Genomic DNA, 57671 nt, shown 5'->3' with positions numbered 1-57671 from the left:
CAAGTGGTTGGTGGAATTGAAATTGGTCCAAGATTCCTTCAAGTCCAGCAAGAAAGGCAACGAAGACCACTAAAATCATAGAAATAATTGACATATTCTAAATCCTTTCCATTATTGAACGTTGGCTTTTTTAATTAAGTCAAACAAATCTTTTTTGGAGTCATTTGGCACTTTACGTACGTCAAATTCCACTCCGAGGTCACGCAATTTTTCAAAGGTTGCAACATCATCTTTGTCCATTGACAAAACGTTATTGACCATTGTTTTACCAGTTGAGTGAGCCATTGAGCCAACATTGAGTGTTTTGATTTCGACACCGCCTTCAACAGCACGAAGTGCATCTTGAGGAGTTTCAAAAAGAATCAGTGCATGTGTGTTACCAAAACGAGGGTCTTTTGCTACCGCAATCAATTTGTCAATTGGGACAACATTTGCTTTGACATTACCAGGAGCAGCTTGTTTGATCAACTCTTTACGAAGTTTATCAGCTGATACGGAGTCAGAAGCAACGATGATACGGTCTGCTTTAGAATCTGGTGTCCAAGCAGTTGCAACTTGACCGTGGAGAAGACGTGTATCAATACGAGCAAGATTGATTTTCAACTTGCCATCGCCGATAACGGTTCCTTCTGGAATAGCAGCTTGAGCAGTTGGTGCAGCTGGTGCACTTGTTACCTCAGCTACAGGATTTAGTTCTTCAGGAAGAGCTTTCACTCCATCCTTCGCTTCTTTGATGATGTTTGCGACAACAGCGTCAACGCCAGCATTGGCATCCATCATTCGTTCAGTATAAGCTTGAATCAACATTGGCAGATTCAAACCTGTAATGATCGCGAACTTACGGTCAGGATTTTCACCCATTACGCGGCTAGCTTGGTTAAATGGAGAACCACTCCACAGGTCAGCCAAAACTAGAACTTCATCGTTCGCGTCAAAAGCAGCCACAGCGTCATTGAACTTAGCATACAAATCATCAGGACCTTCATTTGGCATAAAAGTTACAACTTGAACTTTTTCTTGTTCACCAAAAATCATAGAACCTGATTGATGAATACCAGCAGCAAATTCACCATGGCTTGCAATAATGATTCCGATACTCATTATTGTCTTTCCTCCTTATAAAATGTTTGACTTAAGTTTAAGAAAAATTTAAGACTACTTAAGTATAAAACGTTTTCATGAAAAATGCAATAGTTTGAGCTAAAAAAATCAAAATCTTTCATATTTTTGACAGATTGTAAACGGACAAAACTAGCCATTTAAACAATATATTAACCTTGAAAAACGATTGGAAAAATAATGAAAATTTTGAAAAAATAATTCTATCTACATGAATTATTAAATAAGAAAGAGGAAAATCAATAAAAAATCTAGAAACATTTTAAATTTAAAAAACAAAATTTATAATATTCAATTTATAGCATAAATAAACTGATAGGAAATAATTGAAAATCAACAGCTGATGAGACCGCCCCATGATTGCTAGTGCACAATCAGTCGTAGAAAAATGAAATCTGGGAAGATTACGTGTAAATATTAAAGAGTCAGGCAGAAAACCTGTCCAACTCTAAGTCTCATTATAAAAATAGTTTCAATAATTGATGAGCGACTCCGTCTTGATCATTGGTCAGCGGCAGTTGCTCATCTGCGTAAGGAAGAAGTGTTTGGCTAGCGTTTTTCATGGCATAGCCAGTACCGGCAAAAGCTAACATCTCTGTATCATTGTGCTCGTCACCAAAAGCAATCAAATCTTTTCGCTCCACGTTCAGAACCTCTAATAAATGTTTCAAAGCAAAAGCTTTGTTGACGCCTTTTGGAGTGCATTCAAGGATATTGAGCGGACCGCCCCAAGTGTTGATAGATAATTGTTGTTGATAAAATTGATTCAACTCATCCGCTAAAGCGTATTTATCATTGGTATGCGTTTGCAAAAGGATACAGTTGGGATTTTTGGTAACCAATTCTGGATTAAATTGATTTTCAGGTTGAAAAGATTCTACACCAAATAATTTCGGGTCGGCAATCGTTTCATTGGGGGCTGTGATATAAAATTTCTTCCGATATTCTCCAGCAATGAAGTCTGCTTCAATCTCTTCCTTCCTTTTGACAATGTCTAATAGATATTCTTTATCTAAGGTGATACATCTTTCCTGTTGCCACTTTTTCTCCGGGATATGGGTCAAAGAGCCATTAAAGTTGATCATTGGAGTGTGCAGTTCCAATTCTTTATAAAATTCCCGAGCCATTCGATAAGGGCGTCCGGTTGTGATGACAACATGATGTCCTTTTTTAGAAATTTTTTTAATGGTTTCTTTTGTAAATTCAGATAGTTTGCTGTCAGAATTGAGCAAGGTTCCGTCTAAATCTACTGCAATTACTTTTTTTGTCATAGTCTACTCTTTCATTTGTGCTGTTTTCTATTATAGCAGATTTTAAGATGAAAGTGCAGAATTTGTGATATAATGTTTTCTTATATAACGAAGGAGGAAATCGAGTATGCGTAAAACAATTATCATTCATATTTTCTTTGCGATTATTTCTGCTATCATTTATGCTGAAGGAATTTTGACAAAAGGTCCAGATTTGATTTGGAATATGTTTCTAGCTTTGGTTGCCTATGATGCGGCTTTTATAGCCATTCAATTTAAGAAAAAATGGTTTTTCTTACCTGTAGCGATTCTTTGGCTGGTGTTTTATCCCAATACGTTCTATATGATTACGGACTTGGTACACATGCACTGGGTGAGTGACACCTTGTGGAACCGAGAAAGTCTGCATCTTTTTATGGCCTTTGTTCCAAGTATTTTCTTCGGGGTTCTATGCGGAATAGAGAGCTGGAATTTGATTTCTGGCTATTTGAAGCTCAGATGGTGGCTGGAATATTTGGTTATTGGAGCCGTCTCATTTTTATCGAGTCTCGCAATTTATATTGGTCGCTATGATCGGCTCAATTCTTGGGATCTAGTCAGTCATCCTACATTAGTCTTTGAGCGATTGACAGCTGCTTTGCAGAGGGAGCGCCTGCTATTCATTTTAGGGTTTACCTTTATTCAAATCATGTCCTTGGTCTTTTTGAGTAAAAATCAGTCTAAATAAAGATTTTCTGTATAAAACATTGAATTAATTTGTTTGTTTTTAAAACTTCTGTTGAAATCATGAATGTTTTGTGATATTATATCTATTATCGTTCGTAAAATTTAAGGAGATTTTAAAAATGAATAAGTTTTTTAAACTAAAAGAGAACGGTACGACTGTTCGTACAGAAGTTCTTGCTGGTTTAACCACTTTCTTTGCGATGAGTTATATTCTCTTTGTCAATCCTGAAATGCTCAGTCAAACAGGCATGCCAGCACAAGGTGTTTTCTTAGCGACTATCATTGGGACTGTTGCAGGGACGCTGATGATGGCTTTGTATGCCAATATTCCTTATGCTCAGGCACCTGGTATGGGACTGAATGCTTTCTTTACTTATACCGTTGTATTTGCACTTGGTTATACATGGCAAGAGGCGCTGGCAATGGTTTTCCTCTGCGGGATTATTAGTATTATTGTCACGTTGACCAAGGTTCGCACAATCATTATTCATGCAATTCCAGAGAGTTTGAAATACGCTATTTCTGGTGGGATTGGGATTTTCCTAGCTTATATCGGAGTGAAAAAAGCAGGACTTTTGAAATTTTCAATCGATCCGGGAACATATACTGTTGCGGGAAAAGGCGCTGATAAAGCACAAGCAGCTATTACAGCTAATGGAATGGCAACGCCGGGCTTGGTAGATTTTAACAATCCAGCTGTTCTTGTAGCTTTGTTTGGAATTTTCATCACCATTTTCTTTGTTCTCAAACGCATTCGCGGAGGGATTGTTCTCTCCATTGCGGCAACCACAATCGTAGCCATTTTGGTAGGGGTCGTAGACCTTTCAAAAATCAATTTTGCTTCCAATAATATCGGTGCTGCTGTTCAGGATTTAGGAAAGATTTTTGGTGCGGCACTAGGTAAAGATGGCTTGCTGGCTTTATTTGCAAAACCAGCTCGCATTCCAGAAGTACTTCTTGCTATTTTGGCCTTTTCATTAACAGATATTTTTGATAATATTGGAACTTTGATTAGTACTGGTCGTAAAGCAGGTATCTTTAATATTGCAGATGAAGAAGCTGCTAAAGATTCGTCTGGGCTTCAGACTAAAATGGACAAGGCGCTGTTTTCAGACATGGTTGGGACAACGATTGGTGCGATTGCAGGAACTTCAAATGTCACGACTTATGTAGAAAGTGCAGCTGGGATTGAAGCCGGTGGTCGTACAGGTTTAACAGCACTTGTCGTTGCGGCTTTGTTTGCTATTTCAAGTTTCTTTAGTCCACTTCTTGCTATTGTCCCAACAGTAGCAGTAGCTCCTATTCTTATCATTGTCGGAATTATGATGCTTTCCAGTATGAAAGATATCGAATGGGACGATTTATCAGAAGCAGTACCAGCCTTCTTTACATCCGTTTTCATGGGCTTTACTTACAGTATTACTCATGGTATTGCTGCAGGATTCATCATGTATGCATTTGTGAAAATCATCAAAGGTGAAGCCAAGGAAGTTCACCCAATTATCTGGGTATTGGATGCTTTGTTTATCTTAAACTTTATCAGTCTAGCTTTAGCTTAATGATTGAAAAATTGCTAGTTCTTTGGAGCTAGCTTTTCTTTTGTTAAATTTCAGCAGAAATAGAAAAATTTTGATATAATAATAAAATGTTTAGCCATAATGAAGATGAGTTAATGGTGTGGGGCGAGAAATTAGGCGCTTTACTCCAGAAGCAAGATGTTTTGATTTTAACGGGTGACTTGGGTGCTGGGAAAACAACCTTCACCAAAGGGTTAGCACGTGGACTGGGTATCAAACAAATGATCAAAAGTCCGACCTATACTATTGTACGAGAATATGATGGACGCCTGCCGCTTTATCATTTGGACGTTTATCGCATTGGAGAAGATCCAGATTCTATTGATTTAGACGATTTTCTCTTTGGAGATGGAGTGACGGTTATTGAATGGGGCGAATTGTTGGGAGATAGTTTGCCAAGTGACTATCTCAAATTGACAATTTTAAGAAAAAGTGATGGTCGAGAATTGGTCTTTGATGCAAAAGGACATCGAGCTGAGAAACTGCTTGAGGAATTTGTCAATGACTGAGTTAGAGCTAGTTATAAGAGAAGCAGAACCTCAAGACGCCAAATCTTTAATTGATTTTCTTAATCAAGTTGGAAAAGAATCAGATTACATGACATTAGATGCTGCAGGGATTTTGATGACAGAAGAGCAGATGAGCTCTTTCATTCAACATCAAGCTGCGTCAGATAACCAGATTTATCTAATTGCACTATTAGATAATGAAATTGCTGGTCTTGTAAGCATTACAGCTGATTTTCATGAGCGGATTCGACATATTGGACAGGTCTTTATCGTGGTTAAAAGAGCATTTTGGAATCAAGGCTTAGGGAAATTTCTTCTAGAAGAAGCGATAGACTGGGCAGAGAATTCTGGAGTGATTCGACGATTAGAATTAACTGTACAAGTCAGAAATAAGCGTGCTGTTCATTTGTATCAGGCGTTTGGGTTTGAGATTGAGGGCATTCAAAAAAGAGGAGCCTATCTTGCAGAAGGGAAATTTCTTGATGTTTACCTAATGGGAAAACTGATAGATTAGAATAATATGTTAAAAAAAATTATCTTAATGTTTTTAAGCTTGTGTCTTGTAACGGTTACAGGACTAGGCGTTTATGGATTTACGATTTATAACCAATCAACGGATGTATTGTCTAAGACTTACAAGAGCTTTGGGAAAGATACAGATGTTATTGCAGCTACCAAACCACTTACCTTGCTCTTAATGGGAGTGGATACGGGTAGTGGTTCACGCTCAGATCGGTGGGCTGGAAATAGTGATTCCATGATTCTCATGACGGTCAATCCTAAGACGAAAAAGACTACGATGATGAGTTTGGAGCGGGATATTCTCACCAATATAAAAAATGGCAACGAAACCATGCAAGCAAAGCTCAATGCGGCTTATGCAAATGGTGGAGCTGAGCTAGCTATTTCCACAGTGCAAAAGATGATGAATATTCACATTGACCGCTATGTGCTTATCAATATGAAAGGTCTGGTACAATTGGTTGATGCTGTTGGCGGTATCACGGTCAATAACACACTTGGTTTCCCTATTTCGATTGAAGAAAATGAACCAGAATACAAAGCAGTTGTTGAACCAGGTAAGCAACACATCAACGGAGATCAGGCGTTGGTTTATTCTCGCATGCGTTATCAAGATCCAGAAGGGGATTATGGCCGTCAAAAGCGTCAACGAGAAGTCATTCAAAAAGTAGTCCAAAAAGTGCTGAGTTTAAATAGTGTCAGCCATTATCAAGCTATTTTAAAAGCTGTTAGCAACAATATGCAGACCAATGTAGAGTTGTCTTCTGGCAGTATTCCGCAATTATTAGGTTACCAAGATGCTTTCAAAAAGATTGAAAGCAAGCAATTAAAAGGTGAAGATGCCACCTTAGCAGATGGGGGTTCTTACCAAATCGTCACTTCGGAGCATATGTTGGAAATGCAAAATATTCTGAGAAAATCGCTTGGCTTGGACGAAGTGACTGAATTGGAAACCAATGCGGTTTTATATGAAGAATTGTATGGCAGTGCTGCTCCTAGTTCCAGTCAGTCAGGAAATGGCACAACAACTGGTGCTGCTGATTCTTCTGCGTATTCAAGCAATTCTTATGGAACAGATCAAAATGGACAGTATTACGGTCAATACGGACAATGACATGATAAAAAAGAATTTAGCGTGTGTCTAAATTCTTTTTTATTTCTTAGTTGATGCGAGTGTTCCAGATGTCTTGAATTTGCTGAAGTCGAGCAGTAGTGTCTTGCTCAAAAAGTTTGAATTGGTAAGTCAAATCCTGTGAAATTGTTTGGAGATTGTCTTTTTGCTCTTGAACGGCTTGGAGATTTCGTTGAATATTTTGTAGATTGTCTTGAATTCTGTCCATTAGCTCATAACTTTCAACAGCCTCGTTCATGAGTTCTTCTCTATTTTTAACAAGGCAAAAGCTGGCTGCAGCTGCACCGGTGAATAACAATAGATTACTAAGTTTCATGGTTTCTCCTTATGCTTTTGAAATTTTTTCAGCTAATTCTGCAAGAGCAGGGAAGTTTGGTTCGTGCGCCACGAAAGTCAGTTTTAAATCATCATTTTCTGTATAGCGTGGTGCTAAATGGACATGTGTATGGAAGACAGATTGACCGGCAATTTCTTCGTTGTTATTGATGATATTCATTCCCTTTGCACCAGTCGCCTTCATCACTTTACGAGCAATATCTGGAATGCGTGCAAAGAGTTGACTGGCAGCTTCACCGTCCATTTCAAGCATGTTGCGGAAATGTTTTTTAGGGACAACCAAGGTATGTCCGGGTGTTACTTGTGAGATGTCTAAAAATGCTAGAATTTCATCGTCTTCATATACTTTAGAAGCTGGAATTTCTCCTGCAATAATTTTACAAAAAATGCAATCTGCCATCAAATTTACCTCTACTTTGCTAGATTTTGTTATAATATAAGAACATTATACCAGAATTTGGAGAAAATATGTTAGAAATAAAAGGGCTTACAGGGGGTTATGTGAATATCCCTGTTTTAAAAGACATCAGTTTCACAGTAGGAAATGGGGAACTGGTGGGGTTGATTGGTTTGAATGGTGCGGGTAAATCCACTACAATCAATGAAATTATCGGACTTTTAACTCCTTATAAAGGTGAAATTTTAATTGACGGTGCCAAACTGCAAGATAGTCCTACGGCTTATCGTAAGAAAATTGGTTTTATTCCGGAAACACCTAGTTTGTATGAGGAATTAACGCTGCGCGAGCATATTGAAACGGTTGCTATGGCTTATGATGTGGAGCAAAAGGTGGCTTTTGCGCGCGTGGAGAAATTATTGACCATGTTTCGCTTGAAAGAAAAATTAGATTGGTTTCCGGTGCATTTTTCTAAAGGAATGAAGCAAAAAGTCATGATTATCTGTGCATTTGTGGTTGACCCCAGCCTTTTTATCGTTGATGAACCATTTTTGGGACTTGATCCAGTTGCCATTGCTGACTTGATAGAGCTTTTGGAGGATGAAAAGGCAAAAGGCAAGTCAATTCTCATGAGTACGCATGTGCTGGATTCGGCAGAAAAGATGTGTGATTCATTCGTGATATTGCATAAGGGAGAAATCCGAGCTAAAGGCAATTTAGCAGAATTACGAGCAGAATTTGCCATGCCAGAAGCTAGTCTCAATGACATTTATCTAGCTTTGACAGAAGAGGCGAGCCTATGAGAGAACTGTTTCAAAAGCGCAAACAAGTATTTCGCAATCAATGTTTGAAGTATTCGCGCTATGTTTTTAACGACCATTTTGTCCTCTTTTTATTAGTTTTTACTGGCTTTTTAGCTGTTCAATACAGTCAGTTGTTGCGAAATTTACCTTCAAATCACCTGCCAATCATTCTTGCTTTAGCAGTTCTTTTGATTTTATTGTTGCCTCTGGGACGAATCGCAACATATATGGAAAAACCAGATAGTCTATTTTTATTGGTCAAAGAAGAGGAACTAAACAGCTACTTACAAGAACAAATGCGTTCATCTTATCGATTATGGGCCTTGCTTCAAACCGTTGCGTTGTTACTATTAGCACCGCTTCTTCTTGCTTTAGGCATGCCGCTTTGGGGCTGGTTTATTCTTGTTTTTCTTATGTTGCTAGCAAAATGGTTTATCTTTTTGCAAAAAAGCCAGAAATTTTACCAAGGTGCAGGAGTGAATTGGGGCTATCTCATTGCTTACGAAGAAAGACGAAAACAGACGATTCTGCGTTTCTTTGCTCTCTTTACCAATGTTAAGGGAATTTCCAATAGCGTAAAACGCCGAGCATATCTTGATGGTTTGACGAATATTCTACCAAAAAGACAGTCGACTACTTGGCAAAATATGTATTTGCGTTCTTATTTGCGCAATGGTGATTTTCTTGCCTTGACTATACGGTTGCTGTTTCTGTCTCTTTTGGGAATTGGTTTTATCAGTCAATCGTGGATTGCTGCCATATTTGTGGCATTGTTAAATTATCTCCTGCTATTTCAGTTGACAGCCTTGTACCATGCCTTTGATTACCAATATTTGACGTTCTTATTCCCTTTAGAAATCAACTCAAAGTTAAAAGGAGTGAAACAAGTGATTGCTCTTATTGGCTACAGCATGATTTTTGTGGAAACAATGATGGCTTTGCTGTTTTTCCAAGATAGAGTAGCTTTGCTTTTTATGATAGGAATCACATTGCTACTCTATGTCATTTATTTACCATTCAAATTAAGAAGTTTGGTTGACTAAAGGAAGTAAAATTAGTAAAATAGATAGGAAACTTTTTACGGAGGGGAACAATGGACTTGGTTGATAATGAGCTAACTCTGACACCAATTGCAGGTAAAAGTGGGAAAGCCTACATGGGCACCTATCCAGATGGGGCGCGCGTTTTCGTCAAGATGAACACGACCCCAATCTTAGTAGGTTTGGCTAGAGAACAAATCGCACCGCAATTATTGTGGAGTCGTCGCATGGCAGACGGCAATGTCATGAGTGCACAGGAATGGCTATCAGGAAAAATTTTGACGCCGACTGAAATGGACAAAAAACAAATTGTAAATATTTTGACACGGCTGCATCGTTCACGTCCTTTGATGACACAGTTGCGTCGGTTGGGTTATTCCTTGGAGACGCCAGCAGATTTATTGGAATCTTGGTTAGAACACGCACCATTGGCAATTGGAAATAATCATTACTTACGGTCGATTTTAAATGATATGCGTAGTCATTTACCACAATTTCGCGAGGATCATGCAACGATTGTGCATGGCGATGTGCGTCATAGTAACTGGATTGAGACAGATAGTGGATTGGTGTATTTAGTAGATTGGGATTCTGTTCGATTGACAGATCGTATGTTTGATGTGGCTCATATATTAAGCCATTATATTCCAGAGGTGCGTTGGAAAGAATGGTTGACCTACTATGGCTATCGCTATAATGAAACGGTATTGAAGAAATTATACTGGTATGGTCAGTATGCTTACCTATGTCAGATTGCGAAGTATTATGAAAATGCAGACTTGGAAAATGTGAATCGGGAGATTTATGCCTTGCGCAACTTCCGCTCAAAATACGGAAGAAAGGTGTCATGAGAGTTAGAAATCGCAAAGGCGCAACGGAATTACTAGAAGCAAACCCGCAATATGTGATTTTAAATCCTGCTGAAGCAAAGGGCAAGTGGCATGAGATTTTTGGGAATAAGCACCCTATTCATATTGAAGTGGGAAGTGGGAAAGGTGCGTTTGTTTCAGAAATGGCAAAAGCTCATCCAGAAATTAACTATATCGGAATTGATATTCAAAAATCTGTTTTGAGTTACGCCTTGGATAAGGTTTTAGTAGCTGATGTTCCCAATATCAAGCTCCTTTGGGTAGATGGTTCTGATTTGACCAACTACTTTGAAAATGGAGAGATTGATCGTTTGTATCTGAATTTTTCTGATCCTTGGCCCAAGAAACGCCATGAAAAACGGCGCTTGACCTACAAATCTTTTCTCGATACCTTTAAGCAAATTTTACCAGAACATGGAGAGATTCATTTCAAAACAGATAATCGTGGCCTCTTTGAATATAGCTTGGTGAGCTTTTCTCAATACGGCATGAAACTAAATGGCGTTTGGTTGGATTTGCACGCGAGCGACTTTGAGAATAATGTGATGACGGAATATGAGCAAAAATTTGCCAACAAAGGTCAAGTCATCTATCGGGTTGAGGCAGAGTTTTAAGGTGAAATAGATAATTGAAAGAGGCTGGGCAAAAAGTGTCCCAGCTTCTATCAGATTTAGTACTAAACGAATAACGCAGTAGGTGATTGGGCTCTTCATTCGCTTTTCAGGCTCGGAAGAGCACCTTTGACGAAAACTTCGTTTTCTTCATCTGCAACCTTAAACAGCTTGATAACTGTTTAAGCACCCTTGCGGGGGTGAGTTTGGGACAAAAAGATTTCAATTTTTAAAAATCTTAATTATTAAGCCCTTCAAATCTATAATTAAATGCGAAAAGCGAATAAAGCAGAATTCTGATTACCAGAAAACTAGTTTTGTTCGCTTTTTATATTTGAGGTCGGACTTCTGTCCCAGCCTCCACTCCCTTTTCTGATTTTCAGGAGAAAAGATTGCTAAAAAACAAGAGGAGCAAAAGAATATCTCAAGCGACAAAATGAACTTTAGAAGCTTCATTTAAACATTTTGTTATAAAAGCTATTAACAAAATTTACGATGGACAGTGTAGAAGATTGTGGTATCAATCGGATGACCTTTTATCATAAATATATATGTGTGTGATTTGGTAGAATGGTCTTGTTTTGAGTTTGCTAAAAAGTAAAACGTTGCTGTCCAAGTAGATGTTCAAGAAATTTTATTAAAATAGTAGAACTTTTCTCATTTTGTTCTTTTCTCTTGTGCTTGATTAAGTTTTTATTTATAATAATTCTAAATAAAGAGAAGGTTGACGATGATGAGAGAACAAGAGATTGATAAGAATTTTAGTGGTCGGCTTAATATTTTGCGAGCTGGAGTATTGGGGGCCAATGATGGTATTATTTCTATCGCGGGTGTGGTAATAGGGGTAGCAAGTGCGACAGAAAGTATTTGGATTATCTTTCTTTCTGGGTTAGCAGCAGTCTTTGCGGGAGCTTTTTCCATGGCAGGTGGTGAATATGTATCTGTTTCCACTCAAAAGGATACGGAGGAGGCCGCAGTTGTTAGAGAGCGAGATCTTTTAATGAAAAATCCAGATATTGCTAGGCAGTCGCTCTATGCAGCTTATATCCAGAATGGCGAGTGTGAGACTTCTGCCCAGCTTTTAACCAATCGAGCTTTTTTAAAGTATCCTCTCAAAGCTTTGGTAGCGGAAAAGTATGGTATTGAAGTGGAAGAATTTACTAATCCTTGGCATGCAGCAATCTCCAGCTTTATCGCTTTTGTAGCAGGAGCTATCTTTCCCATGCTGAGCATTGTCTTCTTTTCTGCTAGTTATAGAATTCCGGCGACAGTAGTCATCGTTGCTTTATCACTATTGGGAACGGGATACACCAGTGCCAAGTTAGGAAAAGCCCCGATAAAAAATGCCATGATTCGAAACTTAGTCATTGGACTTTTGACTATGACAGTAACTTATCTTGTAGGTCAATTATTTGCTATTTAATTTCGAAATAAAAAACCTTTATGAGGAGTGATTTTGATTGTAGGTTATTCTATTTGACTTTATAGTCAATTCTTTTTAGAATTATCTGTCAACCACAATGCTGAAATCAATCAATTTTCTTACGATTGATAAGTGTAGCATCAAATAAAATACAGGAATATATTTTCTTGCATTTTATTTTTTCTTATGCTATAATACAAGTAACGAATATGAAAGAGAGGCGAGGAAGTATCTTCGCCTCTTATCTGTGAGGAGGTGTAGTCTTATCGCAACGATTGTAGAATTGGTAAAAGAGGTTGTCGAGCCAGTCATCCAAGAACCGTATGAATTAGTGGATATTGAGTATGGTAAGATGGGGAGCGACCATGTTCTCAGTATTTTTGTAGATAAGCCGGGAGGGATTACCGTAAATGATACGGCAGATTTGACGGACATCATCAGTCCGCTTTTGGACACGATTAAGCCGGATCCTTTTCCTGAGCAGTATTTCCTTGAGGTGACGAGCCCAGGGTTGGAACGTCCGCTGAAAACGAAAGAACAATTAGCAGATGCAGTTGGGCAATATATCCATGTTAGTCTGTATCAAGCAGTTGATAAAAGTAAAACCTTTGAAGGAACATTGCTTTCTTTTGAGGAAGATAGTGTAACAATGGAATATATGGATAAGACGCGTAAGAAAGTTGTTCAAATTCCTTACAAGCTAGTATCCAAAGCAAGATTAGCAGTAAAATTTTAGTAAGAAAAAAGAAAGGATTGCTTTTGTTTTTACAAAAGCGAAAAAAACATGAGTAAAGAAATGCTAGAGGCCTTCCGCATTTTGGAAGAAGATAAAGGAATCAAAAAAGAAGACATTATCGAAGCAGTGACAGAATCCTTACGCTCCGCTTATCGTCGCCGTTATGGTCAGTCAGATAGTGCGGCCATTGAATTTAATGAAAAAACAGGTGATTTTCGTGTCTATACAGTTCGTGAGGTGGTGGACGAAGTTTTTGATAGCCGTTTGGAAATCAGCTTAAAAGATGCTCTTGCCATTAGCTCAGCTTATGAGCTTGGTGATAAAATCAAATTTGAAGAAGCGCCGGCTGAATTTGGTCGGGTAGCAGCTCAATCTGCTAAGCAAACAATTATGGAAAAGATGCGCAAGCAAACGCGGGCGATTACCTACAATAAGTACAAAGAGCATGAAAATGAAATCATGTCAGGAACAGTCGAACGTTTTGACAATCGTTTCATCTATGTCAATCTTGGCAGCATTGAAGCGCAGTTGTCTAAACAAGACCAAATCCCTGGAGAAGTCTTTGCTTCACACGACCGCATTGAAGTTTTTGTTTATAAGGTTGAGGACAATCCTCGTGGTGTAAATGTTTTTGTTAGCCGTAGTCATCCAGAGATGATCAAACGCTTGATGGAGCAAGAAATTCCTGAAGTTTATGATGGAACGGTTGAAATTATGAGCGTTTCTCGTGAAGCAGGTGATCGAACCAAGGTTGCGGTACGCAGTCACAACCCAAATGTAGATGCAATTGGTACAATCGTTGGACGTGGTGGCGCAAACATCAAGAAAATCACTAGCAAGTTTCATCCTGCTAAGTATGATGCAAAATCAGATCGTATGATTCCTATTGAAGAAAACATCGATGTGATTGAGTGGGTAGCAGATCCTGCTGAATTCATCTACAATGCGATTGCTCCGGCAGAAGTGGATCAAGTCATCTTTGACAGTCAAGATAGCAAGCATGCTCTTGTCGTTGTGCCAGATAACAAATTGTCTCTTGCAATCGGTCGTCGCGGACAAAACGTACGCTTGGCAGCTCATTTGACAGGTTACAGAATTGACATTAAATCTGCAAGTGAATTTGAAGCTATGGAAGAAGCTGGTGAGCTTGGCGGATTTGCTGAAGAAGCAGAAGAATTTACAGCAGTTGAAAGTCCTGTAGAAGCAGAATTTGTAGAAAGTGAAGTTGAAGCAGCAGACTAAAGGAGGGAAAGAATGGCAAAAACAAGAAAAATCCCTTTACGAAAATCAGTAGTTTCTAACGAAGTCATTGACAAGCGTGATTTACTCCGCATTGTCAAAAACAAAGAAGGTCAAATTTTCATTGATCCAACAGGCAAGGCAAACGGACGTGGAGCTTATATCAAACTTGATAATGAAGAAGCGCTTCAAGCTAAGCAAAAACGAGTCTTTAATCGCAGTTTTAATATGGAAGTGGAAGACGATTTTTACGATGAGCTGATTGCTTACGTGGATCATAAAGTTAAAAGAAGAGAGCTTGGTCTTGAATAAACAAAAATTAGCCAGTTTACTTGGATTGGCACAACGAGCAGGTCGCATCATATCAGGTGAAGAACTGGTTGTTAAGGCAATACAAGATAAGAAAGCAAAGTTAGTCTTTTTAGCCAATGATGCTGCTCCAAATTTGACCAAGAAAATTACTGATAAAAGTCATTATTACAAAGTAGAAGTATCAACCGTGTTTTCAACACTGGAATTAAGCACCGCAGTAGGCAAGGCAAGAAAAGTGCTTGCCATCACTGATGCTGGATTTACAAAGAAAATGAGGTCTCTTATGGAATAGAAGAGGAGGACAAGATTTGTCTAAAGTAAGATTGTACGAAATCGCGAAAGAACTGGGGAAAGAAAGCAAGGAAATTGTGGCGCGTGCAAAAGAGCTTGGTATTGAGGTAAAAAGTCATGCCAGCAGCGTGGAAAGTGAAATAGCAACACGTATCACAGCTAGCTTTTCTCAAGCAGCAGCTCCTAAAAAAGAAACGACTCAAAAGCCGACTCAATCGTTGCCTAAAGAGCAACCGTCAGCTTCAACGGCAGTGAAAGAAACGACCGAGGCTGAGAAGAAAGCAGAGCAGAAGGCAGTAGCTCCGACGCAAAAGTCGGAAGTGGAAATGAAGTCGGCGCCTGCAAAACCAAAAAGTCGTAATTTTAAGGCTGAACGAGAGGCAAGAGCAAAAGAGCAAGCAGAACGACGGAATAAACAGCGAGACAATCGTCCGCAAAAACAACAAAATGTTGAGAAGCGAAATCGAGAAGAGCGCAATCCGCGTAATGATCGAAACAACCAAAACCGAAATGGCCGTGGGAATCGTGGCGAGCAACGTGACAATCGCAATCATCGCAACCAAGATAATCGTCGTCAAGAGCAAAATCGTTCACATGCTACAAATCAAAATCGCCCTCAAACGAATCAAGGGCCACGCATTGATTTTAAAGCACGTGCAGCAGCTCTGAAAGCTGAACAAAATGCTGAATATGCTCGTGGTAGTGAAGAACGTTTCAAACAAGCTCAGGCTGCGAAAGCAGCTCAACGCGAGCAGAATAAACGGAAAGAACCTGTAGAAGAATTATTTCAAGCAGCAGCTCCTATCGTGGAAGCAACAAAGCCAGCTCCACAGCCCCAAGTTGCTCCTGAAGCGAGTCAAACTCCCGCAGTTGATACTCGTCGGAAAAAACAAGCTCGACCAGACAAGAAACGCGATGACTTTGATCGTGAAGAAGATGGTCCAAGAAAACAACAAAAGAATCGAAGCAGTCAAAATCAAGTGAGAAATCAAAAGAATAGTAATTGGAATCATAACAAGAAAAATAAAAAAGGCAAGAATAATCGGAACAATAACCAAACTCCAAAACCGGTTACAGAACGTAAATTCCATGAATTGCCAAAAGAGTTTGAATATACAGAAGGCATGACCGTTGCAGAGATTGCAAAGCGGATTAAGCGCGAACCAGCTGAAATTGTCAAGAAACTCTTTATGATGGGAGTCATGGCGACCCAAAACCAATCGTTAGATGGTGACACCATTGAACTACTCATGGTGGATTATGGTATTGAAGCTCATGCTAAAGTTGAAGTGGACAATGCAGATATTGATCGCTTCTTTGTGGATGATGATTATCTTGATCCAGATGCCTTGGTAGAGCGTCCACCGGTTGTGACCATTATGGGACACGTTGACCACGGGAAAACAACGCTTTTGGATACCTTGCGTAATTCTCGTGTTGCCACAGGTGAAGCAGGTGGTATTACACAACATATTGGTGCTTACCAGATTGAAGAAAATGGTAAGAAAATTACTTTCTTAGATACGCCAGGGCATGCGGCCTTTACTTCTATGCGGGCACGTGGTGCTTCTGTCACAGATATTACGATTCTTGTCGTGGCAGCAGATGACGGGGTAATGCCTCAAACGATTGAAGCCATTAACCACTCAAAAGCAGCAAATGTCCCTATTATTGTAGCGATTAACAAGATTGATAAGCCAGGTGCCAACCCTGAACGGGTTATCGGTGAATTGGCTGAATATGGCGTTATGTCAACTGCTTGGGGCGGTGATTCTGAATTCGTTGAAATCTCAGCGAAATTCAATCAAAATATTGAGGAGTTGCTCGAAACAGTTCTCCTTGTAGCCGAAATTCAAGAATTAAAAGCCGATCCGAATGTTCGCGCAATTGGTACGGTTATCGAAGCGCGCTTGGATAAAGGGAAAGGTGCGGTGGCAACTCTGCTCGTTCAACAAGGTACTTTGAATGTGCAGGATCCAATCGTTGTCGGAAATACCTTTGGACGTGTACGTGCCATGACCAATGACCGTGGACGCCGAGTGAAAGTTGCTGGACCGTCTACACCAGTATCTATCACGGGTCTAAATGAAACACCAATGGCTGGTGATCATTTTGCAGTGTATGAAGATGAAAAAGCAGCGCGTGCAGCTGGTGAAGAACGTGCAAAACGTGCTCTCATGAAGCAACGTCAAGCAACTCACCGTGTTAGTCTTGAAAATCTCTTTGATACCCTTAAAGCAGGTGAAGTCAAGTCTGTCAATGTTATTATCAAAGCAGATGTGCAAGGTTCTGCCGAAGCCTTGACAGCTTCCCTTCAAAAGATTGAAGTAGAAGGCGTTAAAGTCACGATTGTTCACTCAGCAGTTGGTGCTATTAACGAGTCTGACGTGACTCTTGCCGAAGCTTCAAATGCCTTTATCATTGGTTTCAACGTTCGTCCTACCCCACAAGCTCGTCAACAAGCAGAAGCCGATGATGTCGAAATTCGTCTTCACAGCATTATTTATAAAGTCATCGAAGAAGTAGAAGATGCCATGAAAGGGATGTTGGATCCAGAATACGAAGAAAAAATTATCGGTGAAGCTGTTATCCGTGAAACCTTCAAGGTTTCTAAAGTCGGTACCATTGGTGGCTTTATGGTGGTTAGCGGTAAAGTAACTCGTGATTCTAAGGTTCGTGTGATTCGTGATGGTGTTGTCATCTTTGATGGTGCGCTTGCTAGCCTTAAACATTATAAGGATGATGTGAAAGAAGTTGGCAATGGGCAAGAAGGTGGTCTCATGGTTGAGAACTACAATGACATCAAGGTTGACGACATGATTGAAGCCTACATCATGGAAGAAATCACAAAATAAAATATGAATGGAAAAGAGACAGGCTATGGTTCATTAAAGTCTGCCTCAACCTTTTTCTAAAGTAAGTGAAAGGAGATATCATGGCAAATCAATTTCGTGTGGATCGTGTGGGCATGGAAATCAAACGTGAAGTCAATGAAATTTTGCAAAAAAAAGTTCGTGATCCGCGTGTTCAAGGAATTACCATTACAGATGTGCAAATGTTGGGTGACTTGTCAATGGCAAAAGTGTACTACACGCTGATGAGCAAGCTTGCTTCTGAGCAAGAAAAAGCTCAAATTGGTTTAGAAAAAGCCAAAGGAACGATCAAACGTGAATTGGGTCACAACTTGAAGATGTATAAAATTCCTGATTTGACATTTATCAAAGATGAATCCATTGAATACGGGAATAAAATTGACCAAATGCTCCGCGATTTAGAACAAAAATAAAATGTGATTTTAGCTATATCAATATATTTAAAAAGAAAGGAAATTCTATTTTTCTTTCTTTTTTTGATAAAAATGCTAAAAAAGGCTTGTTACTTTTACACTTATCCATTAAAATAGAAAAGGAGATAATCCGCTACATATTTTTCGGAGGGAAAAAGATGTCCATCAATTGGCAGCAAATTATATTTAGCTTTTTAGGCGGTTTAGGACTTTTCCTATATAGTATTAGGATGATGGGGGATGGCTTGCAGCAGGCTGCAGGTGATCGGCTTCGTTATTTTATTGACAAATATACAAGCAATCCATTTTTTGGTGTTCTAGTTGGGATTGGTCTAACAGCTCTCATTCAGTCCAGTTCAGGTGTGACAGTTATTACGGTTGGATTGGTAAGCGCTGGACTATTGACTTTGAAGCAAGCGATTGGTATTGTCATGGGAGCCAATATCGGAACGACAGTGACCTCCTTTATTATTGGTTTTAAGCTAGGTGATTATGCCTTACCCATTCTCTTTTTAGGAGCAGTCTGTCTCTTCTTTACCAAAAAGCGCTCTATCAATAATATTGGTCGTGTCTTATTTGGGGTCGGTGGGATTTTCTTTGCTTTAAATCTGATGAGTGGCGCTATGGAGCCATTGAAAGATTTAGACGCTTTCCGTGAATACATGATAAAGTTAAGTGGAAATCCAGTCCTTGGTGTGTTTGTAGGAACAGGAATTACATTGCTCATTCAGGCTTCGTCCGCGACCATTGGAATTTTACAGAATCTGTATGCAAGTGGCTTGATTGAGCTAAAAGGAGCTTTGCCAGTTCTTTTTGGGGATAATATCGGGACAACGATTACAGCGATTATTGCGTCCTTAGGTGCCAATATTGCAGCAAAACGTGTGGCAGGTGCTCATGTAATGTTTAACGTGGTTGGTACCATTTTGTGTTTGATTGTGTTAGGACCATTTACAAGCTTGATTCAGTGGTTTCAAACAGCTCTCCATTTAAGTCCAGAAATGACCATTGCTTTTGCTCACGGAACTTTTAATGTCACCAATACCATTATTCAGTTTCCATTCATTGGCTTGCTGGCTACTTTGGTAACGAAGTTGATCCCAGGTGAAGATGAAGTCGTGAAATACGAGCCGCTTTATTTGGATGTGATTTTGATTAAACAAGCTCCATCGCTTGCTTTAGGAAATGCAAAAAAAGAATTGCTGCATTTAGGAAGTTATGCAATGCGCTCATTTGAGCTAGCTTATGATTATATTGTAAATAACACTGAAAAATCAGCAGATAAAGGGCATAAAACAGAAGAAGCTATCAATAAGATTGATGAAGATTTGACGCGCTATCTGATCGATTTATCCAGTGAGCCTCTGAGTCAAAAAGAAAGTGAAGTCTTGACCAATATTTTGGACTCTTCACGCGATTTGGAAAGAATTGGAGACCATGGCGAGGCATTGATTAACTTGACAGACTATATTCGCCGTAAAAAAGTAGAATTTTCTCCAGCAGCTTTGCAAGAGTTGGATTTGATTTACAATATGACACTCAGCTTCATAAAAGAATCATTGAAGTCTGTAGAAGATAATGATATTGAATTGGCCAATAGTTTGGTGGCTAAGCATGAAGCGATTGATAAAATGGAACGCAGATTGCGCAAAACACATATTCATCGCTTGAACAGAGGTGAATGCTCTACGCAGGCTGGGGTGAACTTCATTGATATCATCTCTCACTATACGAGAGTCGCAGACCATGCCATGAACTTGGCGGAGAAAGTGCAAGCGGAACAAATTTAAGATTGAGAAACAGACTGCTGATGTAGTTTGTTTTTTGATGATTTAAAATACACAAAATAGGTCTATACCATTTACAAAAAAAGAAGAAAGCGGTATAATAAAAGGGACATAATGAATAAATGTGAGAGTGCCTCAAAATATCAATTACAGTTGCTAGAAATTGTAACTTAATATAAACTCTCATCGAATGAAGGAGGTTTTATTATGCCTAAATACATTCAAGCTGATCAATTTTTCTATCCCCACGGTATTCGTCAAGGTGGCTATCTGGAATTGGTCGATGGCAAATTTGGAAAATGGTCCAAGGAAATTCCAGCAGATTCAGATGTGATAGATTACACAGGTTATTCTATTGCACCGGGATTGGTAGATACCCATATTCATGGCTTTGGTGGTGTTGATGTGATGGATAATAATATCGAAGGAACGCTTCACATTATGAGTGAAGGCTTATTGTCAACAGGAGTCACCAGTTTTTTACCGACAACCTTGACCTCAAGTTTTGAATTACTGCTAGCTGTGACCGAAAATATTGGTGATCATTACCAAGAAGCAACAGGTGCTAAGATTCGTGGGCTATATTTTGAAGGTCCGTATTTCACAGAAAAATACAAAGGAGCTCAAAATCCAATTTACATGAAAGATCCTCGAATGGATGAATTTCGCGCTTGGCAAAAAGCTTCAAATGGTCTGCTCAATAAAATCGCTTTAGCGCCAGAACGAGAAGGTGTGGAAGACTTTGTCCGCACTATTACAGATGAAGGCGTAACGGTTGCGCTGGGGCACTCAAATGCGACTTTTGAAGAAGCAAAAGTAGCTGTGGACGCGGGTGCTAGTGTCTGGGTTCATGCTTATAATGGAATGCGTGGATTGACCCACCGAGAACTTGGCATGGTCGGAGCTATGTATGAGCTGCCTCATACTTATGCAGAATTGATTTGTGACGGCCACCATGTTGATCCGAAAGCCTGTGATATTTTGATGAAGCAAAAAGGACATGAAAATATAGCACTCATTACAGATTGTATGACTGCAGGCGGTTTGGAAGACGGAGATTATATGCTGGGCGAATTTCCAGTAGTGGTCGCCAACGGAACTGCTCGTCTCAAATCAACAGGCAACCTCGCGGGCTCTATCTTGAAATTGAAAGACGGACTAAAGAACGTTGTCAAATGGGGCATTGCCAACCCACATGAAGCAGTTATGATGGCAACGCTCAATCCAGCAAAATCAGTCCACATTGATGATGTTTGTGGTCAAATCAAAGAAGGTCACGATGCGGACTTTATCGTTTTGGACAAGGATTTAGAACTCGTTGCAACTTATCTGGATGGTGAAAAACGATACGAAGCATAATATATGAATACTTAATTAACGTAGAAACTCCTGCAAGAAACTCGTCTTGCAGGAGTTTTTAGAATCCTTTGGATAAATTTCTTCGTTTAAAATAGTGATATCTATGCTATAATGAAACTATATTAACTTAAGAATAATGGGATATTATGGCATGAAATCAATTGCAGAATTAGAAATCGAAAAGCAGCTGATTGAGCGACTGACAAGTGGAGAAAGTCAGTGGACTTATCGTCAGGAGTTGCGGACAGAGGAGCAGCTGTGGGAGAATTTCTTTGCCAAGCTAGAGCAAAATAATCTACCTGCCTTGAAAGATCAGCTACTGACTGAGTAGGAGAAGGAGCAAATCAAGAATCAGCTTAACTTTGTCAACTACTATGAAGCAGCTAAATGGTTGGCAGGCGAGAATGGTATTGCTAAAGTCCAGGTGCAACGGGAGGATGCCAGACTTGGAACGATTCGCCTCTCAGTTATCTGGCGAGACAATGTAGCAGGTGGCAAGTCCAGCTATGAGATTGTCCATCAAGTGGAGCGCGACAAGGCCTATCCTATGGATCCGAATCGCCGTCTGGATGTGACTCTGCTTATCAATGGGCTACCTATGATTCATATTGAGCTGAAAAGTCGTCAGGAGCCTTTTTTGAATGCTTTTCGGCAAATCCAGAAATACGACAAAGAAGGAAAGTTTCGTGGGATTTACTCCAGCCTACAGATGTTTGTCGTATCCAATGTCATCGACACTCGCTATATCGCAGCTGCAAAAGAAAATAAGCTCAATGCACAGTTTCTGACCAAGTGGGTCGACAGCCAGAACCAGCTGGTTACAGACCTTTTTGCCTTTGTGGAGCAGGTACTCTCTATTCCACGTGCCCATCAGATGGTCATGCAGTATTCGGTCATTGATGATGTTAGAAAGGCACTTATTTTACTGCGGCCCTATCAGGTGCATGCTATCGAAGCTGTCCGGGAAGCTTTCCTGCGTCAGGAGTCGGGCTATATCTGGCACACGACGGGATCTGGTAAGATGCTGACCTCCTATAAGGTGGCTCGTAATCTCCTGCAAATCCCTGCAATTCAAAAGACCATCTTTGTTGTGGATCGCAGAGATCTAGATGACCAGACCACCTCTAGCTTTCTATCTTATGCAGCCAATGATGTCATTGACATTGATGAAACGGACAATACCAAAGAGTTGGTCCGCCGTCTCTCTGCTGATCATAAAGGACTGGTCGTCACGACCATTCAGAAGATTAATGTCATGTTGCGCAAGTTTGAAGAAGGGCATTACCGGCAGGAATATAAGAAAATCAAAGAGCTTAGAGTGGCTTTTGTCGTAGATGAGTGCCACCGGGCTGTCACACCGCAGGCTCAGAAGTCTCTCAGAGAGTTCTTTGTCTATTCACTGTGGTATGGCTTTACTGGGACACCTATCTTTGGGGAAAATAAGCGCAAGCAAGTAGGGGACTTAGCCCAGACTACCCAGCAGCAGTATGGTGATCGACTGCATGAATATACGGTCAAAGAAGCCATCCATGACAATGCCGTGCTCGGCTTCAAGGTAGATTATCGCAATACCCTTATCACAGATACAGTAGAAGAAGACATCCCTGACAGCGTCTATGAGCATGAAGACCATATGTTGGAAGTGCTAGATGCCATTCTTAATAAAAGTCAGCGTCAACTGGGACTCGAAAATGGTGTCGGGCGGACCTACAATGCTATCCTGACTGTCAAGTCTATCCATCAGGCTCAGCGCTACTATGACCTGCTTAAGCGAGTTAAGGAAGGCCAGACTCGCATTCAGATTTCTGAACGGACGAGGCGCATGCTGCCTGACTTTCCTAAGTTTACCATCACCTACTCAGTGACGGAGAATGAAGAGGAATCCTCTGTCAATCAGGATAAGATGAAACAGGCTTTGGAAGACTACAATCAGGAGTTTGGCACTCACTATAATCTATCAACTCTTTGGAGTTTCAATACCGATGTCAATGAACGCCTAGCTAGAAAGAAAGAGAAGTATCTCTATCGGGATGAGCAGCTGGACTTGGTCATTGTCGTCAATAGACTTCTGACAGGCTTTGATGCTCCTTGTCTATCGACGCTCTACATTGATAGAAAGCCGATGCAGCCACAGGATCTGATTCAGGCTTTCAGCCGGACTAACCGAATCTTTGACCAGCGTAAGTCCTATGGACATGTCATGACTTTTCAAAAGCCGCTGGCCTTTAAAGTTGCGGTGGATGATGCCCTGCGCCTCTACTCTAATGGTGGGGAAAATCAAGTACTAGCTCCAGAATGGTCGGAGGAGAAGGCTAACTTTGACCGAGCTTTGGCTGATTTTCAGAGGCAGCTATCCAGTAACTCCGAAGAAGGACTGACTATCGAAAGTGCCCCAACGGCCTTGCTGAAGAAGCTAGCTAAAAGTTATCAGCAGCTGGACAAGTATCTGGCTTCTATCCAGGTCTATGCAGAGTATGACAAGGATATGCTTTATCAGGAGACTGGTCTCAGCGATGAGAGTCTGGAAGACTATCTAGGCCTGTATCAGAATATCCTAGCAGAGCTCAAGCTCCGTAAGGATGGAGAAGAAGAGGACGAGCCCCTGGACATCCTCTATGAGTTGGAATCTGTCCATGTCGATGAAATCAACTACAGCTATATCCTCTCCCTCATCCAGACTTTTATCCCCCAAGAGGATGCAGATAGTCGGGAGTTGAGTCCAAAGGATATCCAAGCTGTTGATGACTATATCGCCAGCCTCAGTAAAACCAATCCAGGTCTAGCTCAAATCATCGCCGATCTCTGGCAGGAAATCCAAACAGATCCTGACAACTATCGCAGTCAGTCCGTCTCTTATATCTTAGAGCAGATGATTCAATCGGTTATTGCCCGACATGTTCAGGCTTTTGCTAAAAAGTGGTATGTCGGAGCAGATGAACTTCGCTATCTGATTGATAACTATCGCAAGGGAGCTAAAAAGCAAGCCGGTGAAAGCCAGCTCAACCATAGCCAACGCTACCAAGACTACAAGACAGAAGTGAGCGATGCCCTCAATCCTCTGCGCTACAAAAAAGAAATCAAAGAAGCATACACTCGACTGATCGAGGAAGTCATCGAGCCATTGAGAGTGGGAAGATAGAGGAAAATAGGAATCATCAACGTTTAGAAACGTAACCTTTATCAAAATGTCCAATCAATCTAAATACTGAACACTAGCGTTCACTAAAATTTTTAGACAATCTAGCTTTCGAATAGTCCTGTTTATAAAAAATTCCATGCTTTCTACCTGTCATATGATGTAGTTTGCTAAAAATTCCAAGTGTTCTAAAGGTCGAATAATAGCATTTACAAAAAGTTCCATGCATTCTAAGTGTTAAATGCTCGAATAGCTCATCTTATAAAGAAAGATAATCCCCATCTGAAAGTGAAGAAGTCATCAGGTGGGGATATTTTATGTCTTCGATTTTGAAAAAATGCCATTTCAGGGATAAAAATATCATTTTAGGATAGCCGTGTAAAAGATTTCTCGCCGCATGGTATACTTAGTTCATCAAATTATTGGAGAGGTTTTATTATGACTACTAACTACACCATTCGCCCCCTGACCTATAGCAATTTTACTCACCGTGAGTTTGAAAGTCTGATGACGGATTCTCATCAAATCATCACAGACTTTGTTAAGGCAAATAAGAACGAAGAGACGTATAGCACACACTTGGAGCCCTTTGCGAGCAAGCTAGAAGAGTTCCAAAAACAGCTAGCCAGTGTGGAAAAGAAACAGAGCACGAGTCTGGCAGGAGTAGATAAGGAGCGGGACAGTGCCTTAGTCGGACTCTTTACCCTACATAGAGGGTTTGCCAAAATAAAGGAAGCGAAGTTCAAGCAAGCACATGAGACGCTGGCTCCAGTCCTTGCCAAGTACAAGGATATCACTAAGCATACCAACGATGTCGCAACTGCCGAGATCAAGAGTCTCCTCAAAACCCTCAAGGAAGAGCCCTACAACGCGGCAGTAATTACTTTGGGACTCTCACCAGTGATTAGCGCAGTGACGACTGCTCAGGAAGACTACGATAAGGCTGAAGCCCTAGCGCGTGCAGCCAAGTCTAGCAAGGAAGTCGGTAAGACCAAGCAGCTGCGCACGGAAATCTCCCGCACTTATGACCTCTTTATGCGCTATACTGCAGCCTCCGCAGAAGCTTATCCAGAGAAAGCCCACTTTGCCAAACTCCTCAAGGATCTCAACACCATCCGAGACAGCAAGCGCCGCCTGGCCAGCCCAAATAAGAAAACTAAACCGGAACAAGTACCGGAAGTAGCAGGATAAAGAATAATCCCTTAGAATTGTAATTTCTAGGGGATTTTTGGTGCTTAATAGACATTGGCTAAGGAATGTGAAGGAAACCATATTATTAACAAAAAAATGAATTTTTAGGAATATCCAGAGAATTTTATTGCATAAAAACTTTATGGATTATATAATAACTGATATAATGTGAAGTGTATTTATCAAACAATGCTGGTTAAGAACTCAGGAGATAAAATGGAAGAAGAAATCATTACCAAGCAGTTAAGTTATTTTATAATGACTAAAATTAAAAATAATATTTTGATTTCTAATTTATGAAAAAGGGGAGTGATTAGTATAGTTAATATTGAATTTAAAAAAGAGTTATCTAAACGTATTTATGAGGCAAGAAAAAGATCAAGGCCTAAAAGATGTCTGCTTTGTGATAAAGAAATTACGAATCTTTGCAATTCACATTCAGTACCTCAGTTTGTCCTAAAAAATCTTGCTGAGAACGGGAAAATAGTCCAATCTACAATGCTTATGTCGTTTGAAGATATTGATTTTTTTGATATAGAAAAAGGAATAAATAATTCCGGAACTTTTAAATACATATGTGATAATTGTGATAATACTTTCTTTAAAGATTATGAGTCTGAAGAATCTTTATTGGGTGACATAACAGATAAAATGTTAGCTGAAATTGCTTTAAAAGATGAATTATTAAATGTTGCTAAAAGGAGTCAGGAGAAGGAACTATATAAGCAAATGGAAGATAGGATCTTTGGAATTGACATGTTAATGGAGCAACATGATTTAGATTTAAGAGATTTTCATTTTGATATAGAACTTCATAAAAAAGAAATCATAGATAATTCAAAAGGGGCATATCAAATTATATATAAAGAGTTGCTTCCATATGTTGTCCCGATTGCAACTCAAGTTTCAGTTACATTAAAGTCCGATATGTATGGATATCCAGTAAATGACATTTATGATTTTTCTCCTGATGTGAGAATGGAAGGGTTACATTTAGTTATATTCCCGTTAAAAAAACAAACACTTGTTTTAACCTTTTATCACAAGAAAAATAAAAAATATAGGAGTCTCAGGCATCAATTTAATAGTGAGAATTCAAACAAAGTGAAAAAATTTTTGAATTATGTTTTATTTGCCTACACTGAACATTATTTTCTATCTAAACAAATTAGTGAGAGAATCCTTCAACATGATAAATTGATACAATTAAGTAAAGAGATATTTCAGCGGCCTAAATTTAGTCGGACTATACAACCAAATTATGTTCCTGTGAAACCAGATGAAATTCCAAATTTACTGTCAAAAGAATGGGCGATTGGTGAATAAAAGATGAAAAAAGTACCTAAGACTAGATTTACAAATTACCAGGATATCTGGAGTGAAACAAATTTATCAACTATCTCTCCTTTGCGAGGAGGCTTTGCCTCTCGTTGAGGCAATTGACCAAACCTACTTTGGCCAGCTGGGCAGTCAGGTGTCAGATTTTAATCGGCTTTTACTAAAATTGGAGGAAAACGATGGTTAAGTTCTGGGTTGGTGTTGTTTCAGAAAATCATGTTAAACGTGGTGTTACTGGTGGTTTTTGCCAGGTTTGTCATGGGAAGGGCGGTCCTTTAAAACGCATGAAAAAAGGCGATTACCTACTCTACTACAGTCCTAAAATTGATCTTGATTCTGATCAAAAACTGCAGGCTTTCACAGCTGTGGGTAAAATGACAGGTGACGAGGTTTATCAATTTGAAATGGCACCAGATTTTATCCCTTTCAGGCGGGATGTTGAGTATTACAAATCTGTCCGGCCTTGTCCGATTGGAACTGCCAGGCAGCACCCAGACTGGAAAAACTATGCCAGCCAGCTACGCTACGGGCATTTTGAGGTCAGTCAAGATTTCTTTATGTATGTTTTTAATTCTATGAAGTTGGAGTAAGTCTGGACAAGATTGCCCTTTTTTGCTATAATACTAGTCAGAAAGAAAGTCTTATGGCATTTCTCAAGCGAGCCTGAGATAGTGGAAGTCGGGTGAAATAAAGTATGAACGGGCGCTTTCGGTAAATTTTAGTCCTTGATGTTATCTTAAGGCCATATTAACAATGAAGTAATAAACTAGGGTGGAACCGCGTTTTGACGCCCCTATGCAAATCTGTATAGGTATCGTGTCAAGTGCAGTTCTGCTTTTTGTTTATCAGCTAAACTGACAAACTCAGGCCGCAAGAATATTATTATAAAAAGAATGGAGTACATTATGTCGAAGAAGTTAACCTTCCAAGAAATTATTTTAACGTTGCAACAGTTCTGGAATGATCAGGGTTGTATGCTCATGCAGGCTTACGACAATGAAAAAGGCGCTGGTACCATGAGTCCTTATACTTTCTTGCGTGCCATTGGTCCTGAGCCGTGGAATGCGGCTTATGTAGAGCCTTCACGTCGTCCAGCAGATGGACGTTACGGTGAAAATCCTAATCGCCTTTACCAACACCATCAATTTCAGGTGGTCATGAAGCCATCTCCAAGCAATATTCAAGAACTTTACTTGCAGTCTTTGGAGTTATTGGGAATTGATCCGTTGGAACATGATATTCGCTTTGTAGAGGATAATTGGGAAAATCCTTCAACAGGTTCTGCAGGTCTAGGTTGGGAAGTATGGCTTGACGGTATGGAAATCACGCAGTTTACTTATTTCCAACAGGTCGGTGGTTTGCCTACCAACCCAGTGACATCTGAAGTTACCTATGGTTTGGAGCGTCTGGCATCTTATATCCAAGAGGTGGATTCTGTTTATGATATTGAATGGGCTGATGGCGTGAAATACGGAGAAATTTTCCGCCAACCAGAATTTGAGCATTCAAAATACAGTTTTGAAGTGAGCGATCAAGCCTTGCTTTTAGCAAATTTTGATCATTTTGAAGCAGAAGCGAAGCGCTGTTTAGAATACAATCTCGTCCATCCTGCTTACGATTATGTGCTGAAATGCTCTCATACCTTTAATTTGTTGGATGCTCGTGGAGCTGTTTCTGTGACAGAACGTGCAGGCTACATTGCGCGGATTCGCAATTTGGCGCGTATTGTTGCTAAAACTTTTGTGGCAGAGCGCAGACGGTTGGGTTATCCATTATTGGATGAAGCAACACGTGAGAAATTATTGACTGAGGAGAAATAAAATGACGAAGAATTTATTGGTTGAGTTAGGGCTAGAAGAAATGCCAGCCTATGTCGTGACAGCAAGCATGAAGCAATTACGAGATAAAATGGCAGTCTTTTTAACAGACAATCGTTTGACTTTTGATAAGATTGAAATGTTTTCAACTCCTCGTCGCTTGGCTGTGCGCGTGTCCAATCTAAGTGAAAAGCAAACAGATTTAACAGAAGATTTTAAAGGACCAAGTAAGAAGATTGCTTTGGATGCAGATGGAAATTTCACTAAAGCCGCGCAAGGTTTTGTTCGTGGAAAAGGCTTGACTGTTGAAGATATCACTTTTCGTGAAGTCAAAGGCGAAGAATATGTCTATGTCACCAAGCAAGAAATCGGAAAACCTGTTGAGGAATTGATTGACGGAGTTGCCGATGTGCTGACCTCTCTGAGCTTTCCGGTCAATATGCACTGGGGCACCAATACATTTGAATATATTCGCCCCGTTCATACCCTAACTGTGTTGTTGGATGATGAGTCCTTTTTGATGAATTTGTTCGATATTGAAAGTGGACGGACAAGTCGGGGGCATCGTTTTCTCGGCCATGAAGTGAAGATTCAGTCAGCAGATTCTTACGAAGAGGACTTGCGCAAAGTTTTTGTCATTGCTAGTCCAATGGAACGGGAAAACATGATTTTGGATCAAATCAAAGAAATTGAGAGAATGCACAATGTTCATGTGGAGATTGACGAAGATTTGCTGGACGAAGTGCTGAATTTGATTGAATACCCAACCGCTTTTATCGGGCGTTTTGACGAGCGTTATCTAGATGTACCTGAGGAAGTTCTTGTGACTTCCATGAAAGTCAATCAACGCTACTTTGTTGTTCGTAACGAAAATGGCAAACTTCTTCCATATTTTGTATCGGTACGCAACGGAAATACAGAACATCTTGAAAATGTGGTCAAAGGAAATCAGAAAGTTTTGGTAGCTCGTTTGGAAGATGCAGAATTTTTCTGGCGCGAAGACCAACGATTGGTTATTTCTGATTTGGTTGAAAAATTGAAAAATGTGACCTTCCATGAAAAAATAGGTTCTCTAGCAGAGCACATGGAGCGAACAGCAAAGATTGCAGCTCTTTTAGCAGAAAAAGCTCAGTTATCTAAGCAAGAAATGAAAGACGTAGCGCGAGCTGCAGCTATTTACAAGTTTGATTTGTTGACTGGTATGGTTGGTGAGTTTGATGAGCTGCAAGGTATCATGGGTGAAAAATATGCCCTGCTTGCAGGAGAAAACACAGCAGTAGCTAAAGCCATTCGGGAGCATTATTTGCCAACTGCCAGTGACGGTGAATTGCCAGACACGAAAGTTGGTGCAATTTTAGCTATTGCAGACAAGATGGATACGATTCTTTCTTTCTTCTCGGTCGGACTCATTCCAAGCGGTTCAAATGACCCTTATGCTCTTCGTAGAGCAACGCAAGGTGTCGTGCGCATTCTTGATAAATTTGGTTGGCACGTTGCTTTAGATGAATTGATAGAACAGCTCTATGCGCTGCAATTTGACAGTCTCACATATAGCAATAAAGAACAAGTGCTTGATTTCTTCCGTGCACGTATTGAAAAAATGATGGACAGCGATGTTCCAAAAGATATCGTGTCTTCTGTTTTAAATAGTTCAACGTTTGTTGTGCGGGACTTGGTTGAAGCAGCAAGTCTTTTGGCAGAAAAAGCACAAGAAGATTCTTTCAAATCGTCGGTCGAAAGTTTAGCACGTGTCTTTAACTTGGCAGAAAAAGCAGAAACGGCTAGTGTTGTGGACGAGAGCCTCTTTGAAAATGCCGAAGAAAAAGCCCTTCATGCAGCAGTAGAAAACTTAACGTTATCTGATGACTTAGCAGATAATATTGAGCAACTCTTCGCTTTAAGTCCAGTGATTGACGCTTTCTTTGACAATACTATGGTTATGGCTGAAGATGAAGCAATCCGAGCAAATCGTTTGGCACTCTTAGCTGCCTTAATGACGAAAGCCAAAAAAGTGGCACAATTTAACCAAATCAATACAAAATAATCCAAGGAGGGAAAAATGGAACCAAAGAAAATCGAACGTATCAACGAACTTGCCAAAAAGAAAAAAACAGTTGGCCTAACGCCAGAAGAAAAAGTAGAGCAAGCTAAATTGCGTGAAGAATACATTGAAGGCTATCGTCGTAGCGTTCGCCACCACATTGAAGGGATTAAAATTGTGGATGAAGAGGGTAATGACATCACACCGGAAAAGCTCCGTCAAGTCCAACGTGAAAAAGGCTTGCACGGTCGAAGTTTGGATGATCCAAATTCGTAATAAAGGTAACAAAACATCGCTGAGAAAAATTCTCAGCGATGTTTTCATCTATTTTGTAATATCTTCAAAGTGGTCAAATGTTTGACTGTCAATAACCGCCATCAACAGTTCGTCCTTTTTAAAGGTATAGTCAGGTGATGTATCAATATTGAGAACACCGTCGGGTGTTTCTCGAAAGCCAATGATATTGAGGTTGTGGTTTTGACGAAGTTTTAATTGGGCTAAATTTTTACCAATCCAAGACTGAGGTGGATAAAATTCAATAATAGATACATTTTTATCTAGTTCAATGACGTCAGTCGTAGCTTGATGCAGGATATTTTTTGCAAGTGAAATCCCTGTTTCACGCTCAGGGGAGATGCAGCGGTCTGCTCCGACCTTTAGCAAGACTTCTCTGGTTGTCTTACTTTTCACCTTGGCAATCACCTTTTCAACGCCTAACGATTTGCAGTGCATAACAGCAAGGACACTCGATTCTAGATTGTCTCCAGTAGCGACCACTACCGTATCACAGGTATCAATCCCTGCCGCCTGAAGCAAATCATGGTCTGTAATATCGCCGACCACACCTCGCGCTAAAATGGGTTCAAAATGATTGATGACATCTTCATGGTCATCGACAGCTATAATATCGCAGTTGTATTTGCGAAGTGTGTTAATGATACTGCGACCGAAAACTCCCAGCCCCAGTATACCGATTGTTCGTTTATCCATAAAATTCCTTCCTATCCAATAATAATATTTGCATTGGTAAATTTAATTGTGTCTTTTTTCTTCGGTTTTCGATTGGAAAGACTGACAATTAAGGTCAATGGTCCGATACGTCCGATAAACATCAAAAACATAATCACCGTTAAGGCGGCATGGTTTAAAGTAGGTGTTAGATTTGCCGTTACGCCCACCGTTCCAAGAGCAGACATGGCTTCAAACATTAAGTAAATAAAACGATGTCCATTATCAGCGACCATAGTCAAAAAAGTCAAGCCAATGATAAAGGTTGTTGTAAAGACAATCAAGACACTAAAGGCTTTTTGAATGGTAGAGGGAGAAAACGTATGGTGGCCAAAATTAGTATGAGGCAAGCCAAGGATTTCCGTTCGGGCAAAGGCTAATACGACCAAAAAAGTAGTGATTTTCAGTCCCCCTGCCGTTCCTCCGGGAGCACCTCCTAGAAACATCTGAATGATGTAAAGGAGCAGGGTTACTGGGCGAGCTTGTGTATAGTCAATTGTTGCAAATCCAGCTGTCCGCATGGTGACGGTTTGAAAGAAGCTGACTAAAAGTTTCTTTTCAAAGGGAAGTTGACCAATCGTAGCTGTATTTTGGTATTCTGTTAGAAATGTCAAGCAGGTTCCACTGATTAAGATGAGAGCTGTTAAAGCAAGGACCAATTTTGTGTGAAAGCGCAATTTTTGCTTATGTCCTTTTGTCTGGATATTTGTTTTTAAGTCAAACCAAACTGAAAAACCCAAGCCTCCCATGATAATCAAGGCAGCAATGGTCAAATTGACCAAGGCATCTGTTTTGTATGCCAATAAGCTAGTGCTTCCTAAGTTGTCAAATCCAGCATTACAAAATGCAGAGATAGCAAGGAAAATGGAGGTTAGAAGTCCTTTTCCCCATCCTAAAATGGGGACAAAGCGAAAACTGAGGATAAATGCTCCAAGAGCTTCAATGCTGAAAGTAATAAGAAAAATGGAGCGAAGAAAGTCGCGAATAGAATTTGTCTCATCTCGACTAAGACTTTCTTGTAAAGTAGTACGATTGGAAAAACTGAGTTTTTGATTGGAACGTACATAAATCAGCCCAATAAAGCTAATCAGCCCCAATCCGCCAATCTGAATGAGGAGCATACAGATAATCTGTCCCCAAACATTGTAAGTATCTGCAACAGACTGCGTAAAAAGTCCCGTCACACAAACCATTGAAACTGACGTAAAGAGGTGATCAAAATAATTAGCTTTAGAGGTCGCTGTCTGCATAAAAGACAGATTTAAAAGAAGAGAGCCCACCACAATTACAAGAGCAAAGCTCAATAAAATGCGCCTAGCAGGAGATAATCTGGATAAGAAACGTGACATTTGTAATTTCCTTCATAGAATAATGACTTTATTTTACCACAAAGCAGCTTAAAAGACGAGAAGGAAGGCGCAAGAAGTCTAGTCCTTCTTTAAAAGTTTTCGACCGAAAAATATGCAACCAGCAATCACTGCCACATCTACCCAGAACAAGATTGGATCTGTTAAGATGAAGAAAAAGTAGAAGGAAATGATAAGGAGAATAGCTAGAAGAGGTAAGATAATTTTTTTGTATTGTTGAAGATTCATTTGAATTTAGTCTTTCTATTTTTTACTTGTTCCAAAAAAGTGTGTTTAGGTCTGTCTTCAAAGCTAGTGCTAGGTTAATGCAAAGTTCTAGTGTGGGATTATATTTGTTGTTTTCAATCATGTTAATCGTTTGTCGTGAAACGCCGATCTTTTTAGCAAGTTCTAATTGTGATAGCCCAAGACTATTTCGGAATTCTCTCACGCGATTCATGCATTTCTCCTTATTTTGATGTCAAATATAACTGACGTTTGTGATTTTATTATAAAAATCCTTGGCTGATATGTCAAGTATAATTGACAAAAACTTTACATGATTCTAAAATTCTTTTTTTAAATCTTTGTGGTATAATAGTAAAGATATGACAAATGAATTTCATCATGTAACAGTTCTTCTGCACGAAACCATTGATCAACTTGATATAAAACCAAATGGAGTCTATGTTGATGCGACATTAGGTGGGGCAGGGCATAGCGAATATCTTTTGAGTAAATTAGGAAAAAACGGTCATTTATATGCTTTTGATCAAGATCAGACCGCTATTGATTATGCTCAAAAACACTTAGCGCTTTATGTAGCGCGAGGAATGGTGACCTTTATCAATGATAATTTTCGTCATTTAAAGGAACGTTTGCATGAGCTAGGTGTTGAAGAAATTGATGGCATTTGTTATGATTTAGGGGTTTCTAGTCCGCAATTGGATGAGCGCAAGCGTGGGTTTTCCTATAAACAGGATGCTCCGCTTGACATGCGGATGAATCAGGATGCAAAGTTGACGGCTTATGCAGTAGTCAATCAATACAGCTATCACGATTTGGTGCGGATTTTCTTCAAGTATGGAGAAGATAAATTTTCAAAGCAAATTGCTCGGAAAATTGAGCAAATGCGTGAAAAGAAACCGATTGAGACCACTACGGAGTTGGCAGAGATTATCAAATCTGCTAAGCCTGCCAAGGAATTAAAGAAAAAAGGTCACCCAGCTAAACAGATTTTTCAAGCTATTCGTATTGAGGTCAATGATGAGTTGGGAGCGGCAGACGAGTCCATTCAACAGGCGATGGATTTGTTAGCAGTTGATGGGCGTATTTCGGTGATTACCTTTCATTCGTTAGAAGACCGCTTGACCAAGCAACTTTTTAAAGTAGCCTCAACAGTAGAAGTACCGAAAGGGTTGCCGTTTATTCCAGAGGAATTACAGCCTAAAATGAAGTTGGTCACTCGGAAACCTATTTTACCAAGTAAAGAAGAACTAGATAACAATAATCGCGCGCATTCAGCCAAGCTGCGTGTAGCGCAAAAAGTACATAAGTGAGGATTGAGATGGCAAATAATAGACAAAGAACGACTAGTCAGATACTTCAGGCGCGTATCCAAAGATTTTCTCGTGTTGAAAAGGCATTTTATGGCGCTATAGTCTTGACAGCGGTTATCTTAGCAACCAGTGTTGTCTTTATGCAAACAAAATTATTGCAGGTGCAACGTGATTTAACGACTGTCAATTCAAAAATTGAAGCAAAGCGCACAGAACTAGATGATGCTAAACAAGAAGTAAACGAATTGATTCGTAGTGAACGTTTGTCAAAATTAGCAAGTTCACAGGAAATGACTCAGAATAATGAAAATATCAGAACGGCGGAGTAGAGCATGAATGGACTCAGAAGACGAATTTTAAACCATGCTTTGAAAAATCGTAGGAATCCTGGTTACAACCGTAGACGAGTAGGGAAAAATCTAAGCGTTTTGACGGTTTTTGTCTTTTTTGTTTTCCTAATCAATTTTGCAATTATCATTGGAACGGGAAAGAAGTTTGGCGTGAATTTAGCTGAACAGGCAAGTCAAGTGCATCAAATCACAAAGATCGTCCCAGCTAAACGTGGAACTATTTATGACCGTAATGGTTTGCCAATAGCTGAAGACGCGACTTCCTATAATGTTTATGCTGTTATTGATAAAAGTTATAAGTCAGCAACAGGAGAAATTCTCTATGTAGAAGAATCTCAATACGATAAGGTAGCTGATGTATTTAACAAGTATCTTGGTATGGACAAGGACTACGTCAAAAAACAACTATCTCGAAAAAAATTACAACAAGTTTCGTTTGGTGCTCAAGGGAATGGTATCAGTTATAGCAATATGAATACTATTCGTGAGGAATTGAAAAAAGCGAAAGTAAAGGGAGTTGATTTCACAACTAGTCCAAATAGAAGCTATAAAAATGGGAATTTTGCTTCTGTTTTTGTTGGATTGGCTCAGTTACAAGAAAATAAAGATGGTAGTAAAACACTTGTTGGAACAACAGGTTTAGAAGCTGCTTTAAACAAGACGTTAGCCGGAACAAATGGTGTCATCACCTATGAAAAAGATAAAAACGGAAATATAGTACCGGGATCAGACAAGGTTTCAAGGCAAACACAAGATGGAAAAGATGTTTATACAACCTTATCCTCAGACCTACAGTCTTTCCTTGAAACGCGGATGAATGCTTTTGTGGAAAAAGCTAAGGGAACTTATGCCAGTGCCACATTAGTTAGTGCAAAAACTGGAGAAATCCTTGCAACGACGCAGCGTCCAAGTTTTGATGCTGATACAAAGCAAGATCTGACAAAAGACTTCGCTTGGTCTAGTGCTCTCTATCAAAATCAGTATGAACCTGGCTCAACGATGAAGGTTATGACACTAGCTGCAGCTATAGACAATAACACTTTCCCAGAAAATGAAACGTATAATAATAGTGGCTTACAAATTGCGGATGTAACGATTCGAGACTGGAATGTCAACATGGGACTTTCTGAAGGACAGACATTAACCTATGCTCAAGGCTTTGCTCTTTCTAGTAATGTGGGAATGGCTTCTCTTGAGAAAAAAATGGGTGACGAAAAATGGCTAGACTATCTTAGCAAGTTTAAATTTGGACTACCTACACGCTTTGGAATGAATTATGAAGATTACGGTGGTCTTCCGGCAGATAATATCGTTACTTATGCAATGAGTGCTTTTGGTCAAGGGATTTCAGTTACTCAGATACAAATGTTACGTGCTTTTTCTTCCATCGCTAACGACGGTGTAATGGTTGAACCAAAATTCATCAGTGCAATTTATGATTCCAAAAGTGGGAGTGCGCGTAAGGCTTCTACAGAAATTGTCGGGCACCCCGTTTCCAAAGATGCTGCTAAGTCAACGAGAGACCATATGGTGACTGTCGGTACAGATCCTATTTACGGAACATTATATAGCAAGGCAGAAGGTCCGATTATCAAAGTGCCTAATCAAAATGTGGCAGTTAAATCCGGTACAGCACAAATTGCCGGAGAAAATGGCAGTGGTTATCTGACAGGGGCAAATGATTACATCTATTCTGTTGTGGCAATGACACCAGCAGAAAATCCTGATTTTATCATGTATGTAACTCTGAAACAGCCCTCAGAATCTTTCCAACCAATCTTCTGGAAAGAGGTGGTCAATCCGGTGTTAGAAGAAGCTGCAGCGATGAAGGATACGTTGAACTTGACGACGCAATCACCTGTTTTAAAGTCAGTTTCAAAAGAAATAACTTATAAAATGCCATCTACTAAAAATACCAGCCCTGGTGATTTAGCAGATGAGTTACGACGCAATCTTGTACAACCTATTATCCTAGGTACTGGTAAAAATATTAAGAAAGTTTCTGTAAGAACAGGTGAAGCACTGAAATCCAATCAGCAAATCCTTGTCTTAACAGATCACTTTACTGAAATGCCGGATATGTACGGTTGGACCAAGAAAAATGCTGAAACATTCGGTGAATGGTTGGGCATAAAAGTGCATGTTAAGGGTAAAGGCTCTAAGGTCGTTGCCCAAAGTGTCAAAACCAACGCATCACTCAAGAAAATAAAAGAAATAACAATTACATTAGGAGATTAGCATGTTACAAGCTATCGTCGCAGGTGTTGTGACCTTTATTCTAACTCTGGTTGGAATACCTGCTTTTATTCGTTTTTATCATAAAGCTCATATTTCTGGGCAACAAATGCACGAGGATGTGAAGCAGCACCAAGCAAAAGCGGGAACTCCAACCATGGGTGGGACTGTTTTCTTGGTAGCTTCCGTTTTGTCCAGTTTTGTGATTGCACTTATATCAAGAGAACTCTCAAGCGCTGCTTTGATGATATTGTTTATTCTTGTTTTGTACGGTATTGTTGGTTTCTTGGATGACTTTTTAAAGATTTTTCGCAAAATAAATGAAGGCTTAAATCCCAAACAAAAATTAGTTCTTCAAATTATTGGTGGTATTGTTTTTTACTTTTTCTTTGATACTCATGGTGGCGGTGACTTACTCAATGTTTTTGGTTTCCCAGTTCATTTAGGTTATCTTTATATCGCTTTTACCCTCTTTTGGCTGGTCGGTTTTTCCAACGCAGTCAATTTAACAGATGGTATTGATGGGTTAGCTAGCATTTCTGTTACAATCAGCTTAGCAGCTTATGCAGTTATTGCGACTGTTCAGCATCGTTTTGATATTTTAATTGTCATTTTGAGTATGATTGGCGGTCTGCTTGCCTTCTTCATTTTCAATCATAAACCAGCTAAAATTTTTATGGGTGATGTAGGGAGCTTAGCACTTGGTGGTATGTTAGCAGCCATTTCGATGGCGCTTCATCAAGAATGGACGCTGCTCATCATTGGAATTGTCTATGTCTTTGAAACAACTTCGGTTATGATGCAGGTTTCTTATTTCAAATTGACCGGCGGCAAACGTATTTTTCGGATGACACCAGTTCATCACCATTTTGAACTGGGAGGTCTATCAGGGCATGGTAAAGCTTGGAGTGAATGGAAGGTCGATTTCTTTTTCTGGGGAATTGGTCTTGTAGCTAGCTTACTAACACTTGCAATTTTATATTTATAAGAGAAACGAGGTGGGGACAATATTATTTCTGCCTCGCTTTTTTGTGACGAAAACTTCGTCCCTACCTCACTAGCCTTCTAGATTGCTGAATAACCACCCCTCTGAGAGATGGGGTTAGAAACTAAAAAATGTAAATTTTAGCTCTGGATGTCTCTTTTTTTGTTTTTAAATAGCAGAAAATCCGAAAAATATATTAAAAAATCATGATTTTTCTTGTACTTATACGAAAAAAGTGTATAATAGGTTCAATATTTAGTTGAAGGGGGAGAGTAGTTGCTATCTTCATAAAGTAGAATGGCTTATTTTTTAACTTTAAAAGAATGTTTATTCAATTTGAGTCAAAAGATAAATTTATTATTTTTGCTTCTTTATGTATTTTGTAGCTTATTTTAATCATATTATGCAGCAAATTACTAGTATTTTGAATAAATAATATTTCCTGTCAAAAACAGCTCTTTACTTTTTGAAACTATTTCGGTATAATATTCAATGTAACAAGATGTGACATTAGAGGAGGTTTATCTATGAAATCATCAAAATGGATTATTGCAACAGGAGTTGTGCTAAGCGCTGGAATCCTATTATCAGGTTGTGGCAAGTCAGCTTCTAGCACATCAACTTATTCATACGTGTATACACAAGATCCAGACACGCTAAATTATCTGATGGCGAACCGTGCGACAACTTCAGATGTTGTGACTAACTTAGTTGATGGATTATTGGAAAATGACCAGTACGGAAATTTAGTTCCGGCGCTTGCTAAGTCATGGACAGTCTCCAAAGATGGCTTGACATATACGTATAAATTACGTAAAGATGCTAAATGGTACACATCAGAAGGTGAAGAGTACGCAAGTGTAAAAGCGCAAGACTTTGTAACTGGCTTGAAATACGCCGCAGATAATAAATCAGAAGCTCTTTACCTCGTTCAAGATTCTGTCAAAGGTTTAGATGCTTACATCAAGGGTGAAACGAAAGATTTTTCAACGGTTGGAGTAAAAGCTCTAGATGACTATACAGTACAGTATACACTCAGCCGTGCAGAGACTTATTGGAATTCAAAAACGACCAATAATATCCTCTTCCCAGTTAATGCAGATTTCTTGAAATCACAAGGAAAAAATTTTGGTTCTGTAAAACCAACCAGCATTCTATACAATGGTCCTTATCTATTGAAGTCTCTGACAGCCAAGTCTTCTATGGAATTTGCTAAAAATCCTCATTACTATGATAAAAAGAATGTTCATTTGGATAACATTAAATTGACATATTATGACGGCTCTGACCAAGAAGCCCTTATCCGTAACTTCACAGATGGTGCCTATAGTGCAGCTCGTCTTTATCCAAATAGCTCTAGTTTTGCTTCTGTTAAGAAACAATATGCTAACAATATCATCTATAGCTTGCAAGATGCGACCAGCTACTATTATAACTTTAACTTAAATCGTCAGTCCTATAACCATACATCGAAGAAAACAGATGCTCAAAAGACTGCGACCCAAGAAGCGGTGCTAAATAAAGCTTTCCGCCAAGCTATCAACTTTGCCTATAATCGTACTTCTTATGGTGCACAAAGTAATGGGAAAGACGGAGCGACAAAGGTATTGCGGAACACACTCGTGCCACCAACATTTGTTTCTATCGGTGATAAAACGTTTGGTGATGTTGTGTCTTCTAAGCTGGTAAACTATGGCTCAGAATGGTCAAACATGAATTTGGCTGATGCACAAGATGCTTATTACAACCCAGAAAAAGCTAAAGCAAAGTTTGCTCAAGCTAAAGCAGAACTGCAAGCAAAGGGTGTTCAGTTTCCTATCCACTTAGATGTACCAGCTGATCAGACAAGTAAAATTGGTGTTCAATCGGAAAGTTCCATGAAACAATCTGTTGAGTCTGTCTTAGGCACAGAAAATGTTGTCATTGATATTCAACAAATGAGTTCAGATGAATTAAATAATATCAGTTATTTTGCTAATACAGCTGCTCAAAAGGACTATGATTTGTATAATGGTGGTTGGTCTGGTGACTATCAAGACCCATCTACTTATCTAGATACTTTGAATATAAAAAATGGTGGTAGTTTACAAAACTTTGGTCTGGAACCAGGTCAAGAAAATGATAAGATCAAGGCAGTTGGACTGGACACATATACAGAGATGCTAGCAGAAGCAAATGCTGAAACCAACGAAGCTACACGCTATGAAAAATATGCCGAGGCGCAAGCATGGTTAATTGATAGTGGCTTGACAATGCCAAACCTCTCTCTTGGAGGAACACCATCTGTGACGAAAACAGTTCCATTTAGCCGTTCTTATTCATTAGTTGGAATCAAAGGTGCTTCAAGCAGTTATTTCAAATATGTCAAACTGCAAGACAAAATTGTAACAACAAAAGAATACGAAAGTGCTAAAAAGAAATGGCTAAAAGAAAAAGAAACCTCTAATAAAAAAGCGCAAGATGACTACGAAAATCATGTGAAATAAAACAAATGTAAGAAACTTCTATGAACGATAAGCTTCGTAGGAGTTTCTTTTTGTTGTTCCTATCTAAAGAACCTATATTGAAGAAGTCTCAAATAAGAGTTGGCTTTAGGGAGTGATTTTAAGCGCTGATAGATACATTTTTTCAAAAAAATTTCTTGACAAGGAGTTTCTATCCTGTTATACTAATAAGGTACCCAATCGCGGGGATGGCGGAATTGGCAGACGCGCAGGACTAAGGATCCTGTGACCGCTTTAGGTCGTGAGGGTTCAAGTCCCTCTCTCCGCATCAGGTAAGCTGGCTTCGGCCGGTTTTTTGTTTCATTATTTTTGAAATGTGAGGAAAGAAAAACAGTTTTATAAGAGAAAGCGCTTAAAAGATTAGGAAATGCTGGTATTTTTTCCTAAAAAGTGATAAAATAAACAATGTAAATGGGAAAACCCATAAAAATAAATAGGAGGCCTAATACTAATGGCAATCGTTTCAGCAGAAAAATTTGTCCAAGCAGCTCGTGACAATGGTTATGCAGTTGGTGGATTTAATACAAACAACCTTGAGTGGACTCAAGCTATCTTGCGTGCAGCAGAAGCTAAAAAAGCTCCAGTTCTTATCCAAACTTCTATGGGTGCTGCTAAATATATGGGCGGTTACAAAGTATGTAAACTTCTCATCGAAAACCTTGTAGAATCAATGGGAATTACTGTACCAGTTGCTATTCACCTTGACCATGGTCATTATGAAGATGCACTTGAATGTATCAAAGTTGGTTACACTTCAGTTATGTTTGATGGTTCTCATCTTCCAGTTGAAGAAAACCTTGAAAAAGCTCGCAAAGTTGTTGAATTTGCGCATGCAAATGGCGTGTCAGTAGAAGCTGAAGTTGGTACAATCGGTGGCGAAGAAGACGGTATCATCGGTGACGGTGAATTAGCTCCAATCGAAGATGCAAAAGCAATGGTTGAAACTGGAATTGACTTCCTTGCAGCAGGTATTGGTAACATTCATGGACCATACCCAGCTAACTGGAAAGGTCTTCACCTTGACCACTTGCAAAAATTGACAGAAGCTGTCCCTGGATTCCCAATCGTACTTCACGGTGGTTCAGGTATTCCTGATGACCAAATCCAAGCAGCTATCAAATTGGGTGTTGCTAAAGTAAATGTAAACACTGAATGTCAAATTGCTTTTGCAAAAGCTACTCGTAAATTCGTTGCTGAATACGAAGCAAACGAAGCAGAATACGATAAGAAGAAACTCTTTGACCCACGTAAATTCTTGAAACCAGGTTTTGAAGCCATTACAGAAGCTGTTGAAGAACGTATTGACGTATTCGGTTCAGAAGGTAAAGCTTAATTAGGCTTACCAAATAAACAAGAAAATCTCGCCTTGTGCGGGATTTTTGTTGATTGTTAAATACATAAAAGATAAAAATTTGTTGGCAGGAATGGGAGAGAGGAATGGCTCAGATTAAAGAAATCAAGAAAGAGGAGCAGAAGTTAGCGATTGCAGCTGAGATTTTGGCTGATTTACCAGAGTGGTTTGGTATTCCAGATAGTACTCAAGCCTATATTGAGGCGGCTGGGAAACTTCGTGTCTGGGGAGCTTATGAAGGTGATGATCCGCTTGGTTTTATTAGTTTGTCCTATTCCAGTGAAGACTGTGCAGAGATTGACTGCCTAGCTATCAAGAAAGACTATCATAGACAAGGGATTGGATCAAAGTTAGTGAAGGTCTTGGAAATGGCAGCAAGACAACAGGTTGACTATTTACAAGTCAAAACAGTGGCACCGGGTCATTATCCAACCTACGATAGAACGAATGCTTTCTATCAGGCTCAAGGTTTTAAAAAATTAGAAATCTTCCCTCGGCTGTGGGATTCACATAATCCCTGCATGGTTTTAATCAAGAAAATTTCCTAAAAACTTCTTGACAAAAAAATTTGACGTGTTAGAATAAGAATGTGTTGAATGCCGATTTAGCTCAGTTGGTAGAGCAACGCACTCGTAACGCGTAGGTCGTAGGTTCAAGCCCTATAATCGGCATCATTGAAGGTCTTCATTGATTGAAGGCTTTTTGTTTATTGTTAAGCATTGTTGTGTAAAAAAAGCTAATCGCATCTGACCAGCTTATGAAAAACAAGTAGGATATCCAAATTTTACAACCACTTGCGTCTCGAAAGGAACCACTTACTGAAAATCGCTTGAATTTCACGAACCAATTGTTATAATAAAATAAAGAAAAACGAGGGAGCGTTTATGAAGATTCGAGTAGAGCTAGATTCTAATCTAGAAGAAGCAGAAATTGTCATTAAGGCACCTCGCTTTGATGAGCAGATAGAGCGCGTTCAGCATTCTCTGGAAGAAGTTGCTAAGCCGTCTATTCTTTTTTACAAAGATACGAGCGAATACTATGTTGATTTAGCGGATATTCTCTTTTTTGAGACAGAGGGAAATAAGATTTTTGCACATGCTCGAAATAATGCTTATGAAGTAAAGCTGAAATTGTATGAGCTGGAAGAATGCTTGCCACGCTATTTCTGCCGTATTTCTAAGTCAACGATTACGAATATTAAAGCAATTTATTCGTTGGAAAAGTCTTTTTCAGGGACTAGTAGCATTCGCTTTTATGATACTCATAAACAGGTGCATGTGTCTCGGCATTATTTTCAATTTTTAAAAGAAAAATTAAGTGAAATGAGGTAAATATTATGAGAAAAACATTGTTTGGAATGGGGCTTTTGGTATTGGCAGGCTGGGTACTACTACAAGGAAATTTTGGTATTCCGCTTATTGATTTCAATTTTTGGCCGATGCTTGTTGTGCTTGGCTTTGCTTACTTTGCAATTGAAAATTTTTGGAGAGGAAATTTATCTGGTGGGGTTATTTTAGCCATTATTTCCTTAATCGTTGCAAATAGTAGCTATCACTTTTTGCCAATCTCATCTGGAACGATTTTCTTAGCAGGGATTCTGGCTTCTATTGGTATTGGCTTGATTTTCAAACCAAAACGAATTTGGGGTGTTTATCGTGGTTCAAATGCTCATCGCATTATAAATGGGGATATTAATTTTGGAAGTGGTACGCGCTACATCAATTCGGAAGATTTTACCTATGAAACGCTAGATTGTACCTTTGGTAATGCCACAGTTTATTTTGACAATGCCACGATAAAAGGCGATTCCGCTACCTTTGATGTTGATGTATCTTTTGGGAATGCAACGTTATATGTGCCTAGTAATTGGCGTGTGGAGTTGGATGTAGACAATGCTTTCGGTACAGTTACCAATCCCCGTAACATCAATGCGAAAGACAAGACCCTCTATGTAAAGGGAGATGTATCTTTCGGTCGTTTGGGAATTATCTATATTTAAGACTGGCGGATTAGACTGCCTTGGCTAAATTTTGAAATATAGAGAAAATAGTCTTGCAAAATCATAGAAATTGTGATAAAATTTTACAGTATGTGGTATAAAACCCGTGAAACTAATCAGGAGGACAAGTATAAATGGCAAAAGTATGTTACTTTACAGGTCGTAAAACTGTATCAGGAAACAACCGCTCTCACGCAATGAACCAAACAAAACGTACTGTGAAACCAAATCTTCAAAAGGTGACAATCTTAGTTGATGGTAAACCTAAGAAAGTTTGGGCTTCAGCACGTGCCCTTAAATCAGGCAAAGTTGAACGCGTTTAATTTATGAAGAATCGGACCTCTGGGGTCCTTTTTCTTTTTGTACAAGAAAATAGATTTTTTACGACAAGGAACCCCAAACATTGACTGAATACTTTCTAATTATGTACTCTCTCTTTTACAGTCCGCGTAAAATATGGTAAAATAAACTATAAAATACTTTTGAGGTAGAAACTATGACTGTAAAAATCAATACAAAAGATGGTCAAATCGAACTGACAGATGATGTCATTGCGACAATTGTTGGTGGGGCAGCAACTGAAATTTTCGGTGTTGTTGGAATGGCCAGTAAAAATGCCATTAAAGATAATTTCCAAGCTTTATTAGGCAAAGAAAATTATGCGAAAGGTGTTGTAGTAAAAACAACGGAAGAAGGTAGCATTGCTGTTGATGTTTATACAGTTTTGAGCTATGGTACCAAGATTAGCGAAGTGTCTAAAAATATTCAAGAGCGTGTGAAATTCAGTCTTGAAAATCAGCTTGGAATTACTGCTGAAACAGTAAATGTCTATATCCAAAATATTAAAGTTGTAGGAGAATAATCGTGTCAAATATTACTACTAGTTTATTTCAAGAAATGGTGCAGTCTGCATCTACTCGTTTGAATAAACAGGCTGAATATGTCAATTCTTTAAATGTTTTTCCTGTGCCGGATGGTGACACAGGTACCAATATGGGAATGACCATTGAAAATGGAGCAAAGGAAGTTGCAGATAAATCTGCTTCTACTGTTGGTGAAGTGGCTGGAATTTTTGCTAAAGGTCTCTTGATGGGGGCGCGTGGGAATTCTGGTGTTATTACTTCACAGCTTTTCCGTGGTTTCTCTCAGAGTGTGAAAGAAAAGGAAGAATTAACAGGACAAGATTTAGCTCTTGCTTTTCAGTCTGGAGTTGAAGTGGCTTACAAAGCTGTGATGAAGCCTGTTGAAGGAACGATTTTAACTGTTTCTCGCGGGGCTGCGATTGGTGCTAAGAAAAAAGCAGAAGAGACAGATGATGCTGTTGAGGTCATGAAAGCAGCTCTTGATAGTGCTAAGGTGGCTCTTGCTAAAACACCAGACATGCTTCCGGTCTTAAAAGAAGTTGGTGTTGTGGACTCTGGTGGTCAAGGTCTTGTTTTCATTTATGAAGGCTTTTTGTCAGCATTGACAGGCGAATACATTGCGTCTGAAGAATTTCAAGCAACGCCTGCAACTATGACAGAAATGATCAATGCAGAACACCATAAGTCAGTAGCTAGTCATGTGGCAACAGAAGACATCAAATATGGTTATTGTACGGAAATCATGGTAGCCTTGAAAAAAGGTCCAACGTATGTTAAAGAATTTGACTATGATGAATTCCGCAACTATTTGAATGAACTGGGCGACTCACTTCTTGTCGTAAACGATGATGAAATCGTAAAAGTTCATGTTCACACGGAAGACCCAGGTTTGGTCATGCAAGAAGGTTTGAAATATGGAAGCCTTGTCAAAGTCAAAGTAGACAATATGCGTAATCAACACGAAGCGCAGGTTGAAAAAGAAGAGCGCGAAAGTAGCCAACCAATAGAAGAAAAAGAATATGCTATCATTGCAGTTGTTGCAGGAGAAGGCTTGTCAGACATCTTTAAAGCACAAGGTGTAGATTATATCATTTCTGGTGGGCAAACGATGAATCCTTCAACAGAAGATTTCATCAAGGCTGTTGAACATGTGAATGCTCGTCATATCATTATTCTGCCAAACAACAAAAATATTTTCATGGCGGCGCAATCAGCGGCGGAAGTGATTGAACAACCTGCTGCAGTGATTGAAACAAGAACGATTCCGCAAGGTTTGACTAGCTTGCTAGCTTTTGATCCAAGCAAATCCATTGAAGACAACCATGATCGTATGACTGCTGTTCTTGCTGATGTTGTCAGTGGTAGTGTGACGACAGCTGTTCGTGATACAACGATTGATGGTCTTGAAATTCATGAAAACGATAACCTTGGTATGGTGGATGGAAAAATTGTTGTTTCCAATCCAGACATGTTGACGACATTGAATGAAACTTTTAGCAAAATGCTAGATGTAGATAGTGAGATTGTAACGATTTATATCGGTGAAGACGGTAGTGAAGACTTGGCTAATGAACTAGCGCAAGATATTACTGAAAAATTTGAAGATGTAGAAGTAGAAATACATAATGGCGGACAGCCAGTTTATCCATACCTTTTTAGTGTTGAATAAAACAGAAGAATTATTGCGAAGGGCGACTCGATGGAGTCGTCTTTTTTATGACATTTGTCATGTTGAGTGATGACAAAATCATCTAGTGGCGATAAAAGAGTTGAGATATAATGAAAGTAACAAGAGGAAATGTAGAGTTAGAAACCGAGTCTACAACCTGTTTTATTCTTCTTGCTGCAAGTAACTTTGTGGTAATCTAATCGTTGACCAGAAACTTTCCTGAGCCAATTGCTAGGAGTTCTGCATGGGTTGTATTTCCACCAAAGAAATAATGAGGAGAAAAAGATGAAGCTGATTGAGGTGAACCGTTTATCTAAAAAGATTCGTGGGAAAGAAATTTTGAAAGATATCTCTTTTACTATTAACGAGGGAGAATGTGTGGCGTTGATTGGTCCAAATGGAGCTGGGAAAACAACGCTCATGGATTGTTTGCTAGGCGATAAATTTCTTACAAGTGGGCAGGCTAGTGTTCGAGGATTAAAGCCAACAGATGAGCAATTAAAGCAGATTGTTGCTATTTTACCACAAGAAAATACAGTTGTGGCAGATTTGAAGGTAAAAGAACTACTGAACTTTTTTCAAAGTATTTACCCACGTAGTTTAACTAATCAAGAAGTTGATGCCCTTTTGACATTTACGGATAAGCAAAAAGATCAGCTAGCCAGCAAATTATCTGGTGGGCAAAAACGGTTGTTTTCTTTTATTTTAGCTCTTATTGGCCGACCTAAAATTCTCTTTTTAGATGAGCCGACTTCTGCTATGGATACTTCCACTCGGCAGCATTTTTGGGAAATTGTGGATGAGTTGAAGAAAAAGGGGGTGACCATTATTTACTCTTCTCACTATATTGAGGAAGTGGAACATACAGCAGATCGGATTTTGGTTTTGCATAAGGGTGAATTGATTCGTGATACGACGCCTTACGCTATGCGTAGCGAAGAACAAGAAAAATACTTTACTATTCCGCTTTCTTACCAAGCTATTTTGGAAAGGTTACCTGAAGTGACCGAAATTGAAATCAAGCAAAATGCTCTCTCCTTTGCAACTAGAAAGGCTGGTCAAGTGTGGCAAGTCTTGGTAGAGAATGGTTGTACGATTGAGGAAGTAGAAGTGCGCAACCGGACACTATTGGATAGTATTTTTGAGACAACGCAAGAGTAAAAGGAGATGTATCATGAAAAATATGAGAAGTTTAATGAAGGTTGAATTGATTTTAATGAAGCGCCAAGCGGCTTATTATCTATTGTCTATTGGATTGCCTAGTGTCTTTTATCTAATTTTCTCAGGTATGATGTCTGGGAGTGCCACCCCTACACTTATACTCCAAACCTATCTCTTTTCTATGACAGTTTTTAGTATTATGTCCAGTGCTTTCTTTAGTATTCCAAGCACCTTGCAGTCTGATAAAACTAATAATTGGCAAAAAATGCTTCAACACTCACCTGTTTCTATGATAGAATATTATATATCCAAACTTTTCAGTGCTTTACTGACTTTCCTTCTTTCCATAGTCGTTGTATTTTCTGTTGGACATTTCGTTCGTGGAGTCAATCTTCCTGCAATGGATTGGTTAATCATCGCCCTAATTATTTTATTTGGAAGTTTGGTTTTCATTGCTATAGGAGTACTAGTGAGTTTGCTTCCCAGCGCTCAGCTTATGTCTGTTGTGGGGAATATTGCCTATATGGCTTTGGCAGTCCTGGGTGGTCTTTGGTTTCCTTTGACCATGTTTCCAAAATGGCTCCAACTAATCGGTAAGTTGACTCCTAGTTATCAACTCATGCAGATTGTATCTTCTTATTTGGAACATCATGAGTTTAATGTTGTTGCAGCACTGATTGTTCTGGTTTACACAGTCGGTGTCAGCCTAGTGGTTCTTCAACTCAAAAAACGGATTGAGGTAAAATAAATTTATGTGGAAAAAACTAAAAAATATTCACTATCTGTTTCATATTGCTTTAGTTTTTATTGTCTTTCCAATAGCGGGGGTCATCAGCGGGGACTACTCGCTTTTGCTCTTGTTGTGGACAGCATTTTTTATCGGAGCTTATTACAATCTTCTACTCGATAATCATCCGTTTCATCAGTGGCTGTCTTGGTGGATAATGATTGCCTACATTTTTTATAGTTCTATTTGGCTAAATCCAAGTTTTGTTTGGTACATCTTTTATCTATCAAATCTACTAATCTATCACTTTAATGAAATTCCATTTAAATCTTGGCGCTTTTGGACCTTTTTTACCTTACAGCCAATCATTCTGTTTTCTATTTTTCTGAAAAATCCGAGTGATTTATCCTATCTGATATTTTTGATTGCGACCTTTTTATTTGCTGATTTATTGACCTTCGGATTGTATCGCATGCAGGTGGCTGAATTGCTTCAGGAGGAAAAAAGAAAGCAGAATGCTCAACTCAATCTGTTCCTAGCTGAAAATGAGCGCAATCGTATTGGACGAGACCTACATGATAGTCTAGGGCATACATTTGCTATGCTCAGTGTCAAGACAGAATTAGCACAACAGTTTCTTCAAATGAAATCCTATGAGAAAGCTGGTAAAGAATTGCAGGAAGTGCATGAAATTAGCAAGCAGTCTATGGCAGATGTGCGACGGATTATTGATAATCTAAAAACACGAACCTTGGATGAGGAGTTAGTGACTATTCAGGCTATGCTGGAAATGAGTGGGATTCAGGTACAAGTACAGCATCAACTCAATATTGCTAGTATCGCACCAAATATTCAATCAAGTTTAAGTATGGTTTTACTAGAATTAGCAACGAATATCATCAAGCATGCTCAGGCAAGCAGTTGCCAAATTCATTTGTATTCTGAAAAAAATCGGTTAATTACAGATGTTGAGGATAATGGGAAAGGTTTCAAAATTGTCACAGGAAAAGAGTTGCATTCCATTCGGGAGCGTGTGGAAGCATTGTCTGGACAAGTAGAGGTTTTAAGTTATAAACAGCCAACTATGATTCGAGTAAACTTACTAATGGAGGGATACAAATGAAATTATTAGTAGCCGAAGATCAAAGCATGCTACGGGATGCTCTGTGTCAATTGCTAGAACTGCAATCAGATGTGGAAACGGTTCATCAAGCTTCTAATGGGCAGGAGGCAATGACTCTGTTGCAATCTCAAAAGATAGACGTGGCTATTTTAGATGTGGAAATGCCTAAGCAGACAGGTTTAGATGTGTTGGAATGGGTTAAGGTGCAGCAGCTAACTGTCAAAGTTGTTATTGTCACCACATTTAAACGACCTGGTTACTTTGAGCGAGCGATTAAAGCAGATGTAGATGCTTATGTCTTAAAAGAACGCAGTATAGCCGACCTTATGAAAACGATTCATACTGTGTTAGGCGGAAAAAAAGAATATTCTCCTGAGTTGATGGAAGTCATGATGACAAGTAAAAATCCCTTGTCCAATCAAGAAATTTTGGTTTTGCAAGCGGCAGCAAGAGGTCTGTCTAGCAAAGAAATCGCTCAAAAGCTTTATCTGTCAAATGGTACCGTTCGTAATTATATGTCAAGCATTCTAACGAAATTAGCAGCGGAAAATCGATTGGAAGCGGTTCGAATTGCGCAAGAAAATGGTTGGATCTAAACTAGATATTGTGAGATATTGAAGAGAAATTTAACATAGTGATTTAACTAGTTTTTATCGCTTTTGTTTGATAAACTCTTATAAGTATGCTATAATTTTGAAAAAGAAGATAGGAGTTTCATATTATGCTATTTTTAATAGTGCCAATTATTATTGTCGTGCTGTTTCTCATTCTTTTTAGCTCGTTGTATGTCGTTCGTCAACAGTCTGTAGCGATTATAGAACGTTTTGGGAAATATCAAAAGTTAAGTAATAGTGGAATTCATTTGCGTTTGCCATTTGGTATTGATCATATCGCAGCGCGTGTGCAATTGCGCCTCTTGCAAAGTGAGATTGTGGTTGAAACGAAGACACAAGATAATGTATTTGTCATGATGAATGTTGCTACACAATACCGTGTTAATGAAAATAACGTAACAGATGCTTACTATAAATTGATTCGTCCAGAAGCTCAAATCAAATCTTATATTGAAGATGCTTTGCGCTCATCTGTTCCTAAATTGACATTGGATGAATTGTTTGAAAAAAAAGATGAAATTGCACTTGAAGTACAAAAACAGGTAGCAGAAGAAATGTCTACTTACGGTTATATCATCGTAAAAACCTTGATTACTAAAGTTGAGCCAGATGCAGAAGTCAAGCAATCAATGAATGAAATCAACGCTGCCCAACGGAAACGTGTTGCTGCGCAAGAATTAGCTGAAGCTGACAAGATTAAAATTGTGACAGCCGCGGAAGCAGAAGCTGAAAAAGATCGCCTTCATGGAGTTGGTATCGCCGAACAACGGAAAGCAATTGTAGATGGATTGGCAGATTCAATTAAGGAATTAAAAGGTGCGAATGTTGAATTGAAGGAAGAACAAATCATGTCCATTCTTTTAACCAACCAATACCTTGACACGTTGAATAATTTTGCAGACAATAAGGGAAATAATACAATTTTCCTACCAGCAAATCCTGACGGAGTGGAAAGTATTCGAACACAAATATTATCTGCACTCAAAGCTAAATAAAGAATATTCTGAATTGTTTTATTCATCAAAATAGACAGCCTTTTCCATTGACAAAACAAACAAAAACCTTTACAATATTTAGTTAGAAATAATAAAATAGGAGAAGGAAATGGCTAAATCTAACTTTGAAAAAGTAGAATCAGTTGTTAGCTGGGTTCGTGATAAAAAAATCACGGGTTATCGTATCAGTAAAGAAACGAACGCTCGTGAAATGTCTATCATTGCCCTTGCTCAAGGCCGTGCTAAAGTGAAAAATATTTCATTTGAAACCGCTCTTGGATTGATTGATTTTTACGATAAAAACCACGAAAAGTTTGAAAACTAATCGTTGTATTTTTAGCAGGCTATCAGCCTGCTTTTTTTGTTTGCAATTGTAAAATAGTATGATTTTATATGGAAATAACAAATAATTATAAAGCAGAAAGTTTATTTATTCGTTACCTATCTAATTTTTAAAAATGAATATTTTTACAGAAAAATGATAAACCGCTTTCTACAATACAATCTATTTTAAAAAATATTCTTAAAAATTAGAGTTTTATTTTTAACAAGAAAATGTTCTAATGAATGTGTATTCAAACATTCTGTTTTGTTTGAATAAAAATTAGTTTTTCAATTGACTTCTTAAAGATTTTGAAGAGAAAATAAAGACGAGACTGGGACAAAAGTCCTTAACCTCGTCAGATTTTTATGAGTTTCTTGCAAGTCTCAGTGGTGAGTGGGTTCTATGTGGTTGATAAATCAACCTTTACAGCCCTACTCAACTGTGCGGGGGTGGGACGACAAAATCAAATTTCTTCGAAATTACCGATTTTTGTCCCACTCCCGTCGGTTGTGGATTATCGTAAGTAACGTTGTAAAAATTCTTTTGTGCGTTCTTTCTTAGGGTGAGTAAAAATGTCTTCAGGCTTGCCTTCTTCAGCAATGATGCCTTTGTCCATGAAAATGACACGATTGGAGACATCACGCGCAAACTCCATCTCGTGCGTGACAACAATCATGGTTAAGCCCTCTTGAGCAAGGTCTTTCATTATTCTCAGCACTTCACCGACCATTTCAGGGTCAAGCGCTGAGGTTGGCTCGTCAAATAAAATGGCATCTGGATTCATGGATAAGGCGCGTGCAATAGCAACCCGTTGCTTTTGTCCGCCAGAGAGTTGTTTTGGTTTGGCTTGCCAGTAAGGTTGTCCCATGCCAACTTTTTCAAGATTTTCTTTGGCGATTTTTTCGGCCTCTACTCGTTCTCGCTTGAGAACAGTTGTTTGTGCGACAATGGTATTTTCAAGAACATTAAGGTTTTCAAAAAGGTTAAAGCTTTGGAACACCATACCGAGTTTTTCACGGTAATGAGTGAGGTTATAGTTTTCTTCTAGTACATTTTCACCACGATAAAGGATTTCTCCTCCACTTGGCTCTTCAAGGAGATTGATAGAGCGTAAGAAAGTAGATTTTCCACTACCAGAGCTTCCGATGATAGAAATGACTTCGCCGGAGTGGACAGTAAGGGAAATATCTTTTAAGACTTCATTTTGTCCGTAGGATTTTTTAAGATGCTTGATTTCTAAAATGGTATCACTCATGCCTTTATTCCTTTCGTTTGCATTTGATTAGCGCCCGTTGTGTAATCATCTGTGTCAAAACGCCGTTCTACATAGCGGAGAATGCGTGTTACCGTAAATGTTAGGACAAAGTAGATCACGGCAATAATCGTAAAGGTTTGGAAATATTGGTAAGTTTGGGTGGCAATAGTATTTCCTGAGAAATAAAGTTCAACAACGGAGATAACATTCAGTACGGAAGTATCTTTGATATTGATGACAAATTCATTCCCTGTAGCAGGTAGAATATTGCGTACGACTTGAGGAAGGACAACTTTGCGCATGGTTTGGTTATGTGTCATTCCCAGAGCAGTTGCGGCTTCAAATTGCCCCTTATCAACAGCGAAGATTCCTCCGCGGACAATTTCACTCATATAAGCACCCGTGTTAATGGAAACGATAAAGATAGCCGCGATTGTACGGTCAATGGAAACTCCAAATGCCTGTGCTGTTCCGTAGTAAATAACCATCGATTGAACAATCATAGGTGTTCCACGGAAAATTTCGATGTAGACATTCAAGAACCAGCCGAATAAGGTTTGTAACATCGCTAGAGCTTTATTTTTGGCTGTAGGAGCGGTGCGGTAGACGCCGATTAAGAGTCCAATGATGAGTCCTGCAATTGTGCCAGTAATGGAGATGAGAAGGGTTAAGCCAGCTCCACGCAGAAATTGTGGCCAGTTGTCTTTTAGAATCTTTGTCACTTGTCCAAAGAAAGTAGTTTTGTCTTTGCTGGCGTCAGTGTCAACAGGTTGGTTTTGAATCATCTTGTCCATTAAAGCGACTTGGTCTTTGGCGCTGATTTTAGTGATAGCAGCATTGACTTGTTCTAGACGCTTGTCGTTTTTGCGCATTCCGATTGCAATCGTAGCATCCTCTTCATTAACATCAAAACCTTTTTTGAACTGAATCATTTTAAATTTCGAGTTGGCAGATTCTGCTGTGAGGGCTTCGGGACGCTCAGAGATGTAGCCGTCTATCACTCCTGACTCAAGTGCTTGGCGCATTTGAGCGAAGTCGCCCATTGCAGTTTCTTGCTTAGCGCCTGTCAGTTGGGAAATCAAATTGTAGAGGTAGACACCTTGTTGAGAGGTGATTTTTGCTCCTTTGAAGTCCTTCAACGTTTTTGCATTAGCATAAGCCCCGTCTTTGTTGACCAGTACCACAGGCTCACTGGTATAATAACTATTGGAAAATGCGATTTCCTTTTTCCGCTCGGCAGTCGGACTCATTCCAGCGACAATCATATCTAATTTACCTGATGTCAATGCAGGAATCAATCCATTCCAAGAAGTTTTGACCACTAACGGTTTTTTGCCCAATGCTTTTGCGACTTGTTTGGCGATTTGGACGTCATAACCATTGGCATATTGGTTGGTGCCTTCGATTTTGACGGCACCATTTTTATCATCATCTTGCGTCCAGTTGAACGGTGCATAAGCCGCTTCCATTCCGATTCGCAAGTATTCATCGGCTTGAGCTCTATTTGCAAATCCGAAACTAAGCAGCAGAAGTGCAAATAGAGATAAGAATAATTTCTTCATATTTTCTCCTCATCTAAAAATAGCTTCCTTTCATTGTACCGAAAAATGACATGTTTTTCAATATTGGGGAAACCCTTACTTGAAAAATGGTATAATAAAGACAATCAATATAAGGAGATTACTAGATGAAAAAGTTTTTTTGGAGCATCATAATTTTTTTCTCATGTTTGCTCTTCAGTCAACGAGTCTTGGCGGTGAGTTATGATATCGAATCCTACAAAGGGAATTTGCAGCTTCATTCTGATAATACAGCGACTTTTATTGAAATAGTCACTTACCATTTCTCCAGTAACTATAATGGACAAATCATTACTTTGGGGACATCAGGTAACATGCCTCTAGGATTTGATGTAGAAGGAAAACCAAGTTTTCTGGCTTTGAGAAATGGACAGCCTAAGAATGATATTACTGCTGTTCAAGATTACATTGCAGGTGGCTATAAATATAAAATTTATAATGCTGGAAGCAAAGGAGATCGTGTGACTATTGCGGTTACATGGAAACTGAAAAATATGCTGTTTGTCCACAATGACATCGTGGAGTTGCACTGGATTCCGATTAGTAACTGGGATAAGAAGTTAAACAATGTGGAGTTTCGGGTTTCAGTCCCGAAAAGTTCTCAGCAGACAGAATTGTATGCTCATACAGGTTATTTTATGAAGCCAGCTCAGGTGACGCATTCTGGGAACACTTACTTTATTCATGCGGGCAATATTTGTAAAGGAAAAAAACTAGAATTTCATGCATATTGGGATCGATCGCTAGTAACTGTTCCTGAAAATAGTTTAGCTGTTACAAAACGCAATCAGTTGCAAGAGTTTCGTCAAGTTGAAAAGGAAGTTGCTACCAGTACAAAAAAATATCAGAGATTAGTAGACTGGGACTTGCCACTTGCTTTTGTGCTAGTTGGTCTGATTAGTCTAACTTTTTATGGCCTCTTTCAGTTCGCTATAAAACCCCGTGTAACGTTTCCTAAGCATGCTCGTTTGTATGAAATACCGCAAGATTTACCACCAATGGTCATTGCTTCAAATGTTTATTCAGTAGATTTGACAGAATTGGATCCGACTGAGCGACAAGCTACATCTCTGAAATTTGAAAATCTTGTCCAAGCTACTTTATTAGATTTGATTGATCGAGGCAATCTTGTTTTTACAGATGATATGAAACAACCAAAATTACAAAGAGTGACAGATAAGGGTTTAGCTGATTTTGAAAAAGAATTTTTAAAAATGGCTATGGGAAACAATAAGCAGTTGCTTGTGAAAAATTTGTTTTCAGATTTTAAAATTGACGATAAGATATATAATAGTGGCGAGAAAGCTGTTCGTAGTGCGGGCAATAGAGTGAGAAAACTATTAAAATGCTATTTAAAACTTATTACAGAAAATATACATGAAATTATTGAGCGTGAGCAATTGCCAAATAATTATCGCCCTGTTGCTAAAAAGGAGCTCTTGTGTTTATATCTTTCAATGCTCCTTATGAATCTTATTGTATTTGCTTCTCTTGGCATCTTAGCTTGGATTTTCTTGGAGTATGGACTCGTATTTTATCAATTTGTAGTTAGCTTCTTCATTGCTGGAGGAATGCTGTATTACCTTTTGAGAAAATGCAAAATGGTGAAGCGTGATGGCGTCTTAAATGAAGAAGGGGCAGAAAACTATTATTACTGGAAGAGTTTTGCTAATATGCTGCATGAGATTGCTCATTTAAAGGATACAGAAGTAGAGGGAGTGATTTTGTGGAACAGATTATTGGTTTATGCTGCTATGTTTAATTGTGCAGATAAGGTGACTAAGACGATGAAACTACGCAAAATCACAATTGATAATCCATCAATGAATGCTTTTGTTTATCAGGATATGGTGTATGATTTCCATGCGAGCTCACATGCTTTTGTTAGTTATGGATCAGAAGCCAATTCAGCTAGTAGCTTCACTGTTTCATCAGGTGGTAGCAGCGGAGGCGGCTTCACTGGTGGGGGTGGTGGAGGTGGAGGCGGTGCTTTTTAAAAAGTGTCTCTATTCTCTCACTTGAAATTATGCTATAATGAAACAAATCAACCTTAGGAGAAGAAAATGTTTATCATTGAAATTTTAAAATCCATCATCTTTGGGATTGTGGAAGGAATTACAGAGTGGTTGCCTATTTCTAGCACAGGTCACTTGATTTTGATACAGGAGTTTATCAAGTATAAAAATCAGAATGCTGCCTTTATGGAAATGTTCAATGTCGTTATCCAATTAGGAGCGATTTTGGCGGTTGTGGTGATTTATTTTGATAAATTAAATCCGTTTAAACCGGGTAAGACAGCGCGTGAAGTGCAGAAAACATGGCAATTGTGGGCAAAAGTAGTGATTGCAGCTGCGCCGGCTGCCATTATTGGCTTACCTTTGGATGATTGGTTTGATGCTCATTTTTATAACTTCATTTCTGTTGCTTGTATGTTAATAATTTATGGTGTTGCCTTTATTTTGTTAGAAAAACGCAATAAAAACGTAGAACCGACAATTACCAGCTTAGATCGATTGCCTTATAAAACTGCTCTCTACATTGGGTTATTTCAAGTATTGTCACTCTTTCCTGGTACCAGTCGCTCTGGAGCAACGATTGTAGGAGGGCTTTTAAATGGGACCAGTCGTTCTGTGGTGACAGAGTTCACTTTCTTTTTGGGAATTCCTGTCATGTTTGGTGCCAGTGGTTGGAAGATTTTGAAATTTATTATCAAAGGAAACACACTTGGATTTGGTCAGTTTTTCTTGTTGCTTGTGGCAATGGGCGTTGCATTTGGGGTCAGTCTCTATGTCATTCGCTTCTTGACAGACTATGTGAAAAAGCACGACTTCACAATCTTTGGGAAATACCGTATTGGACTTGGTGTCTTGCTTATCATTTACGGCATTTTTAAAGCCATTTTTTAAGCATACAAAAACTCAGCAGATATTGTTGAGTTTTTTATTGGATAAATTGCAAGAATAAGTGCAACATTTACTCGTACTCATCCACTAGAGCTTCACAAGCAGTTCTGTAACCTAAACATTTTCGTGGTCGGTGATTGATATCATATAAAGCCTTGTTCAAATCCTCATCAGAGATAGTGGCTAAATCTGTTTTCTTTGGGAAATATTCTCTTAGTAAGCCATTTGCGTTTTCATTGCTTCCTCTCTGCCAGGATGAATAGGCATCCGCA

General features: G+C 39.1%; 57 protein-coding genes, 2 tRNA genes and 2 pseudogenes (1 of these 61 running past the window's edge). 49 read left to right on the top strand and 12 right to left on the bottom strand.

The window, feature by feature from the left end; all coding sequences use genetic code 11:
- From ACOMA9_RS08375 to ACOMA9_RS08365, 3 genes are all read right to left on the bottom strand, one after another.
- Nucleotides 1-94, bottom strand: partial view of a PTS mannose/fructose/sorbose transporter subunit IIC gene (locus ACOMA9_RS08375; protein ID WP_003033793.1) — the beginning only. Its footprint begins 710 nt before the window's first position; 94 of the gene's 804 nt are visible here — the first part of the coding sequence; the start codon lies at nucleotides 92-94; its stop codon lies beyond the left edge, outside the window.
- Between the two features lie 17 nt (nucleotides 95-111).
- Nucleotides 112-1101 carry a PTS sugar transporter subunit IIB gene (locus tag ACOMA9_RS08370; RefSeq protein WP_004224338.1) on the bottom strand — a complete coding sequence of 330 codons (990 nt, stop codon included), beginning with the start codon at nucleotides 1099-1101 and terminating at the stop codon, nucleotides 112-114.
- 476 nt (nucleotides 1102-1577) lie between these two features.
- Nucleotides 1578-2390 (bottom strand): Cof-type HAD-IIB family hydrolase, encoded by an 813-nt coding sequence (locus ACOMA9_RS08365; RefSeq protein WP_247906725.1) that lies wholly within the window; start codon nucleotides 2388-2390, stop codon nucleotides 1578-1580.
- A 106-nt stretch (nucleotides 2391-2496) separates the two neighbouring features.
- Between ACOMA9_RS08365 and ACOMA9_RS08360 the strand changes: the two genes are divergently transcribed.
- The 5 genes from ACOMA9_RS08360 to lytR all read left to right on the top strand — a co-directional run bounded on the left by ACOMA9_RS08360 (nucleotide 2497) and on the right by lytR (nucleotide 6817).
- Nucleotides 2497-3096, top strand: coding sequence for a DUF1361 domain-containing protein (locus tag ACOMA9_RS08360; protein ID WP_059221180.1), 600 nt, complete (start codon nucleotides 2497-2499; stop codon nucleotides 3094-3096).
- Nucleotides 3097-3214: 118 nt separating this feature from the next.
- Nucleotides 3215-4654, top strand: a complete 1440-nt coding sequence (locus ACOMA9_RS08355) for an NCS2 family permease (protein ID WP_057489568.1) — start codon at nucleotides 3215-3217, stop codon at nucleotides 4652-4654.
- Between the two features lie 86 nt (nucleotides 4655-4740).
- Nucleotides 4741-5181 (top strand): tRNA (adenosine(37)-N6)-threonylcarbamoyltransferase complex ATPase subunit type 1 TsaE, encoded by a 441-nt coding sequence (gene tsaE / locus ACOMA9_RS08350; RefSeq protein WP_151380357.1) that lies wholly within the window; start codon nucleotides 4741-4743, stop codon nucleotides 5179-5181.
- Complete coding sequence (locus ACOMA9_RS08345) at nucleotides 5174-5695, top strand: GNAT family N-acetyltransferase (protein WP_003043184.1); 522 nt, start codon at nucleotides 5174-5176, stop codon at nucleotides 5693-5695. Before tsaE ends, ACOMA9_RS08345 begins: the two co-directional genes overlap by 8 nt.
- A gap of 6 nt (nucleotides 5696-5701) precedes the next feature.
- A complete protein-coding gene (lytR, locus tag ACOMA9_RS08340; protein ID WP_057489571.1) occupies nucleotides 5702-6817 on the top strand; it encodes a glycopolymer--peptidoglycan transferase LytR in 1116 nt (371 codons plus the stop codon).
- A 46-nt stretch (nucleotides 6818-6863) separates the two neighbouring features.
- On the opposite strand, the gene ACOMA9_RS08335 is transcribed toward lytR, so the two are convergent.
- Complete coding sequence (locus ACOMA9_RS08335; RefSeq protein ID WP_084740938.1) at nucleotides 6864-7151, bottom strand: hypothetical protein; 288 nt, start codon at nucleotides 7149-7151, stop codon at nucleotides 6864-6866.
- Nucleotides 7152-7160: 9 nt separating this feature from the next.
- Nucleotides 7161-7571, bottom strand: coding sequence for an HIT family protein (locus ACOMA9_RS08330; protein WP_003025977.1), 411 nt, complete (start codon nucleotides 7569-7571; stop codon nucleotides 7161-7163).
- A 68-nt stretch (nucleotides 7572-7639) separates the two neighbouring features.
- On the opposite strand from ACOMA9_RS08330, the gene ACOMA9_RS08325 reads away from it, so the two are divergent.
- The 21 genes and pseudogenes from ACOMA9_RS08325 (at nucleotide 7640) to ACOMA9_RS08225 (ending at nucleotide 31123) form a co-directional block, all read left to right on the top strand.
- Nucleotides 7640-8371 (top strand): ABC transporter ATP-binding protein, encoded by a 732-nt coding sequence (locus tag ACOMA9_RS08325; protein ID WP_049517074.1) that lies wholly within the window; start codon nucleotides 7640-7642, stop codon nucleotides 8369-8371.
- Nucleotides 8368-9414: an ABC transporter permease gene (locus ACOMA9_RS08320; RefSeq protein WP_151380358.1), complete on the top strand. Its 1047-nt coding sequence runs from the start codon at nucleotides 8368-8370 to the stop codon at nucleotides 9412-9414. The genes ACOMA9_RS08325 and ACOMA9_RS08320 overlap by 4 nt, the downstream gene beginning before the upstream one ends.
- Nucleotides 9415-9464: 50 nt before the next feature.
- On the top strand, nucleotides 9465-10262 hold the full coding sequence (ccrZ, locus tag ACOMA9_RS08315; protein WP_151380359.1) for a cell cycle regulator CcrZ: 798 nt from the start codon (nucleotides 9465-9467) through the stop codon (nucleotides 10260-10262).
- Entirely contained in the window at nucleotides 10259-10894 is a 636-nt protein-coding gene (trmB, locus tag ACOMA9_RS08310; RefSeq protein ID WP_059221167.1) for a tRNA (guanosine(46)-N7)-methyltransferase TrmB, read from the top strand. Before ccrZ ends, trmB begins: the two co-directional genes overlap by 4 nt.
- A 730-nt stretch (nucleotides 10895-11624) precedes the next feature.
- Nucleotides 11625-12314: a VIT1/CCC1 transporter family protein gene (locus tag ACOMA9_RS08305; protein ID WP_151380365.1), complete on the top strand. Its 690-nt coding sequence runs from the start codon at nucleotides 11625-11627 to the stop codon at nucleotides 12312-12314.
- Between the two features lie 247 nt (nucleotides 12315-12561).
- Nucleotides 12562-13050: a ribosome maturation factor RimP gene (gene rimP / locus ACOMA9_RS08300; RefSeq protein WP_151380360.1), complete on the top strand. Its 489-nt coding sequence runs from the start codon at nucleotides 12562-12564 to the stop codon at nucleotides 13048-13050.
- Between the two features lie 48 nt (nucleotides 13051-13098).
- Nucleotides 13099-14292: a transcription termination factor NusA gene (nusA, locus tag ACOMA9_RS08295; RefSeq protein WP_003043633.1), complete on the top strand. Its 1194-nt coding sequence runs from the start codon at nucleotides 13099-13101 to the stop codon at nucleotides 14290-14292.
- 12 nt (nucleotides 14293-14304) lie between these two features.
- Complete coding sequence (gene rnpM, locus ACOMA9_RS08290; RefSeq protein ID WP_003033741.1) at nucleotides 14305-14601, top strand: RNase P modulator RnpM; 297 nt, start codon at nucleotides 14305-14307, stop codon at nucleotides 14599-14601.
- Nucleotides 14594-14893, top strand: a complete 300-nt coding sequence (locus tag ACOMA9_RS08285; protein WP_049533320.1) for a YlxQ-related RNA-binding protein — start codon at nucleotides 14594-14596, stop codon at nucleotides 14891-14893. Before rnpM ends, ACOMA9_RS08285 begins: the two co-directional genes overlap by 8 nt.
- A gap of 16 nt (nucleotides 14894-14909) precedes the next feature.
- The gene (infB, locus tag ACOMA9_RS08280; protein WP_151380361.1) at nucleotides 14910-17747 is read left to right on the top strand and encodes a translation initiation factor IF-2; all 2838 of its coding nucleotides are present in this window, start codon (nucleotides 14910-14912) and stop codon (nucleotides 17745-17747) included.
- Between the two features lie 80 nt (nucleotides 17748-17827).
- Nucleotides 17828-18178 carry a 30S ribosome-binding factor RbfA gene (gene rbfA / locus ACOMA9_RS08275; RefSeq protein ID WP_003043380.1) on the top strand — a complete coding sequence of 117 codons (351 nt, stop codon included), beginning with the start codon at nucleotides 17828-17830 and terminating at the stop codon, nucleotides 18176-18178.
- A 158-nt stretch (nucleotides 18179-18336) separates the two neighbouring features.
- Nucleotides 18337-19968, top strand: coding sequence for a Na/Pi cotransporter family protein (locus ACOMA9_RS08270; protein WP_247905469.1), 1632 nt, complete (start codon nucleotides 18337-18339; stop codon nucleotides 19966-19968).
- A gap of 204 nt (nucleotides 19969-20172) precedes the next feature.
- Nucleotides 20173-21324: an N-acetylglucosamine-6-phosphate deacetylase gene (gene nagA, locus ACOMA9_RS08265; RefSeq protein WP_270206960.1), complete on the top strand. Its 1152-nt coding sequence runs from the start codon at nucleotides 20173-20175 to the stop codon at nucleotides 21322-21324.
- A 151-nt stretch (nucleotides 21325-21475) separates the two neighbouring features.
- Nucleotides 21476-24463, top strand: a pseudogene (locus tag ACOMA9_RS08260) (type I restriction endonuclease subunit R, EcoR124 family).
- A 435-nt stretch (nucleotides 24464-24898) separates the two neighbouring features.
- Nucleotides 24899-25651: a DUF6261 family protein gene (locus ACOMA9_RS08255; protein WP_247906724.1), complete on the top strand. Its 753-nt coding sequence runs from the start codon at nucleotides 24899-24901 to the stop codon at nucleotides 25649-25651.
- A 309-nt stretch (nucleotides 25652-25960) separates the two neighbouring features.
- Nucleotides 25961-26977, top strand: a complete 1017-nt coding sequence (locus ACOMA9_RS08250) for a hypothetical protein (protein ID WP_006270113.1) — start codon at nucleotides 25961-25963, stop codon at nucleotides 26975-26977.
- A gap of 88 nt (nucleotides 26978-27065) precedes the next feature.
- Nucleotides 27066-27176 (top strand): annotated as a pseudogene (locus tag ACOMA9_RS08245) (MarR family transcriptional regulator); the annotation flags it as partial.
- On the top strand, nucleotides 27169-27579 hold the full coding sequence (locus ACOMA9_RS08240) for an EVE domain-containing protein (protein ID WP_003070336.1): 411 nt from the start codon (nucleotides 27169-27171) through the stop codon (nucleotides 27577-27579). The pseudogene ACOMA9_RS08245 and the gene ACOMA9_RS08240, both read left to right, overlap by 8 nt.
- A gap of 315 nt (nucleotides 27580-27894) precedes the next feature.
- The gene (gene glyQ, locus ACOMA9_RS08235) at nucleotides 27895-28809 is read left to right on the top strand and encodes a glycine--tRNA ligase subunit alpha (RefSeq protein WP_106082852.1); all 915 of its coding nucleotides are present in this window, start codon (nucleotides 27895-27897) and stop codon (nucleotides 28807-28809) included.
- Nucleotide 28810: 1 nt separating this feature from the next.
- A complete protein-coding gene (gene glyS / locus ACOMA9_RS08230; RefSeq protein ID WP_106082853.1) occupies nucleotides 28811-30850 on the top strand; it encodes a glycine--tRNA ligase subunit beta in 2040 nt (679 codons plus the stop codon).
- A gap of 15 nt (nucleotides 30851-30865) precedes the next feature.
- Complete coding sequence (locus ACOMA9_RS08225; protein WP_003025937.1) at nucleotides 30866-31123, top strand: DUF896 family protein; 258 nt, start codon at nucleotides 30866-30868, stop codon at nucleotides 31121-31123.
- 48 nt (nucleotides 31124-31171) lie between these two features.
- Here ACOMA9_RS08225 and ACOMA9_RS08220 read toward each other — a convergent pair whose 3' ends face one another.
- From ACOMA9_RS08220 to ACOMA9_RS08205, 4 genes are all read right to left on the bottom strand, one after another.
- Nucleotides 31172-31837 carry a potassium channel family protein gene (locus ACOMA9_RS08220; protein WP_003043350.1) on the bottom strand — a complete coding sequence of 222 codons (666 nt, stop codon included), beginning with the start codon at nucleotides 31835-31837 and terminating at the stop codon, nucleotides 31172-31174.
- Nucleotides 31838-31848: 11 nt separating this feature from the next.
- On the bottom strand, nucleotides 31849-33204 hold the full coding sequence (locus ACOMA9_RS08215) for a TrkH family potassium uptake protein (protein ID WP_421425197.1): 1356 nt from the start codon (nucleotides 33202-33204) through the stop codon (nucleotides 31849-31851).
- Between the two features lie 78 nt (nucleotides 33205-33282).
- Nucleotides 33283-33450, bottom strand: coding sequence for a hypothetical protein (locus ACOMA9_RS08210; RefSeq protein WP_421425196.1), 168 nt, complete (start codon nucleotides 33448-33450; stop codon nucleotides 33283-33285).
- Between the two features lie 22 nt (nucleotides 33451-33472).
- Complete coding sequence (locus ACOMA9_RS08205; RefSeq protein WP_003043419.1) at nucleotides 33473-33661, bottom strand: helix-turn-helix transcriptional regulator; 189 nt, start codon at nucleotides 33659-33661, stop codon at nucleotides 33473-33475.
- Nucleotides 33662-33809: 148 nt separating this feature from the next.
- Here ACOMA9_RS08205 and rsmH point away from each other — a divergent pair, with 148 nt between their 5' ends.
- From rsmH to ACOMA9_RS08100, 21 genes are all read left to right on the top strand, one after another.
- On the top strand, nucleotides 33810-34760 hold the full coding sequence (gene rsmH / locus ACOMA9_RS08200; RefSeq protein ID WP_421425194.1) for a 16S rRNA (cytosine(1402)-N(4))-methyltransferase RsmH: 951 nt from the start codon (nucleotides 33810-33812) through the stop codon (nucleotides 34758-34760).
- Nucleotides 34761-34768: 8 nt separating this feature from the next.
- A complete protein-coding gene (ftsL, locus tag ACOMA9_RS08195) occupies nucleotides 34769-35089 on the top strand; it encodes a cell division protein FtsL (RefSeq protein WP_421425192.1) in 321 nt (106 codons plus the stop codon).
- A gap of 3 nt (nucleotides 35090-35092) precedes the next feature.
- On the top strand, nucleotides 35093-37348 hold the full coding sequence (pbp2x, locus tag ACOMA9_RS08190) for a penicillin-binding protein PBP2X (protein WP_421425190.1): 2256 nt from the start codon (nucleotides 35093-35095) through the stop codon (nucleotides 37346-37348).
- 1 nt (nucleotide 37349) lies between these two features.
- Complete coding sequence (gene mraY, locus ACOMA9_RS08185) at nucleotides 37350-38333, top strand: phospho-N-acetylmuramoyl-pentapeptide-transferase (RefSeq protein WP_421425188.1); 984 nt, start codon at nucleotides 37350-37352, stop codon at nucleotides 38331-38333.
- Nucleotides 38334-38857: 524 nt separating this feature from the next.
- Nucleotides 38858-40816 (top strand): peptide ABC transporter substrate-binding protein, encoded by a 1959-nt coding sequence (locus ACOMA9_RS08180; RefSeq protein ID WP_421425186.1) that lies wholly within the window; start codon nucleotides 38858-38860, stop codon nucleotides 40814-40816.
- Between the two features lie 200 nt (nucleotides 40817-41016).
- A tRNA-Leu gene (locus ACOMA9_RS08175) sits at nucleotides 41017-41102 on the top strand.
- 183 nt (nucleotides 41103-41285) lie between these two features.
- Entirely contained in the window at nucleotides 41286-42167 is an 882-nt protein-coding gene (locus ACOMA9_RS08170) for a class II fructose-bisphosphate aldolase (protein ID WP_003025917.1), read from the top strand.
- Between the two features lie 104 nt (nucleotides 42168-42271).
- Nucleotides 42272-42733 (top strand): GNAT family N-acetyltransferase, encoded by a 462-nt coding sequence (locus tag ACOMA9_RS08165; RefSeq protein ID WP_151380497.1) that lies wholly within the window; start codon nucleotides 42272-42274, stop codon nucleotides 42731-42733.
- A gap of 50 nt (nucleotides 42734-42783) precedes the next feature.
- Nucleotides 42784-42856: transfer RNA gene (locus ACOMA9_RS08160), tRNA-Thr, on the top strand.
- A gap of 213 nt (nucleotides 42857-43069) precedes the next feature.
- Nucleotides 43070-43516 carry a LytTR family DNA-binding domain-containing protein gene (locus ACOMA9_RS08155; RefSeq protein ID WP_151380498.1) on the top strand — a complete coding sequence of 149 codons (447 nt, stop codon included), beginning with the start codon at nucleotides 43070-43072 and terminating at the stop codon, nucleotides 43514-43516.
- A 5-nt stretch (nucleotides 43517-43521) separates the two neighbouring features.
- On the top strand, nucleotides 43522-44184 hold the full coding sequence (locus ACOMA9_RS08150) for a LiaF transmembrane domain-containing protein (RefSeq protein WP_151380499.1): 663 nt from the start codon (nucleotides 43522-43524) through the stop codon (nucleotides 44182-44184).
- A 134-nt stretch (nucleotides 44185-44318) separates the two neighbouring features.
- The gene (rpmB, locus tag ACOMA9_RS08145; protein ID WP_003025909.1) at nucleotides 44319-44507 is read left to right on the top strand and encodes a 50S ribosomal protein L28; all 189 of its coding nucleotides are present in this window, start codon (nucleotides 44319-44321) and stop codon (nucleotides 44505-44507) included.
- A gap of 173 nt (nucleotides 44508-44680) precedes the next feature.
- Complete coding sequence (locus tag ACOMA9_RS08140) at nucleotides 44681-45046, top strand: Asp23/Gls24 family envelope stress response protein (RefSeq protein ID WP_003025907.1); 366 nt, start codon at nucleotides 44681-44683, stop codon at nucleotides 45044-45046.
- Nucleotides 45047-45048: 2 nt separating this feature from the next.
- A complete protein-coding gene (locus ACOMA9_RS08135) occupies nucleotides 45049-46716 on the top strand; it encodes a DAK2 domain-containing protein (RefSeq protein WP_003043464.1) in 1668 nt (555 codons plus the stop codon).
- A gap of 285 nt (nucleotides 46717-47001) precedes the next feature.
- Complete coding sequence (locus tag ACOMA9_RS08130; RefSeq protein WP_330945235.1) at nucleotides 47002-47877, top strand: ABC transporter ATP-binding protein; 876 nt, start codon at nucleotides 47002-47004, stop codon at nucleotides 47875-47877.
- 13 nt (nucleotides 47878-47890) lie between these two features.
- The gene (locus ACOMA9_RS08125) at nucleotides 47891-48625 is read left to right on the top strand and encodes an ABC transporter permease (RefSeq protein WP_247906721.1); all 735 of its coding nucleotides are present in this window, start codon (nucleotides 47891-47893) and stop codon (nucleotides 48623-48625) included.
- A gap of 4 nt (nucleotides 48626-48629) precedes the next feature.
- Nucleotides 48630-49727 carry a sensor histidine kinase gene (locus ACOMA9_RS08120; RefSeq protein ID WP_330945234.1) on the top strand — a complete coding sequence of 366 codons (1098 nt, stop codon included), beginning with the start codon at nucleotides 48630-48632 and terminating at the stop codon, nucleotides 49725-49727.
- A complete protein-coding gene (locus ACOMA9_RS08115; protein ID WP_151380501.1) occupies nucleotides 49724-50323 on the top strand; it encodes a response regulator transcription factor in 600 nt (199 codons plus the stop codon). Before ACOMA9_RS08120 ends, ACOMA9_RS08115 begins: the two co-directional genes overlap by 4 nt.
- Before the next feature lie 125 nt (nucleotides 50324-50448).
- Nucleotides 50449-51336: an SPFH domain-containing protein gene (locus tag ACOMA9_RS08110; protein WP_003028449.1), complete on the top strand. Its 888-nt coding sequence runs from the start codon at nucleotides 50449-50451 to the stop codon at nucleotides 51334-51336.
- A gap of 109 nt (nucleotides 51337-51445) precedes the next feature.
- Nucleotides 51446-51661 (top strand): capsule biosynthesis transcriptional regulator, encoded by a 216-nt coding sequence (locus ACOMA9_RS08105; protein ID WP_003025899.1) that lies wholly within the window; start codon nucleotides 51446-51448, stop codon nucleotides 51659-51661.
- 389 nt (nucleotides 51662-52050) lie between these two features.
- Nucleotides 52051-52188, top strand: coding sequence for a hypothetical protein (locus tag ACOMA9_RS08100; RefSeq protein WP_421425180.1), 138 nt, complete (start codon nucleotides 52051-52053; stop codon nucleotides 52186-52188).
- On the opposite strand, the gene ACOMA9_RS08095 is transcribed toward ACOMA9_RS08100, so the two are convergent.
- Complete coding sequence (locus ACOMA9_RS08095) at nucleotides 52176-52916, bottom strand: amino acid ABC transporter ATP-binding protein (RefSeq protein ID WP_151380562.1); 741 nt, start codon at nucleotides 52914-52916, stop codon at nucleotides 52176-52178. The genes ACOMA9_RS08100 and ACOMA9_RS08095 overlap by 13 nt on opposite strands.
- Nucleotides 52913-54478, bottom strand: coding sequence for an ABC transporter substrate-binding protein/permease (locus ACOMA9_RS08090; protein ID WP_421425178.1), 1566 nt, complete (start codon nucleotides 54476-54478; stop codon nucleotides 52913-52915). The genes ACOMA9_RS08095 and ACOMA9_RS08090 overlap by 4 nt, the downstream gene beginning before the upstream one ends.
- 125 nt (nucleotides 54479-54603) lie before the next feature.
- Between ACOMA9_RS08090 and ACOMA9_RS08085 the strand changes: the two genes are divergently transcribed.
- Both ACOMA9_RS08085 and ACOMA9_RS08080 read left to right on the top strand, forming a co-directional pair.
- Nucleotides 54604-56493, top strand: a complete 1890-nt coding sequence (locus ACOMA9_RS08085; protein WP_421425176.1) for a DUF2207 family protein — start codon at nucleotides 54604-54606, stop codon at nucleotides 56491-56493.
- Nucleotides 56494-56559: 66 nt separating this feature from the next.
- Nucleotides 56560-57402, top strand: coding sequence for an undecaprenyl-diphosphate phosphatase (locus tag ACOMA9_RS08080; RefSeq protein ID WP_003025894.1), 843 nt, complete (start codon nucleotides 56560-56562; stop codon nucleotides 57400-57402).
- A 67-nt stretch (nucleotides 57403-57469) separates the two neighbouring features.
- Here the strand turns inward: ACOMA9_RS08080 and ACOMA9_RS08075 are convergent.
- The coding region (locus ACOMA9_RS08075; RefSeq protein WP_421425174.1) for a transposase at nucleotides 57470-57671 on the bottom strand (202 nt) is incomplete at its 5' end.

This window comes from Streptococcus atopicus (assembly GCF_049166725.1).
GTDB lineage: Bacteria > Bacillota > Bacilli > Lactobacillales > Streptococcaceae > Streptococcus > Streptococcus hominis.
The sequence above is the reverse complement of the archived record's forward strand: the minus strand, read 5'-3'. Positions and strand labels throughout refer to the sequence as shown.

Bases quoted from the DNA above. Each gene is read 5' to 3' on its own strand.
- ACOMA9_RS08370 (WP_004224338.1), bottom strand. From the start codon at position 1,101: ATGAGTATCGGAATCATTATTGCAAGCCATGGTGAATTTGCTGCTGGT.
- ACOMA9_RS08365 (WP_247906725.1), bottom strand. From the start codon at position 2,390: ATGACAAAAAAAGTAATTGCAGTAGATTTAGACGGAACCTTGCTCAAT.
- ACOMA9_RS08360 (WP_059221180.1), top strand. From the start codon at position 2,497: ATGCGTAAAACAATTATCATTCATATTTTCTTTGCGATTATTTCTGCT.
- ACOMA9_RS08355 (WP_057489568.1), top strand. From the start codon at position 3,215: ATGAATAAGTTTTTTAAACTAAAAGAGAACGGTACGACTGTTCGTACA.
- tsaE (WP_151380357.1), top strand. From the start codon at position 4,741: ATGTTTAGCCATAATGAAGATGAGTTAATGGTGTGGGGCGAGAAATTA.
- ACOMA9_RS08345 (WP_003043184.1), top strand. From the start codon at position 5,174: ATGACTGAGTTAGAGCTAGTTATAAGAGAAGCAGAACCTCAAGACGCC.
- lytR (WP_057489571.1), top strand. From the start codon at position 5,702: ATGTTAAAAAAAATTATCTTAATGTTTTTAAGCTTGTGTCTTGTAACG.
- ACOMA9_RS08335 (WP_084740938.1), bottom strand. From the start codon at position 7,151: ATGAAACTTAGTAATCTATTGTTATTCACCGGTGCAGCTGCAGCCAGC.
- ACOMA9_RS08330 (WP_003025977.1), bottom strand. From the start codon at position 7,571: ATGGCAGATTGCATTTTTTGTAAAATTATTGCAGGAGAAATTCCAGCT.
- ACOMA9_RS08325 (WP_049517074.1), top strand. From the start codon at position 7,640: ATGTTAGAAATAAAAGGGCTTACAGGGGGTTATGTGAATATCCCTGTT.
- ACOMA9_RS08320 (WP_151380358.1), top strand. From the start codon at position 8,368: ATGAGAGAACTGTTTCAAAAGCGCAAACAAGTATTTCGCAATCAATGT.
- ccrZ (WP_151380359.1), top strand. From the start codon at position 9,465: ATGGACTTGGTTGATAATGAGCTAACTCTGACACCAATTGCAGGTAAA.
- trmB (WP_059221167.1), top strand. From the start codon at position 10,259: ATGAGAGTTAGAAATCGCAAAGGCGCAACGGAATTACTAGAAGCAAAC.
- ACOMA9_RS08305 (WP_151380365.1), top strand. From the start codon at position 11,625: ATGAGAGAACAAGAGATTGATAAGAATTTTAGTGGTCGGCTTAATATT.
- nusA (WP_003043633.1), top strand. From the start codon at position 13,099: ATGAGTAAAGAAATGCTAGAGGCCTTCCGCATTTTGGAAGAAGATAAA.
- rnpM (WP_003033741.1), top strand. From the start codon at position 14,305: ATGGCAAAAACAAGAAAAATCCCTTTACGAAAATCAGTAGTTTCTAAC.
- rbfA (WP_003043380.1), top strand. From the start codon at position 17,828: ATGGCAAATCAATTTCGTGTGGATCGTGTGGGCATGGAAATCAAACGT.
- ACOMA9_RS08270 (WP_247905469.1), top strand. From the start codon at position 18,337: ATGTCCATCAATTGGCAGCAAATTATATTTAGCTTTTTAGGCGGTTTA.
- nagA (WP_270206960.1), top strand. From the start codon at position 20,173: ATGCCTAAATACATTCAAGCTGATCAATTTTTCTATCCCCACGGTATT.
- ACOMA9_RS08255 (WP_247906724.1), top strand. From the start codon at position 24,899: ATGACTACTAACTACACCATTCGCCCCCTGACCTATAGCAATTTTACT.
- ACOMA9_RS08240 (WP_003070336.1), top strand. From the start codon at position 27,169: ATGGTTAAGTTCTGGGTTGGTGTTGTTTCAGAAAATCATGTTAAACGT.
- glyQ (WP_106082852.1), top strand. From the start codon at position 27,895: ATGTCGAAGAAGTTAACCTTCCAAGAAATTATTTTAACGTTGCAACAG.
- glyS (WP_106082853.1), top strand. From the start codon at position 28,811: ATGACGAAGAATTTATTGGTTGAGTTAGGGCTAGAAGAAATGCCAGCC.
- ACOMA9_RS08225 (WP_003025937.1), top strand. From the start codon at position 30,866: ATGGAACCAAAGAAAATCGAACGTATCAACGAACTTGCCAAAAAGAAA.
- ACOMA9_RS08220 (WP_003043350.1), bottom strand. From the start codon at position 31,837: ATGGATAAACGAACAATCGGTATACTGGGGCTGGGAGTTTTCGGTCGC.
- ACOMA9_RS08215 (WP_421425197.1), bottom strand. From the start codon at position 33,204: ATGTCACGTTTCTTATCCAGATTATCTCCTGCTAGGCGCATTTTATTG.
- ACOMA9_RS08210 (WP_421425196.1), bottom strand. From the start codon at position 33,450: ATGAATCTTCAACAATACAAAAAAATTATCTTACCTCTTCTAGCTATT.
- ACOMA9_RS08205 (WP_003043419.1), bottom strand. From the start codon at position 33,661: ATGAATCGCGTGAGAGAATTCCGAAATAGTCTTGGGCTATCACAATTA.
- rsmH (WP_421425194.1), top strand. From the start codon at position 33,810: ATGACAAATGAATTTCATCATGTAACAGTTCTTCTGCACGAAACCATT.
- ftsL (WP_421425192.1), top strand. From the start codon at position 34,769: ATGGCAAATAATAGACAAAGAACGACTAGTCAGATACTTCAGGCGCGT.
- pbp2x (WP_421425190.1), top strand. From the start codon at position 35,093: ATGAATGGACTCAGAAGACGAATTTTAAACCATGCTTTGAAAAATCGT.
- mraY (WP_421425188.1), top strand. From the start codon at position 37,350: ATGTTACAAGCTATCGTCGCAGGTGTTGTGACCTTTATTCTAACTCTG.
- ACOMA9_RS08180 (WP_421425186.1), top strand. From the start codon at position 38,858: ATGAAATCATCAAAATGGATTATTGCAACAGGAGTTGTGCTAAGCGCT.
- ACOMA9_RS08170 (WP_003025917.1), top strand. From the start codon at position 41,286: ATGGCAATCGTTTCAGCAGAAAAATTTGTCCAAGCAGCTCGTGACAAT.
- ACOMA9_RS08165 (WP_151380497.1), top strand. From the start codon at position 42,272: ATGGCTCAGATTAAAGAAATCAAGAAAGAGGAGCAGAAGTTAGCGATT.
- ACOMA9_RS08155 (WP_151380498.1), top strand. From the start codon at position 43,070: ATGAAGATTCGAGTAGAGCTAGATTCTAATCTAGAAGAAGCAGAAATT.
- ACOMA9_RS08150 (WP_151380499.1), top strand. From the start codon at position 43,522: ATGAGAAAAACATTGTTTGGAATGGGGCTTTTGGTATTGGCAGGCTGG.
- rpmB (WP_003025909.1), top strand. From the start codon at position 44,319: ATGGCAAAAGTATGTTACTTTACAGGTCGTAAAACTGTATCAGGAAAC.
- ACOMA9_RS08140 (WP_003025907.1), top strand. From the start codon at position 44,681: ATGACTGTAAAAATCAATACAAAAGATGGTCAAATCGAACTGACAGAT.
- ACOMA9_RS08130 (WP_330945235.1), top strand. From the start codon at position 47,002: ATGAAGCTGATTGAGGTGAACCGTTTATCTAAAAAGATTCGTGGGAAA.
- ACOMA9_RS08125 (WP_247906721.1), top strand. From the start codon at position 47,891: ATGAAAAATATGAGAAGTTTAATGAAGGTTGAATTGATTTTAATGAAG.
- ACOMA9_RS08120 (WP_330945234.1), top strand. From the start codon at position 48,630: ATGTGGAAAAAACTAAAAAATATTCACTATCTGTTTCATATTGCTTTA.
- ACOMA9_RS08115 (WP_151380501.1), top strand. From the start codon at position 49,724: ATGAAATTATTAGTAGCCGAAGATCAAAGCATGCTACGGGATGCTCTG.
- ACOMA9_RS08110 (WP_003028449.1), top strand. From the start codon at position 50,449: ATGCTATTTTTAATAGTGCCAATTATTATTGTCGTGCTGTTTCTCATT.
- ACOMA9_RS08105 (WP_003025899.1), top strand. From the start codon at position 51,446: ATGGCTAAATCTAACTTTGAAAAAGTAGAATCAGTTGTTAGCTGGGTT.
- ACOMA9_RS08095 (WP_151380562.1), bottom strand. From the start codon at position 52,916: ATGAGTGATACCATTTTAGAAATCAAGCATCTTAAAAAATCCTACGGA.
- ACOMA9_RS08090 (WP_421425178.1), bottom strand. From the start codon at position 54,478: ATGAAGAAATTATTCTTATCTCTATTTGCACTTCTGCTGCTTAGTTTC.
- ACOMA9_RS08085 (WP_421425176.1), top strand. From the start codon at position 54,604: ATGAAAAAGTTTTTTTGGAGCATCATAATTTTTTTCTCATGTTTGCTC.
- ACOMA9_RS08080 (WP_003025894.1), top strand. From the start codon at position 56,560: ATGTTTATCATTGAAATTTTAAAATCCATCATCTTTGGGATTGTGGAA.